The organism is Methanoculleus frigidifontis, assembly GCF_030464345.1.
Taxonomy (GTDB): Archaea; Halobacteriota; Methanomicrobia; order Methanomicrobiales; family Methanoculleaceae; genus Methanoculleus_A; species Methanoculleus_A frigidifontis.
The window spans coordinates 1-57,076 of the sequence record NZ_VCYH01000004.1 but is presented as its reverse complement, the minus strand read 5'-3'; the positions used below and the strand labels follow the sequence as shown (position 1 = coordinate 57,076).

The 57,076-nt window shown below is 62.9% G+C and carries 52 protein-coding genes and 2 tRNA genes (1 of these 54 cut by a window edge); 25 read left to right on the top strand and 29 right to left on the bottom strand.

Features of this window, described 5'->3' with window-relative positions:
* Together FGU65_RS06790 and FGU65_RS06785 are read left to right on the top strand one after the other, a co-directional pair.
* Positions 1-1,308 carry the 3' portion of a cache domain-containing protein gene (locus FGU65_RS06790; protein ID WP_301663683.1) on the top strand. 345 nt of this gene lie to the left of the window's left edge, so the window shows 1,308 of its 1,653 coding nt (coding positions 346-1,653); its start codon lies beyond the left edge, outside the window; the stop codon is at positions 1,306-1,308.
* Between the two features lie 343 nt (positions 1,309-1,651).
* Positions 1,652-2,245, top strand: a complete 594-nt coding sequence (locus FGU65_RS06785; RefSeq protein WP_301663682.1) for a flavodoxin family protein — start codon at positions 1,652-1,654, stop codon at positions 2,243-2,245.
* 14 nt (positions 2,246-2,259) lie between these two features.
* On the opposite strand, the gene FGU65_RS06780 is transcribed toward FGU65_RS06785, so the two are convergent.
* On the bottom strand, positions 2,260-5,388 hold the full coding sequence (locus FGU65_RS06780; protein ID WP_301663681.1) for a DUF3427 domain-containing protein: 3,129 nt from the start codon (positions 5,386-5,388) through the stop codon (positions 2,260-2,262).
* 108 nt (positions 5,389-5,496) lie between these two features.
* Between FGU65_RS06780 and FGU65_RS06775 the strand changes: the two genes are divergently transcribed.
* Entirely contained in the window at positions 5,497-6,183 is a 687-nt protein-coding gene (locus FGU65_RS06775; protein WP_301663680.1) for a dihydrofolate reductase family protein, read from the top strand.
* Between the two features lie 19 nt (positions 6,184-6,202).
* Here FGU65_RS06775 and FGU65_RS06770 read toward each other — a convergent pair whose 3' ends face one another.
* Positions 6,203-6,397 (bottom strand): hypothetical protein, encoded by a 195-nt coding sequence (locus FGU65_RS06770; RefSeq protein WP_301663679.1) that lies wholly within the window; start codon positions 6,395-6,397, stop codon positions 6,203-6,205.
* 783 nt (positions 6,398-7,180) lie between these two features.
* Entirely contained in the window at positions 7,181-8,707 is a 1,527-nt protein-coding gene (locus FGU65_RS06765; protein ID WP_301663678.1) for an ATP-binding protein, read from the bottom strand.
* 116 nt (positions 8,708-8,823) lie between these two features.
* On the opposite strand from FGU65_RS06765, the gene FGU65_RS06760 reads away from it, so the two are divergent.
* Positions 8,824-8,952, top strand: coding sequence for a hypothetical protein (locus tag FGU65_RS06760; RefSeq protein WP_301663677.1), 129 nt, complete (start codon positions 8,824-8,826; stop codon positions 8,950-8,952).
* Positions 8,953-9,170: 218 nt separating this feature from the next.
* Here FGU65_RS06760 and FGU65_RS06755 read toward each other — a convergent pair whose 3' ends face one another.
* The gene (locus FGU65_RS06755; RefSeq protein WP_301663676.1) at positions 9,171-9,947 is read right to left on the bottom strand and encodes a winged helix-turn-helix transcriptional regulator; all 777 of its coding nucleotides are present in this window, start codon (positions 9,945-9,947) and stop codon (positions 9,171-9,173) included.
* Between the two features lie 199 nt (positions 9,948-10,146).
* Between FGU65_RS06755 and FGU65_RS06750 the strand changes: the two genes are divergently transcribed.
* On the top strand, positions 10,147-12,138 hold the full coding sequence (locus tag FGU65_RS06750) for a hypothetical protein (protein ID WP_301663675.1): 1,992 nt from the start codon (positions 10,147-10,149) through the stop codon (positions 12,136-12,138).
* Entirely contained in the window at positions 12,135-13,475 is a 1,341-nt protein-coding gene (locus FGU65_RS06745) for a TolB-like translocation protein (RefSeq protein ID WP_301663674.1), read from the top strand. The genes FGU65_RS06750 and FGU65_RS06745 overlap by 4 nt, the downstream gene beginning before the upstream one ends.
* A gap of 110 nt (positions 13,476-13,585) precedes the next feature.
* Here the strand turns inward: FGU65_RS06745 and FGU65_RS06740 are convergent, their stop codons facing one another.
* The 4 genes from FGU65_RS06740 to FGU65_RS06725 all read right to left on the bottom strand — a co-directional run bounded on the left by FGU65_RS06740 (position 13,586) and on the right by FGU65_RS06725 (position 14,977).
* Positions 13,586-14,065: a hypothetical protein gene (locus FGU65_RS06740; RefSeq protein ID WP_301663673.1), complete on the bottom strand. Its 480-nt coding sequence runs from the start codon at positions 14,063-14,065 to the stop codon at positions 13,586-13,588.
* A 172-nt stretch (positions 14,066-14,237) separates the two neighbouring features.
* Positions 14,238-14,309 (bottom strand) — tRNA-Thr (locus FGU65_RS06735).
* A 61-nt stretch (positions 14,310-14,370) separates the two neighbouring features.
* Complete coding sequence (locus FGU65_RS06730; protein WP_301663672.1) at positions 14,371-14,667, bottom strand: DUF3467 domain-containing protein; 297 nt, start codon at positions 14,665-14,667, stop codon at positions 14,371-14,373.
* A gap of 70 nt (positions 14,668-14,737) precedes the next feature.
* Positions 14,738-14,977: a hypothetical protein gene (locus tag FGU65_RS06725; protein WP_301663671.1), complete on the bottom strand. Its 240-nt coding sequence runs from the start codon at positions 14,975-14,977 to the stop codon at positions 14,738-14,740.
* A gap of 73 nt (positions 14,978-15,050) precedes the next feature.
* Between FGU65_RS06725 and FGU65_RS06720 the strand changes: the two genes are divergently transcribed.
* Positions 15,051-15,719, top strand: a complete 669-nt coding sequence (locus tag FGU65_RS06720) for a CRISPR-associated protein Cas4 (protein WP_301663670.1) — start codon at positions 15,051-15,053, stop codon at positions 15,717-15,719.
* A 443-nt stretch (positions 15,720-16,162) separates the two neighbouring features.
* Here FGU65_RS06720 and FGU65_RS06715 read toward each other — a convergent pair whose 3' ends face one another.
* From FGU65_RS06715 to FGU65_RS06700, 4 genes are all read right to left on the bottom strand, one after another.
* Positions 16,163-17,089, bottom strand: a complete 927-nt coding sequence (locus FGU65_RS06715; protein ID WP_301663669.1) for a DNA polymerase subunit beta — start codon at positions 17,087-17,089, stop codon at positions 16,163-16,165.
* Positions 17,086-17,670: an L-threonylcarbamoyladenylate synthase gene (locus FGU65_RS06710; protein ID WP_301663668.1), complete on the bottom strand. Its 585-nt coding sequence runs from the start codon at positions 17,668-17,670 to the stop codon at positions 17,086-17,088. Before FGU65_RS06710 ends, FGU65_RS06715 begins: the two co-directional genes overlap by 4 nt.
* Positions 17,670-18,341: a DUF5612 domain-containing protein gene (locus FGU65_RS06705; RefSeq protein ID WP_301663667.1), complete on the bottom strand. Its 672-nt coding sequence runs from the start codon at positions 18,339-18,341 to the stop codon at positions 17,670-17,672. Before FGU65_RS06705 ends, FGU65_RS06710 begins: the two co-directional genes overlap by 1 nt.
* Positions 18,342-18,563: 222 nt before the next feature.
* A tRNA-Gly gene (locus FGU65_RS06700) sits at positions 18,564-18,634 on the bottom strand.
* A gap of 265 nt (positions 18,635-18,899) precedes the next feature.
* On the opposite strand from FGU65_RS06700, the gene FGU65_RS06695 reads away from it, so the two are divergent.
* The 10 genes from FGU65_RS06695 to FGU65_RS06650 all read left to right on the top strand — a co-directional run bounded on the left by FGU65_RS06695 (position 18,900) and on the right by FGU65_RS06650 (position 27,911).
* Positions 18,900-19,358 carry a 30S ribosomal protein S15 gene (locus tag FGU65_RS06695; RefSeq protein WP_301663666.1) on the top strand — a complete coding sequence of 153 codons (459 nt, stop codon included), beginning with the start codon at positions 18,900-18,902 and terminating at the stop codon, positions 19,356-19,358.
* Between the two features lie 9 nt (positions 19,359-19,367).
* A complete protein-coding gene (locus tag FGU65_RS06690; RefSeq protein ID WP_301663665.1) occupies positions 19,368-20,585 on the top strand; it encodes a DHH family phosphoesterase in 1,218 nt (405 codons plus the stop codon).
* The gene (locus FGU65_RS06685; protein WP_301663664.1) at positions 20,582-20,806 is read left to right on the top strand and encodes a KEOPS complex subunit Pcc1; all 225 of its coding nucleotides are present in this window, start codon (positions 20,582-20,584) and stop codon (positions 20,804-20,806) included. The genes FGU65_RS06690 and FGU65_RS06685 overlap by 4 nt, the downstream gene beginning before the upstream one ends.
* Positions 20,785-22,299, top strand: a complete 1,515-nt coding sequence (locus FGU65_RS06680; RefSeq protein ID WP_301663663.1) for a serine--tRNA ligase — start codon at positions 20,785-20,787, stop codon at positions 22,297-22,299. The genes FGU65_RS06685 and FGU65_RS06680 overlap by 22 nt, the downstream gene beginning before the upstream one ends.
* Positions 22,300-22,348: 49 nt before the next feature.
* Positions 22,349-22,942: a 30S ribosomal protein S3ae gene (locus FGU65_RS06675; RefSeq protein WP_301663662.1), complete on the top strand. Its 594-nt coding sequence runs from the start codon at positions 22,349-22,351 to the stop codon at positions 22,940-22,942.
* A 207-nt stretch (positions 22,943-23,149) separates the two neighbouring features.
* Entirely contained in the window at positions 23,150-23,599 is a 450-nt protein-coding gene (locus tag FGU65_RS06670) for a hypothetical protein (RefSeq protein WP_301663661.1), read from the top strand.
* 69 nt (positions 23,600-23,668) lie between these two features.
* A complete protein-coding gene (locus tag FGU65_RS06665) occupies positions 23,669-24,904 on the top strand; it encodes a 2,3-bisphosphoglycerate-independent phosphoglycerate mutase (RefSeq protein WP_301663660.1) in 1,236 nt (411 codons plus the stop codon).
* 21 nt (positions 24,905-24,925) lie between these two features.
* Positions 24,926-25,768 carry a polymer-forming cytoskeletal protein gene (locus tag FGU65_RS06660; RefSeq protein ID WP_301663659.1) on the top strand — a complete coding sequence of 281 codons (843 nt, stop codon included), beginning with the start codon at positions 24,926-24,928 and terminating at the stop codon, positions 25,766-25,768.
* A gap of 1 nt (position 25,769) precedes the next feature.
* Positions 25,770-26,606, top strand: a complete 837-nt coding sequence (locus tag FGU65_RS06655; protein ID WP_301663658.1) for a hypothetical protein — start codon at positions 25,770-25,772, stop codon at positions 26,604-26,606.
* A gap of 111 nt (positions 26,607-26,717) precedes the next feature.
* Positions 26,718-27,911 carry an MFS transporter gene (locus tag FGU65_RS06650; protein WP_301663657.1) on the top strand — a complete coding sequence of 398 codons (1,194 nt, stop codon included), beginning with the start codon at positions 26,718-26,720 and terminating at the stop codon, positions 27,909-27,911.
* 4 nt (positions 27,912-27,915) lie between these two features.
* On the opposite strand, the gene FGU65_RS06645 is transcribed toward FGU65_RS06650, so the two are convergent.
* Genes FGU65_RS06645 through FGU65_RS06635 form a run of 3 tightly spaced genes read right to left on the bottom strand, consistent with a single transcriptional unit; the run spans position 27,916 to position 31,230 of the window.
* Positions 27,916-29,925: a DEAD/DEAH box helicase gene (locus FGU65_RS06645; protein ID WP_301663656.1), complete on the bottom strand. Its 2,010-nt coding sequence runs from the start codon at positions 29,923-29,925 to the stop codon at positions 27,916-27,918.
* Entirely contained in the window at positions 29,922-30,731 is an 810-nt protein-coding gene (locus tag FGU65_RS06640; RefSeq protein ID WP_301663655.1) for a DUF7839 domain-containing protein, read from the bottom strand. Before FGU65_RS06640 ends, FGU65_RS06645 begins: the two co-directional genes overlap by 4 nt.
* On the bottom strand, positions 30,715-31,230 hold the full coding sequence (locus tag FGU65_RS06635) for an ArsR family transcriptional regulator (protein WP_301663653.1): 516 nt from the start codon (positions 31,228-31,230) through the stop codon (positions 30,715-30,717). Before FGU65_RS06635 ends, FGU65_RS06640 begins: the two co-directional genes overlap by 17 nt.
* Positions 31,231-31,287: 57 nt before the next feature.
* On the opposite strand from FGU65_RS06635, the gene hypF reads away from it, so the two are divergent.
* Positions 31,288-33,498 carry a carbamoyltransferase HypF gene (gene hypF, locus FGU65_RS06630; protein ID WP_301663652.1) on the top strand — a complete coding sequence of 737 codons (2,211 nt, stop codon included), beginning with the start codon at positions 31,288-31,290 and terminating at the stop codon, positions 33,496-33,498.
* A 57-nt stretch (positions 33,499-33,555) separates the two neighbouring features.
* Here hypF and FGU65_RS06625 read toward each other — a convergent pair whose 3' ends face one another.
* From FGU65_RS06625 to FGU65_RS06615, 3 genes are all read right to left on the bottom strand, one after another.
* Positions 33,556-36,072: a PKD domain-containing protein gene (locus FGU65_RS06625; protein WP_301663651.1), complete on the bottom strand. Its 2,517-nt coding sequence runs from the start codon at positions 36,070-36,072 to the stop codon at positions 33,556-33,558.
* 1 nt (position 36,073) lies between these two features.
* A complete protein-coding gene (locus FGU65_RS06620; RefSeq protein WP_301663650.1) occupies positions 36,074-38,056 on the bottom strand; it encodes a hypothetical protein in 1,983 nt (660 codons plus the stop codon).
* A 108-nt stretch (positions 38,057-38,164) separates the two neighbouring features.
* Positions 38,165-39,754, bottom strand: coding sequence for a DUF3821 domain-containing protein (locus FGU65_RS06615; protein ID WP_301663649.1), 1,590 nt, complete (start codon positions 39,752-39,754; stop codon positions 38,165-38,167).
* Positions 39,755-40,309: 555 nt separating this feature from the next.
* Between FGU65_RS06615 and FGU65_RS06610 the strand changes: the two genes are divergently transcribed.
* Both FGU65_RS06610 and FGU65_RS06605 read left to right on the top strand, forming a co-directional pair.
* A complete protein-coding gene (locus tag FGU65_RS06610) occupies positions 40,310-41,017 on the top strand; it encodes a hypothetical protein (protein ID WP_301663648.1) in 708 nt (235 codons plus the stop codon).
* Between the two features lie 133 nt (positions 41,018-41,150).
* Entirely contained in the window at positions 41,151-41,825 is a 675-nt protein-coding gene (locus tag FGU65_RS06605; RefSeq protein ID WP_301663647.1) for a flavodoxin family protein, read from the top strand.
* Positions 41,826-41,907: 82 nt separating this feature from the next.
* Here FGU65_RS06605 and rpl12p read toward each other — a convergent pair whose 3' ends face one another.
* The 8 genes from rpl12p to FGU65_RS06565 form a co-directional block, all read right to left on the bottom strand.
* Complete coding sequence (gene rpl12p, locus FGU65_RS06600) at positions 41,908-42,222, bottom strand: 50S ribosomal protein P1 (protein WP_301663646.1); 315 nt, start codon at positions 42,220-42,222, stop codon at positions 41,908-41,910.
* Between the two features lie 38 nt (positions 42,223-42,260).
* Complete coding sequence (locus FGU65_RS06595; RefSeq protein WP_301663645.1) at positions 42,261-43,286, bottom strand: 50S ribosomal protein L10; 1,026 nt, start codon at positions 43,284-43,286, stop codon at positions 42,261-42,263.
* Entirely contained in the window at positions 43,286-43,927 is a 642-nt protein-coding gene (locus FGU65_RS06590) for a 50S ribosomal protein L1 (protein WP_301663644.1), read from the bottom strand. Before FGU65_RS06590 ends, FGU65_RS06595 begins: the two co-directional genes overlap by 1 nt.
* 52 nt (positions 43,928-43,979) lie before the next feature.
* Positions 43,980-44,456: a 50S ribosomal protein L11 gene (locus tag FGU65_RS06585; RefSeq protein WP_301663643.1), complete on the bottom strand. Its 477-nt coding sequence runs from the start codon at positions 44,454-44,456 to the stop codon at positions 43,980-43,982.
* A 102-nt stretch (positions 44,457-44,558) separates the two neighbouring features.
* Positions 44,559-45,047, bottom strand: coding sequence for a transcription elongation factor Spt5 (locus tag FGU65_RS06580; protein ID WP_301663642.1), 489 nt, complete (start codon positions 45,045-45,047; stop codon positions 44,559-44,561).
* A 6-nt stretch (positions 45,048-45,053) separates the two neighbouring features.
* The gene (locus FGU65_RS06575; RefSeq protein ID WP_301663641.1) at positions 45,054-45,266 is read right to left on the bottom strand and encodes a protein translocase SEC61 complex subunit gamma; all 213 of its coding nucleotides are present in this window, start codon (positions 45,264-45,266) and stop codon (positions 45,054-45,056) included.
* 6 nt (positions 45,267-45,272) lie between these two features.
* Positions 45,273-46,370, bottom strand: coding sequence for a cell division protein FtsZ (ftsZ, locus tag FGU65_RS06570; RefSeq protein WP_301663640.1), 1,098 nt, complete (start codon positions 46,368-46,370; stop codon positions 45,273-45,275).
* Entirely contained in the window at positions 46,367-47,683 is a 1,317-nt protein-coding gene (locus FGU65_RS06565; protein WP_301663639.1) for a D-aminoacyl-tRNA deacylase, read from the bottom strand. Before FGU65_RS06565 ends, ftsZ begins: the two co-directional genes overlap by 4 nt.
* Positions 47,684-47,775: 92 nt before the next feature.
* On the opposite strand from FGU65_RS06565, the gene FGU65_RS06560 reads away from it, so the two are divergent.
* From FGU65_RS06560 to FGU65_RS06550, 3 genes are read left to right on the top strand one after another with little or no spacing between them, the layout of a single operon-like run.
* Positions 47,776-47,958, top strand: a complete 183-nt coding sequence (locus FGU65_RS06560; protein ID WP_301663638.1) for a hypothetical protein — start codon at positions 47,776-47,778, stop codon at positions 47,956-47,958.
* On the top strand, positions 47,955-49,157 hold the full coding sequence (locus FGU65_RS06555) for a molybdopterin molybdotransferase MoeA (protein WP_301663637.1): 1,203 nt from the start codon (positions 47,955-47,957) through the stop codon (positions 49,155-49,157). The genes FGU65_RS06560 and FGU65_RS06555 overlap by 4 nt, the downstream gene beginning before the upstream one ends.
* Positions 49,151-51,031 carry a molybdopterin biosynthesis protein gene (locus tag FGU65_RS06550; RefSeq protein WP_301663636.1) on the top strand — a complete coding sequence of 627 codons (1,881 nt, stop codon included), beginning with the start codon at positions 49,151-49,153 and terminating at the stop codon, positions 51,029-51,031. The genes FGU65_RS06555 and FGU65_RS06550 overlap by 7 nt, the downstream gene beginning before the upstream one ends.
* Here FGU65_RS06550 and FGU65_RS06545 read toward each other — a convergent pair.
* Positions 50,940-51,422 carry a TIGR00725 family protein gene (locus tag FGU65_RS06545; protein WP_301663635.1) on the bottom strand — a complete coding sequence of 161 codons (483 nt, stop codon included), beginning with the start codon at positions 51,420-51,422 and terminating at the stop codon, positions 50,940-50,942. The two genes, FGU65_RS06550 and FGU65_RS06545, sit on opposite strands and share 92 nt — an antisense overlap.
* A gap of 115 nt (positions 51,423-51,537) precedes the next feature.
* Here FGU65_RS06545 and ileS point away from each other — a divergent pair, with 115 nt between their 5' ends.
* Entirely contained in the window at positions 51,538-54,720 is a 3,183-nt protein-coding gene (gene ileS / locus FGU65_RS06540; protein ID WP_301663634.1) for an isoleucine--tRNA ligase, read from the top strand.
* On the opposite strand, the gene FGU65_RS06535 is transcribed toward ileS, so the two are convergent.
* Both FGU65_RS06535 and FGU65_RS06530 read right to left on the bottom strand, forming a co-directional pair.
* Entirely contained in the window at positions 54,700-55,437 is a 738-nt protein-coding gene (locus FGU65_RS06535; protein WP_301663633.1) for a tRNA(His) guanylyltransferase Thg1 family protein, read from the bottom strand. The two genes, ileS and FGU65_RS06535, sit on opposite strands and share 21 nt — an antisense overlap.
* A gap of 37 nt (positions 55,438-55,474) precedes the next feature.
* Complete coding sequence (locus FGU65_RS06530) at positions 55,475-55,738, bottom strand: PRC-barrel domain-containing protein (protein ID WP_301663632.1); 264 nt, start codon at positions 55,736-55,738, stop codon at positions 55,475-55,477.
* Positions 55,739-55,790: 52 nt separating this feature from the next.
* Between FGU65_RS06530 and FGU65_RS06525 the strand changes: the two genes are divergently transcribed.
* On the top strand, positions 55,791-56,921 hold the full coding sequence (locus FGU65_RS06525; RefSeq protein ID WP_301663631.1) for a CBS domain-containing protein: 1,131 nt from the start codon (positions 55,791-55,793) through the stop codon (positions 56,919-56,921).
* Positions 56,922-57,076: the final 155 nt, after the last annotated feature.

Genomic DNA, 57,076 nt, shown 5'->3' with positions numbered 1-57,076 from the left:
CAGCCTCAGGTGCAGCGGGCGAACCGGGAACAGGTGCCGATCGTCAGCGAGGTCTTCCCCCTGGAGGAAGGGTTCTCCGGGATCTCCCAGAGTTATCCGATCTTCGGGACAGAGTACCTGGGATACACGGACATCACGTACCGGCCCGATATCCTCATCGGACGGGTAATTGCACCTATCATCAACGGAACACCGTATGATGCCTGGGCCACACAGACCGATGGCCGGGTGATCTACGACACGACCCCCGAAGAGATCGGAAAGAACCTCTTTTCAGACCCGGTGTACCAGTCCCCCGGGCTCCAGGAGGCGTTTACCCGTATCGTCTCCGAACCCTCCGGCTCCATCGAGTACTCGTTCTATGATCTGAATTGGGAGCGGAACGTGACCAAGGAGGCGGTATGGGATACCGCCGGCATCGACGGGGCGGAGTGGCGCATCGTCATCACGCGGAGCCTGGATGCGGGAGAGCGGCAAAAAGTCGCAGGCAGCGGCATACCGCCTGCAGCAAACGCGACCGACGAGATGAAGGACTTTGTCAATGAGGCGGCTGCCTACGCACGCGAGCACGGCCGCACGGAGTCTCTCTCCGCGTTCAACAACCCTGAAGGAGAGTTTGTCCGTGGGGAACTCTACATCTTTGCCTATTCCATGAACGGCACTGTCCTCGCCCTTCCCTTCCAGCAGGGGCTCATCGGCACGGATCGGCGAGGGGTGCACGACCCCAACGGTGTGGCGTATATCGACGCCGCGTGCAGGGTTGCGGCGGAAGGGGGCGGCAGCATCTACTATGTCTACCCGAACCCGGCGAACGGGTATGCCGAAGAGCTCAAACTCGGGTACGTCGCGCCGGTGGATGATGAGTGGTTCGTCGGCTCCGGTGTCTACATTCCGGGAGTCGGTGCCGGGTTTACCGCGAGCGAGAAGGATGCGCTCGTGCAGCGGGTGAAGGCGGCACGAGATTATGCACAGGAGCTGGGGAAAGAGGCGGCATCCGCCGCGTTCAACGATCTCTCCGGGTCGTTTGCCGACGGCGGGGCATACATCTTTGCCTACGGAACGGATGGAGAGACGCTGGCGCTTCCGTATCAGCCCGAATTCATCGGCACGAACCGGCTCGGTTTTGCGGACAGGTACGGCGTAAAGATAATCGACTGGGAGATCGCCGCTGCAAAAGCCGGAAGCGGGTTTGTGTACGTCACGTACTATAACCCGGATACCGGCGGTGACGGGTTGAAACTCTGCTATGTGGCTCCGGTGGATGACGAGTGGTTCGTCGGCTCCGGCGTATATGCTGCGGAGACATGATCTCCACGGATATGCCGGCGCCGCTCCGCGCCCGAGGCGAGGGTGAAAACCCCTGTTCCACTGCTCTCATACGTTTTTCGATGAGCTGATCTGTCCTTTCGAGCATGGCATCGTCGGGGGAGAGGTGCTCGCTTGCATTTCGCCCGGGTCGTTCGGCAGGTCCGGGTACGCCGGCAACGTCGCCGCCTTCCGTGCCTCCCCCGATGCCGACCGGATGACCGGCCGGGCGCTCACTATCAGCGGCGGTCTCGAGACCCACGAACCTTTTCTTTTTCCATCCCCCCCGTTCTGTGGTGGGACTGAGATCCAAAACTCTTATCCACCCTGCAGGAGAGGTCTTGTTATGCAGGTACTCGGCATCAGCGGAAGCCCGCGGGCACGAGGGAACACCGCCCGTCTCCTCGCGGAGGTGCTCCGGGGAGTTTCCGATGCAGGCGGCGAGACGAGCGCCGTCAGCCTCTCCGACTATACCATTGCAGGCTGCGTCGGCTGCGAGCGGTGCAGACGCGATCCTGTCTGCACCCGCTGGAACGACGGTATGACACTGCTGTACCCCCGCATCGTGGAAGCGGATGCGCTCGTTCTCGGTTCGCCCGTCTACCACTACAACGTCACCAGCCAGATGAAGGCGTTCATCGACCGGCTGTATGCCTTCTACGACTTCACCGACGACCGCCCCCGGGGATATTCCAGCCGTCTTGCCGACCGGCCGCGCAAAGCGGTGGTCTTCGCGGTGGGTGAACAGGCGGAATCCGGGGATCTCGGCATCGCCCTGGAGGCGCTCTCCTGGCCGCTCCAGCCGCTCGGGTATGAGGTGGTCGGAGAGCTGCCGGTTCTCAACTGTTTTGAACCCGGCATCGTCGCGAAGAAGGAAGAGGTGCTTGCGCAGGCGTACCGGTGCGGCCGGGAGCTTGCGGCGGCACTCTCTGGAGCGTGAAACGGGCGGCGGTGCTACCCCACCACCATTTTGTTTGCTTTCAGGAAGAAACCCGGTGGCATCGGGTGGTCGAGTTCCCAGATGATGCTCATCGGGCGGCTTCCCTCGTGAGAGCGGTACCGGGCGGTTCCGAGGAAGATGTAGGGCTGCGTGACACCGTCGACCCTGTTATACTCGCGGACGAAGAGGAGAACCCTGCTCCCCCGGCGTTCGTGTTCGATATAGCGCCGCCCGGTCGCCGATGACGCCGACGTGGTGCTCTGTGACTGCCAGTGGAACAATCGGTCGCTGACTGCGTAGTCCTGGTACATTGTGGTCGGCGAGTAGTGCTCCCGGGTCTTATTCAGGGTAACCAGGAGCACGTCAGCCTTTGTATCCTCCAGGTATACGACGCCTTCCCGGCTGCCCCCTGCCGGCCTCCGGGTCAGGGTGTAGTGGCTGAGGGCTGCAAATGCCTGTGCCCGGGTGTAGGTAGCGTGGAGTTCGAGAGCGTTTGTGCTCCCGAGGTCAACGCCCATTCCGGAGAACCTGCTGCGCGCATAGGTGTGGTCAAGGAGGTCACAGATCTCGCGCCGGATCTCGTCATGCTCAAAGATCCCCGGGAATATCTCTCTGACATCTCTCCCCTCGCCGGTAAGGGGAGCATCATAGAGTGAGTAGTAGAAGAGGGCAAGCATGCACGCCTCGCGGGCAGAGGGGTCTTTGCACCGGCGGGGATCTGCGAGCAGATCCCTGATGAACCGGATGGCCTCCGGTGCGTCCAGAGCTGCCAGATGGAGCGCAGCGGCCCTGGGGAAGAGGTGCGGGTCTGCACAGGTCTCCGGGTAAACTCCCGCCTCCGCGGCCAGTGCAGAGAATGTCCCTCTTCGGTAGACATCGGTGGGCTGCAGATGGTAGCGGGAGAGGAACTCCCCAAACCCGGGGACTCTGCCGATCTCGGCCTGCAATGAGCGGATATTCCGGATAAGGGCTGTCCGGTTCGTGATGTTCGCCGTGATGTTCGCAAGAACCCTCTCACTGGCCACTTTCTCAAAGTGGATATGGCAGCCCTTCGGGAGTGAGTATGCGTCGAGGGAGACCTGTTCGACCAGGGTTCGTCCTGCCGGGGAGAGGAGCGCTGCAATTCTCTCGCCGAACGGGAAATTTTTGTTGTGGTTCCCGACGAAATCGAGGACGGTCAGGCACTCCTTCCCGTCCGAGAGGCGGAGCCCCCGGCCAAGTTGCTGGAGAAAGACGGTGAGGCTCTCGGTGGGGCGCAGGAAGAGGATGGTATTCACCTCCGGGATATCGACGCCCTCATTGTAGAGGTCGACGACGAAGATGAAGTGGATCTCCCGCCCAACCAGCCGCTTCTGGATGGCGGCGCGTTCCTGGCGGGAACTCCCTGCATGCAGACAGGCCGCCGGGATGCCCGCCTCCTGGAACGATGCTGCCATGTACTCCGCATGCTCCACAGACACGCAGAATCCGAGCCCGACGATGTCGCGAATCTCGGTCGTGTACTCCTGCACTTTCCTGATGATAAGGTCTGCCCGCTCCCGGTTCCCGGTGTACGCCTGCGAAAGGGCGGCGGGGTCATAGGCTCCCCGCTTCCACGGCATGGCGTCAAGGTCGACGACGTCGGTGACCCCGAAGTAGTGGAACGGGGCGAGCAGTTTCCGGTCGATAGCTTCCGGAAGCCGGATCTCGGCGGAAACTCTGCCGTTGAAGTGGTCGAGGATCTCGAGCCCGTCCATCCGTTCAGGGGTCGCAGTGAGGCCGAGGAGGATACGTGGCGTGTAGTGGCCAAGCAGCCTCCGGTACGAGGGGGCTGCGGCGTGGTGGAACTCGTCGACGATGATCATATCGTAGTAGTCCGGAGGCGTGACCTCCGTGAGGCTCCTGCTGTTCAGGCTCTGGATCGAGGTGAAGAGGTGTTCGATCTGCGACGGCTCGCTTCCGCCGACCAGGAGGTCGCCGAAGTTCTGATCCCTGAGGATCGCCCGGAAGACGCGGAGGCTCTGCGTCAGGATCTCCTCGCGGTGGGCGACGAAGAGCAGCCGCGGATACGCTCCCGGCTTTTCGACAAGGCTTTTGTAGTCAAACGCCGATATGACTGTCTTTCCTGTCCCGGTCGCAGCGACGATGAGGTTTCGGGCGTTGCCGTGCAGCTCCCGCTCCGCCCTGAGCCGGTCGAGGATCTCCTTCTGAAAGTGATAGGGCCTGATGTCGAAGACCGGAAGAAGCTCTGTCCCGCTCCGCCGCTCTTTTGCGAGCGCACGCTGCAGTCTTTCCCGGCTTCCAGGCGTGTACGCGACGAACTCCGGATCGTTCCAGTAGGTCTCGAACGTCTCGCTGATCTTTCTGATGATGTCGTACGAGTCCTGCTCGGTGACCTTGACGTTCCACTCAAGACCACTTGTTATTGCAGGATTCGAGAGGTTCGACGACCCGATGTAGGAGGTGGAGAAGCCGTTCTTCCGGTGAAATGTGTAGGTCTTGGCGTGGAGCCGGGTCCGGTCGGTGTCGTAGGATATCCGGACGGTTGTGTTCGGGAGGGCTGCAAGGGCTTCGACCGCCTTTGGGTCGGTCGCTCCGGTGTAGGAGGTCGTGATCACCCGCAGCCTGCCCCGCCTGACAAACTGCTGTAAATCGTCGATGATCAGCCGGATCCCACTCCATTTAATGAACGAAACGAGGAGGTCGATGCGGTCTGCGCTCAGGATCTCTTTTCTGAGTTCGTCCACCAGCCCGGGTTCCCGTGGAGAGCCGGTGAAGAGGCTGCTCTGCGCGATGGAGGTCTCGGGGCGGACGGGCGCACCGGTCCTGAATGCGGGGAGGCAGGTCTGCTCCGCGATTGTGAGCAGGACCTCTGCGTCGGGCGTGATCGCACACTGTTTCAGGGCCGGATCATGCAGTTCATCAGCGAGGCGCTCGATGAGGCGGTTGCAGATCCTGACCTGCTCATCCAGGGGAATGCCCTTTTCACCGGCTGACCGGAGAGCCTGCCTGAGGATCCTGGAGAGGTATCGTGCGAGGATTGTCCCGGGATCGTAGTGCGCAAGCGGGTCTTTCAGTAATCTTCCTTCTTTCTCGGGGACGGTGAGCCTGGACGCGAGGTATTCGCTGATGACCTGCTCGTAGATCCCCGGGACCGGCTCCATACTTCCCATTTGGGTAGGGGGTTGAAAATGGCTGTGATCTGACGGTGCGGGAGCGTACCCACGCATGCTATACCCTCCGAGAGCGTATCCGTACCCCGGGGAGCCACCATGTATCCGGAAGTCATTATCCACAACAGCGTGAGCCTTGACTATGCGGTGACGGGCTTTGCTATCGATCTCGGCCAGCACTACGGTGCACTTCTGGCCTTCGCACCCGATGCGACCCTCGTGGGCTCGGCGACGGCGAAGTCCGGGATCGAGCGGTTCCTGGACATCACAGAGCCCGAGACGGCGGCGGACCGGCACCGGCCCGCGGTCAGGGCGGATGATCCCCGGCCGATCGGCGTCTTCGTCGACAGCAGGGGCGTGCTGAACGGTCTGCTCCATTTCTACCGGAATCTCGAGCATATCAAGGACGTCGTTGTCCTCGTCTCGGAGACGACGCCGGAGGACTACCTCGACTACCTGCGTGAGCGGGAGTACCCGTTCATCCGGTGCGGGGCGGAGCGGGTAGATCTTCCGGCGGCGCTCCGGGAACTCCGCGAACGGTTCGGCGTATCGCGCGTGGTCTCGGACAGCGGCAGCGATCTTAATAACGTGCTGATCCGGGACGGGATCGCCGACACGATCAGCCTGATCGTCCACCCGGTCGTCGCCGGGGATCAGGGAAAGAAGCTGCTCTGCCCGGTCGGGATGCGGGCAAAACTGGCGCTGCAGAAGGCCGAGGCGCTGGAACAGGGTGCCGTCCACCTGGTCTATGCCGTGCTGAAAGAGGCGGGCGATCCGCAGCCGTAACTCTGGGTATGCCGGTTCTTTACTCTTTTTGAACGGCGGCAACCCCGGCGAGCAGCACTGCAAGAGTGCAGATGACGAGGCCGATGGTGCCGGTGCTGAACCCCGTCGGGGGAGACCCGGTGAAGTAGTAGGGCACTGTCGAGAAGTGTATCAGGAATGCGATGCCGAGGAGGGAAGTGGTGATCGCGACTGTGCCGATGCTGCTGGTTCTCATGTCTCTCACCCAAAAATGGGTAGGGGCCTGCTATTGTTCTTTTGGTTCGCGTCGGGATCAGCGTTGCAGGTTTTCGGCTCGACGGCGGCGGTGTTCGGTGCAGCAGTGCAGCAGGTTTGCAGCGTCTTTCAAGCACCTGCTGCAAACCATAGGACTGCCGGAACGGGGCGAATAGTGGGGTACGAGCTGCGGAAAAGAGAGGTAGTACCTACACGTGTACAGATGTACAGCAAGATGTACGATCACACAGTGCACGATCTGCACGTGTCCACGCTACCGACTGTGCCTGTGATCCGGCGAATGCTGCACACGAACAATTGAAAGCGCCGTCACAATGCCCTCTGGGGAAACTGGGCGCCTATATGCCTCAGAATAACGGCGGAAGCTGCTGTAACTCTGCTGTAACCGTGCCGCACGGTGTATATCGCATGGGAAGGATCCGGCACCGGCCGGCCCGAGCGACCTCCGGAAGCGGAGGCTCTGCCGGTGCTGGATCTGTGAAGGGTTGCAGGCGGCACCCGGTGCTGCAGGGGGTGGCCGTCCCTCTCTTCGCTCTGGACAGCGGCAAAATTGCCGTCCTTTTTCAATTTTACCTGATGATACCAGCGAAAGATTCCTGTGCCTGGGTTGGCCGCGGTGTGCGGCTCCGATTCCTGAAAGACGGTAGTATCGCAGGGTTATAGCGGTGATATGCGGGCGAGTAATTGCCGGAGGGTGGCTGCCCTGGCTCGGCCCGAGATCGATCGAGCGAGGGCTTCAGTGAGGGTCATTTTCTCGGCGGATTCAGCCGGAATCATGGGTATGTATGGGTTGCTGAACCGGTGCCGTGCTGCATTCCTCCTCTCTCCTGTCCGGGAACCGGTATGCCCCTTCCGGCACCAGGATCTCGAACCGGGCGCCCCTCCCCGGTTCGCCGGTCTCCCGGATGGAAAGCCCGGTAATTGCCAGAACCTCTCTGACGAGGAAGAGCCCCATGCCTTTCCTCTCCTCAAGGTTGCGTTCAAAGATGGCGGTTTTCAGGGACTCAGGGATCCCTTCGCCGTCGTCCTCGAAGACCAGCACCAGCCCGTTATCCATCTCCTGCCAGTGCAGGGCGATCGTTGTGGCGGTCTTGGCGTGCTGGAGCACGTTCTGCGCGAGGTTGAAGAAGACCTGCTCCAGCAGCGGGTCGGCGTAGACCGCAAGCCCGTTTACGTTGAGATTGCGGGCGAGGGCGAGCGAGTCCAGGTGCGACAGTCCGAGCAGGAACGCCTGCTCGACACTCTGCCAGGAGGCTGGTCTCAGGCCAAGATCCTGGTAGGTCCGGGCGAACTGCAGCAGGCTGTCGATATTCTCGACCGTCGCCGCCAGTTTCCGGTGATATGCCCGCTGCCGCTCGTCGGTCAGGATCTCTTCCTCGAGCTGGATGTACCCCGCAAGCGAGAAGACCGCCGACCGGATGTCGGTGAAGGCGATGAAGTTCAGCAGGTTCAGTTTCTTCCGCGCCTGGTCGAGAGCCTGCTCACTCTTCCGGAGTTCGTCGTAATTGTGCTGCAGTTCCGCGGCGGTGGCGGCCGTTTCTTCGTAGGCGGCACTGAGTTCTTCGTTCTTGCGGAGGATCTCCTCCTCCGCCCTCTTCAGGGCGGTGATGTCCCGGAGGGATTCGATTGCGCCGATAATTGTCCCGCCGGTATCGTACAGGGGTGACGCAGTGACGTGGAGATACGCCCCCGCTCCCTGATTCAGAACGGAGCTGTAGGATTCCGCAATAATCAGATTCCCCTTTCTCTGGATATCAGGATAGAGCCTCACAAGGTCGTCTCTATCGCTGTGAATAATGAGATCCAGGAGTGCCGGCTTCCGGGTGCCGTAAAAAGGGATGCTATACTCAAAATCGCCTTTCCCCATGATATCCGCTGCCTTTACGCCTGTCGTCTCTTCGATAGCCAGGTTCCAGGCAAGCACTCTCCCTTCGAGATCGATGACGAACGTCGGGTCAGGCAGGAAGTTGATGATATCCGTCAACCGGCGTTCGGATAATTTCAGGGCTTCTTCAGCTTCCTGCCGCCGGAGGGCGTCACGGGCAATAAAAAACAGCCCGATGAAAACAAGGACGTATGCCCCTATCCTGTCGACGATCAGGACCTGTTCGAAGGCGGCCTTCAGGTCCAGAAGGGTTGCCGCATGTGAGACGGCAAATAGTCCAAATGCCAGTCCGATATACAGGGGCGTGCGGCTGTTCGATCGCCGGTGCCACCAGATGCTCAAGATCACAATCCCTACACAGAAGATCAGGTTGGTGAAGATTATCGGGTCAAAGACAAACTGCATCTGTATCCACCGTCCTTCTGTGTCTGGGAACCGGGCGCCCTTGCCGGCTTTTCTCGCTCCCGGATCGCGCTGCCGCTCATCGGAAGGTTTCTCTCCCCTCGCAAACTTCCCCTCTGTTGCAAATCCGGGTCCGGTCGATCGCCGACCACAGAACCGTTCCGGGGCGGGCTCAGCTCCAGCAGCATCGAGACCGGGAGATGGCGGTGACCCGTGCGCTGATGGGTCCTGCCGTGGCACTCATGTAACAGTGCGAGTATTGCAGAATTAGCCACTTAAATGTGTTGATTTGGGAAGCCTCCGGAACCCCTCTCGTTTTCGGGAAAAGTGTCCGGTACGGTTCTCGCGGCCGCCCGGTGATATCTGAATGAGGAACGCCGCGGAAGCGGCAGGTCCTGCGGGGATCAGATCTGCACCTTTCCGGCTCGGAAAGCCCGCCGATACGCGCTGCACCCGGCTGGTCTGCTCACATGCAGGTTTCATCCCGGGATTCCCGAACGCTATCGGGCATGCACGCACACAGGAGGGCTGCGGCGCCGGAGGTCAGGCGATACGTGGTCGTGCCCCCATCTTTTTCCGAAACGATTATCCCGCTGCTGCTTAAGCGGGAGAGGTGCCATGAGACGGACGAGGGCGTGATACCCATCCGGCAGGCAATCTCCGATCGCGTCGCGCTGCGGCTCCGGGCGAGGTGCCTGCAGATCTCACCGCCTGTCCCTCCGCGGATCCGGGACAGGATCCGTTTTTCATCCGTTGAATATTTGCCGTCGTTTTCAAAGTACGCCGTACGGCCGCCTTCCCTCCGCTCCGAAATCCGGCCTTCCCGGAGAAGGATGTACAGGTGATAGTGCAGGGTGCCCCGGTTGATGCCGTTTTGTTCTGCGATCACGGAGAACGGGGTGCCCGGATGCATCCGGATATAGTCGTAGACGGTTGCACGGACCGGGTGGCCTAATACATCCCGGCGCGCCACCCGGCGAAACCCCAGGCTGCACCATGCGCCGATCACGTAGAAGATGTCTACCGGGTGGCAGAGCAGAGGGCAGATCATGCAGACCATATACCAGGTGAGCGTCAACGGAGCAACTTCCCACCACGATATGGGAACGGATTCCAGCACGTTCGCGTCGGGAGGGAGCGACTCCCACGTCTCCACCGAGTACATGCCGGCTGCCGTCGCGGGTGCGGCACACAGCGCGACAAGAACCAGAGCCAGCAGCGTGATCCGGAAGTTCCCAGCCATTCTAAACGCCTCCCGACAGTGCATTTGAAATCAGGAGGATATAAATGATCTGTGACAATCATCTTCTCCGGCATTGGTATGCCGGCTCTCCCTTCACCTTCACGCCCCGGAGTAGACGATTCTCACAGAAAGAGTATATGACAACGGGAAATACAGATCAGCAAGGCCTGCAACGATGCAATTGCAGGAGGTGAAGGTGATGAAGATAAACAGCTCGCACTCTATACGCTGCGCAGCCGCCGTCCTGGTGCTCTGCGTGATTGTAGCACCTGCCGCCGCACTGAACGCACAGGTGTCCCAGCCGATCCTGCCAAAAGGGATTCCCCTCTCGATCACCGGGCAGACGGACTTTCCCGGAGAGATCGCCGTCTGGATCGTCGGCCGTACCGTCCAGGACCGCCGGATCATCACCGCACCGGACGGCACCTTTGCAGAAGAATTATTCCCGGCCAACGCAACGTCCGGACTTCGCAGCGGCCAGTACTTCCTGATCATCGAGGATACCGGCCCCGACGCAAAGTTCGCTCTCGAGACCGCTGCGGATGACGGCCGGACAGTGGTGTACCACGGCGATCTGCCTCTTTTTGCGCTCGACGATCCCGAGACCGGTTATTCGGACACCGCAATGGCGCTCTCCGAAGCTCTCGACCGCCCTGACATCGACGATGCAGCGACAACATTGGTCTTTCTCGTGGAAGAACCCTGGATGAGGTTCGATCAGGTCCCTTCCGGCCACCCCGGCGACCGTCTGCGGTTCGCCGGGTCAACCAATCTGCCGCCTGGCAGTGAGATTGCCTATACCGTCTTCTCTGTTTCCGCCAATCCAGGGAAGGATGATAAAATCGCGGAATCAGGTTCCATCAAGGTCGTGAAGGGAGGGGGGCACAACTACTGGTACTTCGATATCGATACGGGCGGACTTGAGATTGGGGAGTACGTCATGACCCTCGATTCCGGCCTTGCCGCTGCCACTGCCACAACGGTCTTCACCCTCCACAACGCCGGGGTTTCCCTGCCTGCGACGCCTGGAATAACCATGGAGATGCTCCAGGAGGAGCCGGAGGAGATCTCCGCACCACCGATAGGACCGGAGCCGGATCCTGCCGAGACCGCGGATCCGGGAGTGATCTCCACGACCGAACGCCTCATCAGTACGATCGGAAGTGGGGTGTCGGCCATTGACGGCGACTACATCGTCTGGGTCGAAAGAACAGAGGAGGAGAAGACGAACATCTTCCTGTACGATATTCCGACCGGGACGACGCGCATGATCGCCGGGGATGCCGATTACCGTACCTCGTCAATCGACATCTCGGGAGATCGCGTTGCCTGGGAGATCTCCCGGCCTGATGCGTCCGTAAGATCGGACGGTATCGGACTCTATACCATCCCGACAGGAGTTGTCGAGAAACGGCCCCTTGGTGAGTACCTGATCATTGAGATTGCAATGGACGGCGACCTGATTGTGTTCTCGGCGGTGGATTGGTCGGCGGCCGGTTCCGACGGCAGCCGAGACCGGGACATACTGCTCTACTCCATCTCGAATAATACGACACAGATCCTCTGCAACGAATCCGGCCACCAGATCGAACCGGCGATCAACGAAGGGTATGTCGCGTGGCGCGACTCGAAAGGAGCGTACGCCGATACCGTCACCATCTGCTCGCTGGCCGATTTCAGCCGGGTCACCCTCCGCCCTGCCGCCGGTAGTTCATACGGGACACCCTCCGTAGGCGGAGGGATGGTGGTATCTCCGCTCCATCACCGTACTTCCGGAACCACGGAACTGTGCAACACGGAGATCGTGATGGCGACACTTCCCGGAATGGAAACGACGACCCTTGCTCTCCCTGAAATGCCCCGGCGCTACCATCCGCAGTCCAACGGCGAATGGACCGTGTGGGAAGAGCGGGATCCGGACTCTGCCGGCCTGATCACGGTGTTGTACGACATGAAAGCGGGAACAGTCCTCAAGACCTGGAGCGGCGGATGTTCCGGGATCGATCGCAATCATATCATCGTCGCGGGGTCCGACGGTCTCCGGCTCATCACGGTCCCCGGCGACACCCTCCCGGATGCCGGAGGGAGCACGGGGGCGGGTGCACTCCCCGATGCCCCGATGATCGGATTCAGCGTTATGGTTGCCGGTATGGCGGCGGTCGCGGCGCTCTGGATGAGGGGGCGCAGGTGAAGGCGAAACGAATATTCATCCTCTTCGCAGTGATCGCGATCATCGTTGCAGGAACCGGCGCAGCGGTGCCCTTTGCAGGTGACGAGCCGGTCCGGATCGCATGCCCGAGCAACGTCATATCCGCACCGGCGGCCGGAGGGGATCGCATCCTGTGGATAGAACCCAGCCCTTCCCCTCCTTATTACGCATTTCTGGGCTCTCGCACCATCCGTGCCTATAACGCCACGTCACGGACAGAAACTCTCATCCGCTCCCGTGCGACCAATGCCTGCTCCCCCGATATCGATGGCGATCTCGCGGTCTGGGAGGAGGAGCGCGGGACAACGACCGACATAGTCCTCTACAACTTTCGCACGGGAACGGTCTTTGCCCTCCACACCGCCGGGCACCAGAACAATCCCCGCGTGAGCGAAGGACGCATCGTCTGGGAGGAGGGGTTCGATGGTGAATGCGGCATCTGGATGTATGACACGGAGACCGGCGAACTCTTCGGCCTTTCCAGTGGAAAGGCCGATTGTACCGCGCCTGATATTGACGGGAACATCGTCGTCTGGCTTGAACAATCCGGCCGCGATGCATACGCGATCGTCTCGCTGGATCTGGTGTCCGGGCGGCGGGACGTCCTTGCCACCACAACCGCTCCGGTCTGCTCCCGTATCGACGGGGGAACGGTTGTATGGGAGGACGGTGGGATGATTCATCTCGCATCGACCGAAGAGGGCGTGACCACGCTCCCCGGCGAGCCGGCATCGCGCTCCGGCGCGGTCATCAGCGGTACCACCGTTGCATGGTCGGAAGACGGCCGGATCCGGTGCCACGATCTTGTGGACGGGGAGACGACACGGATCGGAACGCGGCAGGCCTCTACGAAACCGGCGATCCTGGAGGAGGGGATTGCGTGGGTGGAAGGCGGCACCGGCGGACAGTGCTCTCTCCAGTATCAGCCGTTTGCATCGGCGCCGGCGACCGGGCTGCAGGTCGAGCCGGTTGCGACGGTCACTCCTGTCTCGGCAGGGAACCAGACCGGCCGGCTGCGGGAGGGGGAGTGTGCATGGTACGCGCTGGACGTCTCGCCCGGAACCACCGGGGTATCGCTGGACTTCGCATGGGAGAATGCAAACGAATCGCTCTCGTGTACGCTTATCGGTCCTGGTGGAGCGATGCTGCGGTTCACCGACAGCGATGACGGGGAGATGGATGCCAGAGTGAGGGTTTCGGTCATGTCTTCGGCAGGGCTCGTCCCCGGCAGGTGGTATTATGCCGTGTCGGGCGAGTCGGTAGGGGCAGATGTCTCCTACGCCGTCACGTTGTACGAATGTGGGGTTCGGGATGGATAAGGTGCGGTGCGATGCGCCCGCACCTCTCTTCCACTGCCCATCGCGTCACATCGAACGTTCGGGAGGTCAACAATCCCGGCCACCTCCACAGCATTTCCGAAGAATCCCTCCTATGCGGGAACTTCCGCACCGATGCCGAATGCCCGGGAGATCTCGTCGAGAGCTGCCGTCTCCGGATCGCTGACGGCAACGCCGTGCTCTTTCGCCGCTTCGGCCACCTTCCGGCCTATCGCCAGCACCCACGTTTTATAGGCTGTCGCCTCGTCGGGAGGTACGTTGGACAGGGCTTCGGAAGCGGCTTTTGCCGCCTCGATGGTCGTCGCCCGGTAGCCCGCCGGGTCGTGCCGCATCATCGTCTGCTGCTCCTTGACGAGCGCTTTTTCCTCCGCCTGCATCTCAGCGGATACCAGGCCGACCAGAGCGCTCCCGCTTTCTGCCGCCAGCCGTACCGGCTCCTGGATCATGGCTTTCGTCTCGCCCCAGGCACCCAGGAACGACGGTGCAACTTCAATGACCGTTATCGAAACCGCGTACGGCAGGCTGACGAGGTTCTTCCATTCTTCATCCGTAAAATTCTCCCGGAGTTCCATCTCCCATCACGGGAGTGCATTACACCGTGCGATGATAAGAGGGTTTCTACGCACCGCCTCGATACCGGGAGCATGGAGATTGGCACGCGGCGTGCCTGCAGAGGTGCGCGGTGGGCGGGCACGTATGATTCCGAAACGTGAGTCTCTGTGGTGAAACGGTGCAAGGAAGAGAAGCCGCTGGAGGGATTCGAACCCTCGGCCTGCTGATTACGAATCAGCCGCTATACCACTAAGCCACAGCGGCGCTGCCTTAGTTAATTGCATCTCTCGAATTAAAAAGGTATCAGTTGGTGATCCGGGCTCTGTCAGGAGTAGCCCCGGATGGTGACGTTCCCTTCGGCCGCCGGAGCGCTCTCCGGCTGGGCGATCTGCCCGTGCTTCTGCTCGTAGTCCTGCACGCTCTTGGCCAGCACCTGCAGCAGGTTCTTGGCGTGACGGGGGCTGATGGAGACGATCGCCTTGGCGCGTGCCTGGTTCGTTCCCGGGATCTCGTGCAGGAACATGAAGGTAAACTCGTCCTCCTTGTAGGCGATCTGGATCCGGTTTGAGTAGACGGGATCGAGGTCGTTTGGAATATTCACCGATATTTCGCGTGGCGGCATATCCCATACTCTGGCATTGCTCCGGCATTAAGCATTCGGGCGGCCGCCGGCGGGGCGCTCCGGAGAGGGTTCACGTGCGCCGGTCTGCCGGAAGGGACGCAGCCTGGATGTCGTCTGCGGCGAGGGTCTCGCTGCCTGGCACAGGGTCTCCGGCGGCGTCTATGCCCGATCCGGCGGGTACGTCGGTGACGATCGACGGCGGGACGACGGCGGTCGCAGGCCCGGGGACGCTCGACCCGGAGAGGCATCCGGAGGTAAAAGTAACGAAGGCGAGGAGCAGGAGAACTGCTATCAGGATCCCTGTGCGCATATGCTGAAGCTCCACTCACCTCATTTTTTATGGGATACGATGTAAGTCTTTTGAAACGAGCTTCTGGTGCGGAATGGTTGAGAGCATCCCTGTTTCTGCCGTCGTCGCCTGCCACGCCTGTCCACGGCGGTACTACTTCGAGCGGTCGGCTGACCGGGAAGAATCGCCCCGGTATACCGTCTGCAAGCAGATCGGCCTGCATCTCGGCACCCTGCTCGACGCGGACGGCATCTGGCAGGAGGTGACCACCGTTCTCCCCGATGCCGATGCGGAGACCCGCGAGTTCTTTGACGCGTGTCTCGCCGCCTGCCGCCGGTCGCGGTGGAAGGTGCCGGTGCAGAGCGAGGTGATGGTCGCCTCCGAACGGCTCGGCATGCACGGCAGGGTGGACAAGATCTTCGACGACGCCGCGACCTTTGCCGTCGTCCGGTCAAGTCCGGCGCCGCGAGCCGGTGTCTACGCCGCGGACCGGGTCAGGATAGCCTGCTATGCACACTGCCTCGCCGAGATGACGGGACAGGGCGTTGCGGGCGGCTACATCGAGTACGTCCCGAGTGGTGTCTCACGGCTCGTCGAACCGCAGCCGCGCGATCGGCGAGAGATGCTCCGGGGCCTGGCGGCTGCGCGGAAGGTTGCCGACGGGGAGATCCCCGCAAAGCCGTTCAAGGCGCCGTGCGAGGGCTGCGCGTATGCCGACCGCTGCCTGACCGGCAGCGGCCGCCGGCTCTCCGATCTCTTCTGACGTCTCACCCGGATCCGCACGGCGTCGGGGCACCGCCGGGCGGTGGAAGGTTGCTCCTGCTCTCCGGTCTGAACGATGCCGGAAGGACGATCTCGCCGGCTCCCCAGGGTATCCGGTTGAGCGCGGGGGGCTGCGAGCGCCATGACGACATCGGCAGTCCCGATGTACCGTGTGGTCTGCTCTCCCGACCTGAGCGTCAGGGAATACAGCCCCGGATGTTCTTGGGATCGGCCCCACCTGATAGTGACCTCTCCCTGGATCTCGATCTCTGGCATGGTGTCTCACTCCGTTCTGTCCGGGTGATCCGAGGACGGCAGCGGCCGGCTCTCTAGCGGACTTCTGACGAGAGGGGAGAAATACCTGCCCGAAGGTTCTATTGCGCCATATATGATAGAAACGCCCTATAGAGAATATGGGTGTGTAGGGGAACCCGAAAGCCGGCGTCACTGCTCCATCAGGGTCTTTGAGAGGATGTATTCGCCCTTCGCCTCGCGTGTCGTGCCGACGACGAGCCACGTCTCGTCGCCGTGCCGCTCGCGGACGCCCTTCGCCTCGATCGTCTCGCCGGCGAGCGCCTGCCCGGAGTAGGTGTGGGTGAACGAGAGCACCCGGGAGATCTCGTCGTGCTCGACGCTGTAGACCGCCGGACTGTCGAACGCGAGCGACGCATCGGTCACGAGCGCCTCGGTCCTGGTCCTGCCGAGCACCTCGCCGCGGCCCGCCGCGGTGACCGCGTCCAGATTGTCGTACGACCGGGTATAGAGAAGGTCGAAGTACGTCCCCTCGAACTCGCCGCGGTTCCACTTCCGCTCCTCGTGCAGGATGAACGCCGCGAACGAGATCTCAGGCACCCTTTTGTCGTAGACCTTCCGCCACATCTCCTCGCTCATGCCGTCGAGTTTTCCCTGTCCGACGAGGCGTGCAAGCTGCTGCTGCGCCGAGAACCAGGCGTCGCCGTAGACGACCATGTCGATGTCGGAGGCGGCGTTCTCAAGCCCGCAGAGGAGCGACCCGGTGCAGCCGAAACTGCCGGACGGCAGGTTGAAGAGGCCGGCGAGCCGCCGCACCCGTTCGTCACGCGCCATGAGCGCGTCGATCTCCTCTTCGGGCTTGTAGACCCGGACGACGTCTGAGCAGGGCACCCGGTGTACGGTATCGAGGTACGCGGGTTTATGTTCGGCAATCCAGGCGAATGCGTCCTCAAAGTCGTACTTGGTATAGCGGCGGCCGGCCGGGTCGACCCGCTCGCCGGCGGGATCGGGGACGTAGCGGAGGATGCACCCGATCCGGTCGGCGTTGTCGTAGTTTGAGACGGCGTAGAGGCAGCCGTCCGCATCCTCGACAAAGTCGCGGAGCCGGGCCGGTTTCACGCCGACTCACCCTGTCCCCGGAGGTACGCCTCCACATCTTCCCACGCCTTCCCTTTGCGCAGGATCGTGCGGGTCGTCAGGTCGACGACGGTGCTCGGCGTGCCCGGGAGCTCCCCGCCGTCCACGAGGATATCGTAGGCCACGTCGACGTCTTCCGGCCGGGTCACGGGTGCTTCGTCGGCGAGGTTCGCGCTCGTTGCCGTGATGGGGGCGTCCAACGCCTCGATGATCCGGAGTGCCGTCTCGTGGGCGGGCATCCGGATGCCGATAAGCCCCGTGCCGCCGGTAAGCAGTTCCGGCAGGCACGACTTGGCCGGCAGGACGACCGTCACCGGCCCGGGAAGGAACCGGCGGATGAACGCCTCCGCCTCGCCGTCGACCACCGCGACCGCCCGGAGCATCTCCTCGTCCGAGACCGCGATCGAGATCGGCTTTCCGAGGGGGCGACCCTTTGCCTCGTAGATCCGCATCACGGCATCCTCGGAGAGAGCGTCCGCCCCGAGGCCGTAGACTGTTTCTGTTGGGTAGACGACGATGCCGTCCCTCTGCAGCACTTTGACTGCCTGCTCTATGGTACTCATCAGAATTCACGACCGCGTACGCGATTGATATCGAAGACTGCCTTGCCCGAGACGTGCATGACGGCGAAGACGCCGGCCTGGATGGGATCGGTCACCACGAGGTCGGCGTGCTCCGGAACGCTGCCCGCCATCTTCAGGGCGATCACCGGGATGCCGGTCGCCCTGACCCGGTCGACCGCCCGGGAGACCTCACCGCCCATCAGGGATCCGGCCAGCACCAGGATCGATGCCCGGGGGAGCCGGGCCACCGCGTCGACCGCCAGCGCGAGGTCCTTCTCGCCGACGAGGGGGATGGTATCCACCGAGATCCGTTCGCCCCGGATGTTGTGCCGGTCGGCCTCGTTGACGGCGCCGAGCGCCACCTGGGCGACCTGGGCGCCGCCGCCGATGATGATGACCCGGGTACCGAAGATCCGGGAGAAGGGAGGGTAGATCGTGACGTCGAGGACGGACGGAACCTCCAGGAGTTTGGCGATCAGCGCTCCGTGGTCGCCGCACTCCTCGAACTCGAAGTAGAGATATGCGTCGCCGGTGTGCGGGCCGGTGCTGATGATCGACTGCTGGATCATCTGAATGTTCGCCTCATGGTGTGCCATCACCGTGGCAACGTCCCGAAGGACGCCGGTCACGTTCCTGGTGATGATGCTGAGCGCATACAGCTCGGGGGTCATGGTGCACCGGGTTGCTCTCTGCTGCACTCCGGCAGGGTGATTCTCGTCATATTCGGGACTGGCTTGTATGTTTGACCCGTGATTCGATATAGGTTTTGGGCTGGGAATTGCCGGGTTCCTGCGGTGCGGGCAGGGATCGCGAGGCGTGGAAACCATCTGATACCGCTGCCTCTCCAGGCGAAATATATACAGGGTTTGCTTGTGGCGTTCGAAAAGAGATGATGCGATAGCCGGGATTCGAACCCGGGCTAAGGGCTTGGGAAGCCCCTGTCCTACCGCTAGACTACTATCGCAGGTGCAACTCTAGATATTGGATCGGAAGATGATAAATATTCGTCTCGCCTCTGCAGAAACGCCGCGCGGATCGGCGCAGGCGGTGCAATTCCTTATATATCGTTTCGTGCAATATTACTGCAGCACTCTGACATACAGGTGCTGGCTATGGTAAGTCCGACGTGCCCGCAGAAGCACTGCCCAAAGTGGCTCGGGATTACAGAGATTAGTCAGTCAAAGGACTTTTTTCTGGACTTACATAGTAGTTTCATCAGAGGTGAATGAATGGCAAGAATGCATGCTCGACGCCGGGGAACCTCGGGTTCGGTCCGTCCCTACCGGAAGGATACGCCCGAATGGTCCAACACGGATGTACAGGAGATTGAGAAAACTATCGTTGATCTCCGGAAGAACGGCATGTCGAGCGCAGAGATTGGTCTGACACTCCGGGACAAATACGGCGTCCCCGATGTCAAGCTCGCAACCGGAAAGCGCGTTTCGGAGATCCTCAAGGAGAAGGGACTCGAGTCGGAGATCCCCGAGGACCTGCGGAACCTGATGATCAAGGCACTCGGCATGAGGAAGCACCTCTCCGAGAACAAGAAGGATCTGCACAACAAGCGGCAGCTCCAGCTCACCGAGTCGAAGGTGCGCAGGCTGGTCAGGTACTACACCGGCACCGGCAGACTGCCGAAGGGCTGGGTCTACAAACCGGAGACCGCCGAGATCCTGCTGTCCCGATAAGATCGTCCTATGTCCTTTGACGCCGCCGCCGCCGCAGTTGCGGATCACCTGCTCGAGCAGGAGTTTGTGGAGGTGCTTGCGCACCACGACGCAGACGGCATAGCCGCAGCCTCGATCCTCTGCCACGCGCTCTTCCGCGAGGGCGGACAGTTCCGGCTCCGGATACGCTCCCGCATCACGAGCGGAGACGTCCCGGCGGATGCAGCGGTGCTGCTCTGCGACTTCGGTTCGGGGCTCGCGGACCTCCCGGAGAACGTGGTGGTGGTGGATCACCATGTGCCGCACTTCGAGGGCGCATATCACGTCAACCCAAGGCTCTTCGGGATCGACGGCGACCGCGAGATGTCGGCTGCAGGAGCGGCATACCAGGTGGCGCAGCATATGGGGGACAACCGCGATCTCGTCGGGCTTGCCGTCCTCGGGATCATCGGCGACGGCCAGGATTTCACCGGCCAGAACCGGGAGATCATCAGTGACGGCATCGCCAACGGCTACGTGGCGCCCCGCCGCGGACTGCGGCTTGCCGGCAGAAGCATCGCCGAACAGCTGGCGCTCGCCATCAACCCCTACCTCGACGGTGTCAGCGGTGATGAGGCGGCGGTGCGGTCGGTGATCGCGACCTGCAGCGGCGACGAAGACCTCGATCTCGAGTCGCTCCTCTCGCTCGTCCTGCTCAAGGTGAGCCCGCACACATCGGTCGACGCGATGTGCGGCATCTACGGCAACACCTATGGGCTCGGGCGCGAGGTGCTCGACGAGGCGCACTCCCTTGCGGCGCTCATCGATGCATGCGGTAAAGCTGGTGCAGGCGACATCGGCGCCTCCCTCTGCCTGCGGTCGACGGCGGCGCTCCCGGAGGCCTGGGAGATCGCTGTCCGCCACCGGCGTGCGGTCATCGACGCCATCGCGAACCTCCGGCAGCCGGAAGACCGGCTCTTCCTCTTTGAGGTGGAGAACGGCACGGTGATCAGCGACGTCGCGGACGCGCTGGCCTCCTCACGGCCGTACGATACACCGGTATTTGTCATCGGCCCGAAGGGCGACCGGTGCTCCGTATCGGCACGGTGTCCGGCCGGTGTGGACGTCGATCTCGAGGCACTGATACGCAGGCTCGCCGAGGAATGCGGGGGTCACGGCGGCGGTCACGCCCGCCGGGCGGGAGCAGTCGTCCCGCAGGAGCAGATAGACCGGTTCCGCGCGGAACTTGCGGAGGCGGTGGCGGTATGATCCGGATCGAAGGGACGATCGTCACCCCACACGCCGATGCGGCGTGCGTGGCCGGGGCGGTCTCTCCCGACAACCTCTCACTGATCCGGACGTCTCCGGCCGAGGGCGGCGTGAAGACCGAGATCGCGGGAACCCGGCTGCGGTCGGTGATCGCATCGGTCGACGACTACCTTATGAACCTGGCAATCGCGGAGGATGTATGTTCATACGTTTCGCGGTAACCGCAGACCTGCACTTCAGCGGCTCTATCACCCCGGACATTGCTCTGGCGGTAGAGAGCGCGGTTGCCGAAGCGAACGAGGTCGTCTTCCGGCGCGGCGTCCCGGCCGATGCCCCGGACGAGCAGATCGGGAGGATCACCGAGTGGCACGCCGACGGCTCCGTCGTCACCCTCAGGATTGAGAGCGGCCCGTATACCCGGGCGCACGACGCACTCTTCCGGTTCCGGAAACTGATCGCACCGGTGCTCGGGCGGCATCGCCTGGGGCTGCGCGAGATCGCGGTCCGTCGTTTCACGGTCACGGTGCCGGGCCACGTCCCGGACGAGGCTGTCCCGAAGGTGCCGTTCATCAGGGAGGTCGTCCGCCACGGCGAGTCGGTCGAACTCGAGCTCGCCTGCACCGCGGCCGACCTTGAAGACCGGGTGCCGGACCGGATCGTCAGGCTCATCGAGGAGAAGAAGGAGGCCGCCCTCTTCGGCGGGAAGGCAGAGCACTGGGAACTGGTCTACGAGAGCCAAAAGCGACCCCGCATCTATGCGGGCAATCCGACCGAGGAGATGCTGGCGCGCGGCTGGCTTCGGCACGGCGCCTCGCGCGGCCAGTGGATCTACGCACCGCAGGCGGTGCGGCTCTTCCGGGCGCTCGAGGAGATCGTCGTCGAGGAGATCATCCGGCCGCTCGGCTTTGTGGAGATGATCTTCCCAAAGTTCGTCCCCTGGGAGGTCTGGATCCGCTCGGGGCACGCGAAGGGCGTCTACCCCGAGATCTACTACGTCAGCACCCCGAAGACCCGCGACCCTGCCTACTGGGAGGATATCGCGGACACTTTCAAGGTGACCGGCGAGGTCCCGGTCGACCGGATCCGCGACCGCCTCGACGGCCCCATCGGCGGGATGTGCTACGCACAGTGCCCGCCGTTCTGGCCGTTCGTGCAGGGCGAGACGCTTGCAAACGACTGTCTCCCGATTCGGGTCTTCGACCGGAGCGGCACCTCGCACCGCTACGAGAGCGGCGGGATCCATGGCATCGAGCGGGTGGACGAGTTCCACCGGATCGAGGTCCTCTGGCTCGGCACCGCCGACCAGACTGTCGAGACCGCGGACAGGCTCCACGAGGCCTACCGCCGCGTCTTCGACGACCTCCTGGAACTCGAGTGGCGGAGCGCGAAGGTGACCCCGTGGTTCATGGCGCAGGAAGGGCTGGTCGGCGAGTCCGCGAGTGCGGATATCGGGACGAGGGACTACGAGGCCTACCTCCCGTACAGCGACTCGTGGCTTGAGTTCCAGAACGTCAGCGTGAACGGCGACAAGTACCCAAAGGGCTTTACCGTGAAGATCCAGAGCGGCGCAGACTGCTGGTCGGGCTGCTCCGGGATTGGCCTTGAGCGGTGGACCGCGGCATTCCTCGCTCAGAAAGGGCTCGAGCCCGCAGCGTGGCCGGAAGCGGTAATACGGCGTGTCGGCGAGATGCCTGAGATATTCAGGTTCCTCTAAAGGACAGAAATGGATGAAATCATCAAAAAAATGAAAGCGAAGTGATACCATGGCAAGAAAGAAACAGGTTGGAAGAAGAGTAGAAGGCTGGAAGGCAAAGAAGTGGTACCGGGTGCACGTCCCGGAGTCTTTCGGCAAGACTGAGATCGGCGACACCATCACCGCCGACCCCGAGAACCTCGTGGGCCGCGTGATGACGGCGACGCTTGCAGAGGTTGTGCAGGACTACTCCAAGTCGCACATCAAGATGAAGTTCAAGATCAACAACGTGGCGGGCGAATCGGCCTATACCGAGTTCGTCGGTCACGAGGTGACCCGGGACTACCTGCGGTCGCTCGTGAAACGCCGGACTTCCCGGGTCGATACGACCATGCCGGTCATCACCAAGGACCGGAAGAAGCTCCGGTTGACGGTCGTCTGCCTCACGCTCTCCCGGGCGGAGCAGAGCCAGATCCACGCCATCCGCCTGGCGATCATGCAGCAGATCGCGGCCCGTGCAGCGGAGAGCGACCTCGAGACGATGGTCAAGGACATCATGTCCGGCGACCTGTCCCGGGACCTCTTCAAGGCGGTCAAGACGATCTACCCGGTCCGCCGCATCGAGGTCACCAAGTCCAAGATCGAGCGGATCGCCGCCGTATAGGCGAGATCCGGCAACACTTTTTTCGGCTCTGCGCAACGCCGCAGTTCCCGGACGGTTCCCTCTCTCCAGGAGCCTCTGCCCGATCGGCGTTTCTGCCGCTGATTTTCGCATCTCCCATCCCGGAGAGGCATCGTGGCAGCGGAATGCTTATCTTCGCGAAGAGGCATATGCCCCCGCGTACGAAACGTGAGCGGGAGGTGAAGACAGGTGCACCAGCCTCTGGCAGAGAAGTGTGACCGCATACAGCGGGCGCTTGCAGAAGCGCGGTCGTGCGACGTGGCCGAGGAGCGGCTCTCCCGGGTGCTCGACCTGATCCAGCGGACGCTGATCGAATTTCACAACGACTGGAGCGCGCTCTGCCGGGAAGAGAACGGGGATGCATGGGTGACTGCGGCGGACGAGTGTTTCGACTGCTACTCTCACCAGCTCTACGACATGGCGTGGTACGTGCAGGACATCCTTGCCGAAGATCTGGTATGGCACCTCCGGACGCTCTCCGCCGAGATGATCAAGACCGTGAACATCTGTCATATGCTCCGGTGCGAGGATACATTCCGGGAGCGGGGAAGCAGAATGGCACGGGAGGCACGCCATTCCGCCGACCTGTTCGTCATCCGGTGCACGACCGTTCGGAGAAGGGTTATCCCTGCCCGGTAGGAGCAGACGCTCTCCTCATCCCCGTTTCACCGGATAGAGTAATGTTCCCGCGCGTCGCATCTATCTTCGATGACTGCAACAAAAGTCCTGTTCCTGGTTCTTGACGGGATCTCTGACCGTCCCTGCTCCTCGCTCGGCGGACTGACGCCTCTGCAGGCCGCCCGCACCCCGGTGCTGGATCGGTTTGCAGCAGAGGGGATCTGCGGCATCATGGACACGATCGCGCCCGGCATCAGGCCGGGTTCCGACACGGCGCACTTAAGTCTGCTCGGCTATCCGCCCGAACGCTACTACACGGGGCGAGGGCCGCTCGAGGCCGAGGGGTCGGGCATCCACATGACGCCCGGGATGATCGGGTTCCGGTGCAATTTCGCGACCGTCGATGAGAACGGCCGCGTCACCGATCGGCGGGCCGGCAGGATCCACGAGACCGGGCCGCTCTCGGCGGCCATCCGGGAGGGCGTCGACCTCTCCGGGCTTGAGGTCGGGTTCCGGTTCGAGTCGGGCGCCGGGCACCGGGCCGCGCTCGCGTTCGAGGGGGAGCTCCTCGGCGACCGCGTTACCTCGAACGACCCGAAGAAGGAGGGCGTCAGTCCGCTCCCCGTGCGGCCGGTCGGCGATGCACCCGCGGACGAGAAGACCGCCGCCGTCTGCAACGAGTTTCTCCGCCAGGCGCACGAGATCCTCGAAAATCACCCGCTCAACCTCGAGCGGCTGGAGCAGGGGCTGCCGCCGGCGAACCTCCTCCTGATCCGGGGCGCCGGCCGGATGGGCCACTTTGAACCGTTCCTGGAGCGCTATGAACTCTCGGGCAGCGTCATATCGGCCGCCACCCTCATCTCGGGGATCGGCATGGTCGTCGGGCTCGAATACGTCCCGGTGCCGGGAACGACCGGTTCGGTCGACTCGGACCTGGATGCCAAGGTGCGGGCGGCGCTCCGCGAGCTCGGGCGCAATGACTTCCTGCTCATGAACATCAAGGGCGCGGACGAGGCCGGACACGACGGGAAGCCGGAGCAGAAGCGCGACTTCATCGAGGCGATCGACGCGGCGCTCGAACCGCTGGGCGCGATCGAGGACTGTCTGCTGGTCATCTGCGGCGACCACAGCACACCCTGTTCGGTCAAGGATCACAGTGCAGACCCGGTTCCGCTGGTGATCCGGGGAGAGGGTGTCAGGACAGACCGGGTAAAGCATTTTGACGAAATATCCTGCGCAGAAGGGGGAATAAACCGGATACGCGGCCTGGACCTGATGCCGACCCTCCTGGATCTAATCAACAAGGCTCATAAATACGGCGCATGAAGATCTAAGCGGCGGCAAACAATGGAGGATACAGCGAAGCATGACTGGCTCAGAGAATGCCTGCTCCCGGACAGCACCGAACTGCAGGAGCGTCTTCTCAAGACGGACCAGGACATCGTCATCGGCGACCGCTGCCAGATAGACTACGGCCTTGAGGGTAAGGACATCGTCGTCTGCGAATTCTGCAAGATCAACGGCAACATCCTCGCGTCCGGCGACGTCCGTATCGACAACTGGTGCGACGTGGCCGGGAACGTCCTTGTGGACGAGGACGCGTATCTCGGTGAGGGCGTCAGGATCCGGGGCAAGCTGGTGGTGCACGGCGACCTGGATCTCGGCGACAACGTCCAGATCGAGCAGGGCTTTGAGGCGAAGGGCTGGATATCGATCCGCAACCCGCTGCCGGTCATCGCCTACATTATGCTCTACCTGGTGGCGCTGCTCGGCATCGAGAAGGAAGAGGAACTGGAATCGGTCATGAACCGGCTCTTCGGGGACGAAGACGTGGAGAAGGCGTCGCCCCTGATGATCCCGGCCGGAGCGGTGATGAACATGCAGACGATCACCGTCCCGGACAGCATGACCATCGGCACCGGGTGCCGGCTCCACGGCAATATCAAGGCGGGATCCGTTACGATGCTGAAGGACGTGACACTGTTCGGGAGCCTGCAGTCCCGGGGCGCCGTCAGCGTCGCAGAAGGCTGCGTGGTGCACGGCGGCATCCGGAGCGACGGCGACGTCACCATCCCGCGGGGCGTGCGCATCCTGGGCGACGTCGTCTGCAAAAAACTGACGCTGCACGAAGAGGCGCGGGTAGACGGCACCATCCGGGCGCCGGACGGACTGAAGATTGAGAGGAATTAATGTGACAATTGCAGAGTTGCTTGAGCTGGACGACTGCAGGCTGGTCGAACCATCGTTTGCCGAACTGACTGAAGACTTCTATACCGGCCTGCTCCTGCGGGCGCTCGCCGACGAGGCACGCCTGCTCCTGGATGAAGAGGAGGAGCCGCTTGCCCTGGCGCTGCACGACGATGCCGGGTGGCACGCCGTCTCGTTCCTTTTCCGGCCGCCGACGCTCGCGGCGCTCGAGTGTTTCGAGGCGATCGGCGGCGATCTCTACCAGGTGCCGAAGGAAGACTGGCTGCATGCGGTCCGCGAATTCTACAGCAATGAGATATGCAGAACCGTGCTCCCGGCGTTTGAGGATCTCTCCGGGGACCGTCCCGGGATGATCGCGGACCTCATCCGGGAGGTCTGGGGCGGGCGAACAGGCGACCTCTGCCTCGACTGCTGCTGCGGATCCGGAGTCGGCACCGCCGCCCTGCGGGCCTGCGGGATGCGGTCGCTCGCCTATGACAACGATCCTGCCCTCCTTTCGCTCGGTCTCTCCCGCGGCCGGCTCATCCCCGGCGAGACCCTTCTCATCGACGGCACCGCCGCATCGACCTATGTCAACCCTGCGCCGCTCGGCGCCGCGCTTATGGCCGGGGAGATCCACTCCTACAATGCAGATCTCTGGGAGCAGATCATCGATCAGCTGCTCGCGCTGGTCGACGAGGCGCTCGTCACCGTCGGGACGGAGCCGGAAGTCGTCCGGGTGGAGGCGTGGTGCGCAGAGCGGGGGCGTGAGACCGAGGTCTTCGAGAACGAGCGTGACCCGCTCTACGACCGCTGGTGCTGCGTCGCGCGGCGGATCTAACGCCCTGGCTAATATATAAGGAACAGCACCGCCAACTCTTTTTCCTGCACAGGGGACGGAATGCCGCACGCCGGCGTGCAGCTCCCGTGCCCCTGATCTGGTGTACCCCGAATGAATACCACAAAACGAATATTCAACGTCTTATTCATCTCCGTCTTTGCCACGATGCTCGGGCTCGGCATCGTCAGCCCGCTGCTTCCGATCTACGCGGAGAACCTCGGGGCGACCGGTCTCTGGCTCGGCGCCGTCTTCTCGGCGTTCGCGCTCTCCCGGTCGGTCTTCATGCCGATCGTCGGGCGGATCTCCGACCGCCGGGGACGCAAAAAGATCATCCTCATCGGGATGTTCGCCTACGCGGTCATATCGCTCGCCTACCTCATCGCCGGCACCGTCTACGCGCTCACGGCCGTCCGCCTGGTGCACGGGATGGCGTCGGCGATGGTCGTCCCGATAGCCATGGCCTACATCGGCGATCTCTCGGAGAAGGGAAGGGAAGGGAGGCAGATGGGAAACTTCTCGATCTCGCTCTTCCTCGGGCTGGGTGCCGGCCCGCTCCTCGGCGGATTCCTGAACGACGCCTTCGGGATGGCGTCGGTCTTCTACGTCATGGCCGGCCTCTCGGCGTTCGCGACACTCCTCGTCGCCATCTCCCTCCCCGAGGCAAAGCCGGGCTCGCTTTCGCTCTCTCCCGGAATGCCCGTCCCGATGCGCTCGGTCGTCACGCTCCCGGCCATGCGGGGGATCGTCGTCTTCACTCTCATCAGCGCCATCGGGCGGGGAGGCGTGATGGTCTTCGTTCCGGTCTTCGGGCCGCTGATCGCGATCAGCCCGTTCGAGGTCGGCGTCATCCTCTCGGTCAACACCTTCCTGATGGCGCTTCTCCAGGTGCCGTTCGGGAGGCTCACCGACACCACGAGCAAGGCCGGCCTGATCGTCCTCGGATCGACCGTGGCAGCGGTAGCCCTCGTGCTCATCCCCTTCTCGCGGTCGTTCTGGCTCCTGCTCGTCGTCACGTCGCTCATCGGCGTCGGGGGCGCCATCCAGCAGCCCTCGCTCATGGCGCTGACGGTCGATGCGGGCAGGACCGTCGGGATGGGCGCGTCGATGAGCGCCTACAACACGGTCTTCGGTATCGGGATGATCGCCGCGCCGCTGATCGGCGGGGCGTTCATGGACTACGTCGGTATCGACGCCGTCTTCTATGCCGGCGGGCTCATCTGTCTCCTCGGAACCGTGGTATTCGCCGCGCTGATGCGAAGGAGCGCTCCGGGCGATGCCGCCGGGGAGACCCAGAGAGCCGGGTAGCCCGCTATCCCCGTTTTTCGTCGGCGCAGTCGAGTTCGGCGACGATCTGTGCCGCGTCGTCCATCTTCGTCACCAGGTGCCGGATCTCCAGGAGCCGCTCCATCCCGATAAAGTGTTCGGCCATCACCCGCGCCATATCCGATAGTTCGATCCTGCCCGCCCGCCGCTTCACCAGCTGCTCGTCGAGGAGCGCGGAGAGCACCGGCTCCAGCGTCCCGACCATCAGGTGGTTCAGTCTGATGATCTGCTGCTCGTCGCCGCCGCAGACGACGGCGTTGGCCACGAACTCCTCCGAACTCTCTTCAAGGTCGTATTCGGGGGCGACCTCCTCCATCTCGCCCCGCAGAAGGCCGACCGCGACTTCGTCCTCGGTCCTGCCGGAGGTGCGGGAGTAGGACCCGCCGGGTTCGGCGAGGATCACGATCCGCCCGAGGTCGTGGAAGTCGGGCCGGCCGGCCCGGCCCATCATCTGGTGGAACTCCCCGACGCCAAGCCATTCGATACCCATGGCGAGGGCATCGAAGATGACCTGCGACGCCGGGAAGTCGACGCCTGCTGCGAGAGCCGCCGTCGTCACGACGGCCGCGACATCCCCGTTCGCAAACCGTTTTTCGACGTCGCGCCGTTCCTGTGACGAGAGGCCCGCGTGGTACGGGGCAGCCTTCCTCCCGATCGCGTCGGCGATGACGTGGCACCGGGCGCGGGAGTTCGTGAAGACGATCGTCTGCCCGCGGTAGCCCTTGGATGAGCGCTGCTTGAACTCCTCGGCCACCATCTGTTTGATGAAGTCGATCTTCTTTGTCCGCTCCACGAAGATCAGGTGCCGCTCGAGCGGGACGGGGCGCTCGGCATACCTGACCAGGTGGGCGTTCAGTTTCTTTGCAAGCAGCCCAGGCATCCCGATCGTGGCGGAGAGGTAGAGGAACTGGGCGTTCGGGGCGACATGCTTGAGGCGGGCGATCAGCCCGTCGAGACGGTGGCCGCGTTCCGGGTCTTCGAGCATCTGGACCTCGTCGATCACCACCGTGCCGATGTCTTTGAGTGTTCGCCCGGTCCGAAGGGCGTGATCGATCCCCTCGTAGGTCCCGACGACGATCGGCGCGAAGATGTCCCGCTCCCCGACCGGCCGGGTCTCCGGGAGGTTCAGCCGGCTGACCCCGGTCTGGAGCGAGACCTTGACGAGGTGGCCGTAGCGGTCGCGGAACCGCTGGTACTTCTGGTTGGCAAGCGCCACCAGGGGGACGAGAAAGAGCATCTTCCCCTTGCCCTCGAGGAAGTTCTTCATTCCGGCCATCTCGCCGATGAACGTCTTGCCGCTGGCGGTCGCCGAGACCACCAGCAGGTGCTGCCGCTCGAGAAGGCCGCTCTCGACGGCGAGCTGCTGCACCGGCATGAGGTACTCGACCCCCGACGCCTTCGCAAACCCCTCCGGGAGCGGCAGTTCGGTGATGTGGACGGTGTCCTGCCGCTCGTGCGCTTCGAGGCGGTCGTAGAGCGTCCGCGCCCGGTCGGGGCGGTCCGGCCCCACCGATGCGAGCACCTTGTTGAGGTCGCGGATCTGTTCGAGCAACTCCTCGAGGTGCGAGAGCATGGAACCGCCGAACTTGCCCATGTAGCCGAGCTCCCGGCGCAGTTCCCGCTTCGCACAGTCCATGCAGACATACTCCTGGCCGTAGCGGACGCCGGTCGCTTTGTTGACCGGGGTGAACCGGTCCTCGATCTGGCAGTAGCGGCAGATATCGATCCTGCCGTAGGGGATCTGCAGGTCATTCAGGAACGACTCAAACTCCTGTGCGGATCCGGCGAGCTGCACTTTCGAGCGCCGGAGCAGGGCGATGAGGTCGCGGGTCGGGGTCGGTTTGAGCTGCTTCTGTCGTTTTCGGATCTTGAAGTTCTTCGGCCGGTGTCCCTTCGGCGTGCCGGCGAGATCGACGAAGCCGGAGGCGACGGCCCGGCCGCCCTCGATGAACAACAGTTTAAAGGTGCCTTTCTGGGGTTGTACGATGATCTTCATGAAACTATCAGGTCATGGATGGTATAGGCGAGTCCCACAGTCTCGAGGCGCTTCAAAAAATCGGTGAACTCTTCGTCGACGACGAGGATGGCGCATTCCCTGCCGTGGAACGCGGCTTCGACCACGCCCTCCCGCGACCCGAAGAACATATCCGGCTCCCGGCCGGCTTTCTTCAGTGCGACGTAGGACTCAAGCCCCACGGCCGCCACCATCTCGACGCTGTTGACGACGTTCAGGAGGAGATCGCTGCCGACTTTGCGCGATCCTCCCCGCTCGACCCGGGGAACCTTGCAGACGTGGATGAGCCCTTCATGGTGCTCGATGAGCCCTTCGAGGCGGGCAACTCCCACGTCCTCGCCGGGTGCGGCGTCCATGGTCGCTTCTCCCATCGCGGTCCGCTCCTCGCGGGTCGCATAGAGCCACCCGTCTTTCATGAACACGCCGACACGGTCGCCTTTCCGGATGGTGTCCCGGGCGAGCGCCGTCCAGACCGCGACCTGCTGGATGATATCTTTCGTAACGTGGCGGGCGTAGGTCTCGAGCGCTTCGGCGTTCCTGAGCACCCACTCAACGCCGCTTTTGGTCACTTCATAGCGTCCCCTGCCGTGGGCGGCGACGAGACCCTCGTCGACCATCTCGCGGATATATTCGGAGACTGCCTGTGGCGTCACGCCGAGTTTCTCGGCGATCTCCTGCTGGCGGACGGCGGGCTGGTGTTCGGCGATCTCCACCAGGATCTGAAACCGGGTTGCTTCGCGTTTGCTTCGAAGAATGATATACAGGGGATCTTCATGGGTTTCTTTCAAGAAGCACCATCCCCTGCCCTTTCACGTCGAGATATGGGATCCGCTTTGCGAGCCCTTTGACAAAGATCGGGCTGACCCCGTGCTTTCGCGAGAGGTCACCGATGGAGGTGTTTCCGGCGATGATCTCCGCTTCAAGCAGGTCGACGACAGAACGGAGATGTTCATCGTTGGATATTGCGATATGCAGGAGATCCCCGATATCGTTCATAGAACACTGGAAATTTGCGCGAAACTTGCTGTAGGTCGTCCGAAACTCCCGCATCGGCTTCTGGCCGGGTTCGGGCATGCGCCACTGCTCCTCAATGAGGTTCCCCTTCTTGAGGATCTTGAGGCATTCCCCGACGCATGCTACGTCATCCACCTGGTCTGAAAGTTCCTCCTCCGTCATCCAGCTCTTATTGAGAAGTTCGTAGATCTTCTTGTATTGTGCGTTATTGAAAGTCATCAGGAGAGGAACGAGCTCAACCGGATCGTTAAGGATTTTAATATGTCCCGTCAAAGCAATACCCTAGTGTTATATGGTGGTATAACTCCATAAATTTTTGCAGATTTTCCGATGCGAACACGCGGCACAATTATCATCAGGGGCATCGTTCAGGGCGTCGGATTCCGCCCCTTTGTCTATGCAAAAGCGCACGAGTACGGTATGCGCGGGACGGTCAAGAACCTCGGGAGCGAGGTCGAGATCGCGGCGTGGGGCGACCGATTCCGGGAGTTCCTCGATGCCGTCTCGCACGGGACGCCGCTTTCGCGTATCGACTCGGTGGATGTCTTCGATCTCGCCGGAGAGCCGCCGGACTCGTTCACGATCCTTGAGAGCGGGACCGGGAGCCGGTCCGGGTTCATCCCCGCCGACGTTGCGACCTGCGATGCATGCCTCGCCGATATCACCACGCCCGGCAGCCGCTACGAGGGCTACTGGGCGACGTCGTGCGTCAACTGCGGCCCCCGCTACAGCATCATCACCGCCATCCCCTACGACCGCGAACGGACGAGCATGGACGTCTTTCCCATGTGTTCGCCTTGCGAGCGGGAGTACACCGACCCCGCCTGCCGGCGGCACCACGCCCAGACGATCGCCTGCAGCATCTGCGGCCCGCACCTTGCCCTCCTGAACCCGGGCGGGACGCCCGTTCCGTGCGCCGACCCGATCCGGGATGCGGCCGCCCTGCTGGACGCCGGGAAGATCCTCGCAATCCGGGGCATCGGCGGGTTTCACATCGCCTGCATTGAGGAGTCGGCGGCGGAACTGAAGCGGCGGCTCGGCAGGACCGAGCAGCCGCTCGCCGTGATGGCGACGCTGGGGGTGACGGAGCGGATAGCCGATGTCTCGGAGGAGGAACGGGCGCAGCTCACCTCCCGTGAGCGGCCGATCGTCGTCCTCCGGAAACGCGACCCGGAGAGCCATGCCTCGATCAGCAACCTGCACACCATCGGCGTGATGCTCCCCTACACCGGGCTACACCACCTGCTCTTTGCCGCTCTCGCCCGGCCGCTCCTGATCATGACCAGTGCCAATATGCCCGGCTACCCGATGATCACCGACCTTGCGCAGGCGTCCGGCCGCCTCGCCGGCCAGGTCGACTATATCCTCACCCACAACCGCCCGATCGTCAACCGTTGCGACGACTCCGTCGTCCGGGACGGCTACATCATCCGGCTCTCCCGTGGGTTTGCGCCCAGGCGTGCGGCGATCGATCTCGGGCCCCGGGGGATCCTCGGGGTCGGACCCGAGCTGAATGCCAACATCACGATCTACCAGAACGGGTTTGCGGTCACCTCGCCGCACGTCGGCAACGTCAGAAACCCCCCGACGCTCGCCTACCTGCAGGAGACGGTGGAGAATATCGGCGAGATCATCGGTGCCCGCTACGACACGATCGTCCACGACCTGCACCCCCGGTTCCTCTCGACCCGCTACGCCCGCGAGCTCGCGGAGGCGACGGGTGCACAGCTCCTGGCGGTGCAGCACCACCGGGCGCACATCGCCGCAGCCACCCGCGAGGAATGTATCGGGATCGCCATCGACGGCGTGGGCTACGGCGACGACGGGACAATCTGGGGCGGTGAGATCTTCGCGGGCCGCGTCCCCGACTACGATCGGGTTGCCCACCTCGAGGTGGTGCCGATGCCGGGCGGCGACCTTGCCACCCGGTTCCCGGAGCGGATGCTGTATGGGATCATGCCGACGGAGGAGATCCGGGATCTGCTTGCCTCCCGGGGCTGGCCGGAGCTCGAGCTCGGCGTCCTTGAAAAGCAGGTGGAAAAGCGGTTCAACGTCGCCGATACGAGCAGCACCGGCAGGCTGCTCGATGCGGCGTCGGCCCTCCTCGGGCTCTGCCGGGAGCGGACGTATGACGGCGAACCGGCGGTGAAGCTCGAATCGGCGGCATACCGCGGGCGGGCGGCGGCGTGGGACCTTGCGTTCACCGGCCGGGACGGCCGCGAGGTCTTCTCGACCAGATCGCTCCTTGCAGAAGCCTACCGCAGGATGCAGGCGGGTGAGCGTGTTGTCGACATCGCCGCGTCGGTGCAGTACAACCTCGCCCGGGGCGTCGCGGCGATGGCCGTCCGCGCCGCGGAGGAGCGGGGCATCGGGCGGGTGGCGCTCTCGGGCGGCGTCGCCTACAACCACGCCATCCGGGAGGCGATCCGGCAGGAGATCCTGGCCGCCGGGCTCGAGTACGTCATCAACCCCGACTACCCCCTCGGCGACGGGTGCATCTCCTACGGGCAGGTCGTCTGCGGGGGAAGCCTCGGGGAGTGAAGACCCTTCCACCGGACTGGTGCGGCCGCACAAAAGAGAAAAAAGGACTATTTTTCGTTAGATGAGGGTAAACCAGACGTCCCGCAGCCCGACGTTGTACTGGGCGATGAAGAGGGCGTCGCCGACCTCGATGATCCCGTTTCTGTGGACGTCGGTCTTTTGGAACTGTTCGGTGCCGCTCGCCGGTTTTGTCTCAAGGCCGACGACCTCTTTGAGCACCCGGAGCGTGTCGGCCTGGTTGACCGCACCGTCCCCGTTCGCGTCCCCGAAGAGGATCGGCGTGACCTTGATGTATGCAGATCGCGTGCAGGTCTCGCCGCCGCCGTTGAGCGTGAGCGCGACGGTGTAGTTGCCCGCTGCCGCGTAGGTGTGCACCGGATTCTGTGCGGTCGAAGTGCCGCCGTCGCCGAACGTCCACGACCAGGAGGTCGCGCTGATCGACGAGGTGTCGGTGAACCGAACCGTGAGCGGGGCAGGGCCGCCCGTCACGTCCGCGACGAAGGATGCGTTCGACTGCCCGGGAACGGCGAACCGTATGGCGACGGTTGCATGCGGGATGCCGGCAAGGTCAGTCCGTGATTTCGGTTCCGAGACGGCGTAGACGGTATACACGCCTTCCTGCAGGGCGCCGCCCCAGACCGCCCCGGTGTCCCAGCAATGCTCCCAGGTGTCGTCGACCGCGACGGCGGCGACGGTGAACGTCGCGGCGCTGCCGCTCACCACGGGCATCGAGAGGTTCATGAGGTTGGCACCCGCCAGCGGCAGCCCGGGCCCGGTCAGGAAGAGGTAGGTTGTCGTGCTGTCGGTGTTCGTCCCGGTGAGAGTGATCGCATCACCGATGGTCGCACTGCCGCCTCCCGGAGCCGTGATGCTGACCGTCCCGCGTTCGACGGTGATATACCCCGGCACGGACGTTGCATCGGTGCCGGCGGCGTTCGTCACCGTCAGGTTCACCGTGTAGGCACCGGCCGCGGTGTAGGTGTGGACCGGGTTCTGCTCGGAGGAGGTCTCGCCGTCGCCGAACGACCACGACCAGAAGGTCGGCTCGCCGGTGGAGGTGTCGGTGAACTGCACGGTGAGCGGCCTTATTCCTGCGGTGACATTGGCGGTGAAGTTCGCGACCGGCGCCGGGATCGGGACGGCGCGCTGGATAAGGCTGGTGATGATGTGGTCGTTACGGCTGCACGACCACCGGCAGGGTGTGTCTGAGGAGAACGCAACGGTGCTGACGTTCTCCGGGCGGAGCGCCGCCGGGAGCGTTACTGTGGTTCCGGCCTCTGCAGTTGCGGATGCTGCGTCAGTGACCTCCCAGACCGCACAGGTCGGTGCATAGGTCGCCGGGTGGATGGGGTCGACCGCCACTGCGCAGGAGAGAGTATACTGCCGGCCGGCCTCGACCTGTGTGTGATCGATGACGAACTCGATGCGCCCGCTCTTCTTTGTGATCGAGAGGAGCGGAAGATCGGTTGAGACGGTCTCCGGGACGAATGCGGGCCGGACGTCGACGGTCTCGGTGCAGTCAAGCCTGCCCCAGAGGCCGTCGAGGTCCACGGTGGCGAAGGTCATCTGCAGGGTGACCTGCTGTGCACCTGCCTCGGTGAAGGTCGTCCTGTTGCAGACCCGCTCCATGGTCACGCCGGACGTCCGGGGTGTCAACACCGAGGTCAGTGCCGTGGTCGCCAGCGTCGCGCCCGGGTCGATCGTGGTGGCGGGGGGGAAGTGCCAGGTTGCCCGTGTCCCGTTGAGCTCGGCGCAGGTATCGGGGATGAGCGCGACGATCGACGGTGCGTCGAGGGCGAACGAGAGGTTCCCGCTGATGCTCTTCTGGCTGTCTGCGGCGTTGGCGACGCCCGCAAAGTACACCAGTTGGCAGGGGGATGTACCGGCTGCGATGCTGTCGTTCGCCGTGCCCCGGTTGTAGTTGACGTTGAAGATGAGCCGGCCGGCCGGGAGCAGCTGCTGCACCCGGATGTACTGCTCCTTCGTCACCGTACCGTTTGCATTGTCTTTCGACGCCGTGAGCGAGATGGTGTAGTTGCCGGCCGCGGTGTAAGTGTGGACCGGGTTCTGCTCGGTCGCGGTGCCGCCGTCGCCGAACGTCCAGTTCCACGTTGCCGGGTCGCCGGTGGAGGTGTCGGTGAACTGCACGGTCAGGGGGGCGGTGCCGGAGGTGACATTGGCGGTGAAGTTCGCGGTGACGATATCGACGGAGAGATCACATCTCTGGATCGCTCCCGCGGTGTACGTGCTCTGTTCGTTCGCTGCGGCGCCGCCCACCCGGAACGTTATCGTCTGTCCCAGATCGGCTTCGGTTCCCTGGACAAGCAGTTTCAAGTCCCATGTCTCGTTTCCGCCGTACGTGCCGGATGCGGTCGTGGTCAGGGAACCCTTTTCCGTGCCGTCGATGAGTGCGGCGATGACCGTTCCGGCCGGTGCGGGATTGCCGTTGATGCTGACGTCACCGTAGAACGCGGATGGGAGGGGCGGGGGAGACGCGGCAACAGCCCCGCCAATACAGACAGTTATCAGGCAGAGCGCCAGAAGCCAGCGGAGGACTGTGGATTGTGCTGTCATATTATCCCGTAAGAGCTGCGAGCTCCCCTCCTTCGGTCATGAAGAGCCAGTAGCCCTGCCCCGGGTCCATGGTGCGGCTGTCGCTGTATGCGCCGCTGCCGCCGTTGACTATCGCAAGGCCGTACTCCTGGCTGTCGGCGTCCCAGCCGATGGCGTTCGTCCACGCCGCTGCTACCGAGAAGAGGGCGTCGTGCGCCGAAGCCGGGACGGTGCTCGAGAACCCTATCGCGTTCCATCCTGCCGCGAGGGTCTTCGACGGCGGTGTCGCCGCACCGCCGCTCGCGAAGATCAGGTCGACGGCGGTGCTGGTGTTCGCGTAGACCCAGTAGCCGTTCAGGGGCTCTATCGTGCTGTTGGCGTCAAGAGCGCTCCAGAGTTTTGTCGCCGCGTCATACCGGAAGATCGAGTGCATTGCCGTATCGACGTCCCCGAAGACCGCGGATGCATTGTCATTGCCGTCGGCAAGCCGTTTTGGGACCGAGACGAAGTTCCAGCCCGGCGCAAGATCGAGGGTGGCGGCAGACGGTGGGACGATGCTCTCGACGACCCGGAAAGCAGCGCTCCGGGAAACCGCGCTCCAGACCGATTCCTCCGTTACGGTGGAATTTACCGTAACGGTATACTCCCCGATCTCCAGCGAGGCGGCATCGACCGCGAACGACCACGTGTTGTTCAGTTCGCCTTCCCCGACTGTTACGTTTCCTGAAGCCACGGTGAGGTTGGATACGTTCGTTATTGCGACCCTCAGCGTCTCACTGGCGGCCAGGTTCGTCGTGCCGTCGATCAGGAACGAAGTGTTGGCGAGCTGATCCCCGATCGGATCAATAACAATCCAGGGTTCGCCGATCCAGAACGGGATCTCCACGTAGATGTCATCGACTGCAGGCGAGTTGAGCGCATTGATGAGCGCATCTCTGGCGGCGGATGACGTCAAGTATGCCAGGTTGACAGGCGTCATGCCGGGCGCACTGATGGTTGCAGGTGTCCCGGGAACGATACAGACGTCCTGCATCCCGTTTATCATCGGGTGCTGGATGACTGCGTTGTACCGGCCCCATGCCAGATTGGCGGTCCAGGCCGGACTGAGCGTATACGCGAAGGTGCCGTTCGCTGCAACGCTTGCGGCATTGCTGAGGAGCCGGAAGTTCGGCCCGAAGATCCAGACATAGACGTTAGCCGGGCTCCCCGTCGCGGTGCCGGAGAGGACAAGCGTGTCGCCCTGGACAACCGACGCGGGGTGCGCTCCGGCGGTCAGCGTCGGCACCTCGAGAGCGACGTCCACTGCTGCATACTGTGCGAGGTTCATATAATTCCTGAGCTCGGACTCCGCATAGATCGTGTACCTGCCGGGATCCATCACCGCTCCGAGGCAGGAGGTGTCCCACCGGTACTCCCAGGTGTCGTCTGCCTCGACGGCGACCGCAGTAAACGTGGTCATGTCGCCGTCAATGACGCAGGCCGTCACATCCTGGAGTTTAACACCGTTGATCGCCAGGTTCGGGCCGGTCAGGAAGAGAAACACCGTGATGTTGTCGGTGCACGTGCCGCTGAGCACGATCTCATCGCCGAGGGCATAGGTGCCGGAGCCCTCTGCGGTCATCGTGATGGCGGTTTCAGCCGGTGTGACGTCATCCTGGCCGGCATCGGGGGACGCCAGAACCTCAACAGCAATGCTCGGTTCAATCAGCCCGCTCGCGTTCCACGCATAATACGTACCGGGAATGCCGCCGATGTTGGATTCGGTCAGGTCGAACGCAACGGGGTTCGCCACATCGATGCTGTTGTCGGCAGACCCGGCCGCAAAGTCGCTGTAGTGGACGAGGCTGACGACGCTCGGGTCGAGCCCGGTCAGGTCGAGGTTCTCCTCACCGACGGAGACGGTATCGCCGGGATACACGGTTCGCGCTGCAGCGGGGGCGCAGAGCAGAGCCATCGCCAGCAGGAGAATACAGCAGACGATCAGTGAATTTCGATATACTGTCATGGGTTGTTCACCATTCCTGAATACGTACCGGTCATGTGAGAGGAGCGGGGGAGCTGTGGACGCTCCCTGGATTCGAGAATCCGGCGGAGACATGCGGATCGTGCCATATCACCCCGTAAGAGCCGCGAGCTCCCCTCCTTCGGTCATGAAGAGCCAGTAGCCCTGCCCCGGGTCCATGGTGCGGCTGTCGCTGTATGCGCCGCTGCCGCCGTTGACTATCGCAAGGCCGTACTCCTGGCTGTCGGCGTCCCAGCCGATGGCGTTCGTCCACGCCGCTGCTACCGAGAAGAGGGCGTCGTGCGCCGAAGCCGGGACGGTGCTCGAGAACCCTATCGCGTTCCATCCTGCCGCGAGGGTCTTCGACGGCGGTGTCGCCGCACCGCCGCTCGCGAAGATCAGGTCGACGGCGGTGCTGGTGTTCGCGTAGACCCAGTAGCCGTTCAGGGGCTCTATCGTGCTGTTGGCGTCAAGAGCGCTCCAGAGTTTTGTCGCCGCGTCATACCGGAAGATCGAGTGCATTGCCGTATCGACGTCCCCGAAGACCGCGGATGCATTGTCATTGCCGTCGGCAAGCCGTTTTGGGACCGAGACGAAGTTCCAGCCGGACGCAAGATCGAGAGTGGGCGTGGTGACAGCGTCATCCCCGACCTGTACCTGAACCTCATCGTACGACGAGGTGTCAGACGGGTTGACGACCTTAATCGTAAAAGTCTGATTCTTGGTGGCAAAGCCGGTGTTGAACTGCACCATGCGGCTTCCGTCTGCGGTTGTCGTCACGTACGCCTTGGTATATGTGTAGTTTGCAGCCTCGACGGCCGGGAGATCGACGTTGGGCGCCACTCCCGGCTGGCCGGGTGCGAGCAGCGGGTAGTCACTCTCGGCGGTCAGGCCGGCATCCTTCACATAGAGCCAGTAGGCTGTCCTCGGCGAACCGGCAACGGCCACGGCGAAGGACTGGCCGGGTGTGACGCTGCCGGTGCTGGATGCAAGGGAGAGGGAGTCTGCGCTGACCTCGAAGCTGACGGTGTTCGAATCATATCCCTTGCCTTTCAGGCCGGTGCCGTGCCCCCACTTCGCCTGTGCGGTGTAGGTTCCGGTATCGACATCGGCGAGGCTTATCCCGCCGACGTAGATCGTGGAGGTTTGGATTGGAATATTATACAGGTTTTGCCCGCCGAACAGGGTCAGCGTACCGCCGCAGGGGGTGGTGACCTCGATGTTCATGAAGGCAATCGGAGGAGTGGCATAGAGGCCGGCGACGTTGTTCTGGATCTCAAAGGCGAGTGTTGTGTCCCGGGTGACGGTCTTGCCGTCCACCGAGTCGGAACGAGAATTGTTCAGGACGACATCGAGGGTTGCGGACGGTTCCTTGACGAGGATGAAGGCATTAGGAACGATCATGCCGGTCGCGCTCCATGCATAGTACGTGCCGGTGATGCCGCCGACGTCGGCGGCTTTCAGGTCAAAGTCGTTTGCAGTCGGAACATCGATCATATTGTCGGCGGCGCCTGCCGTAAAGTCGCTGTAATGTACAAGTCGGACAATGCCCGGGTCGATCGCGGTCAAATCCAGGCCTTCTTCGCCGACGTAGATGGTGCTGCCGGCGGAGACCGTTCGCGCTGCGGCGGGAGCACAGAGAAGGCCCATCACCAGCAGGAGAATACAGCAGATGCTCAATGTAATTCGGTATGATTTCATGAATGATTCACCATTCCAGAGAGGATACTTATTGCGGGAAGGGCAGGAAAGAAAAACCTGAAGATCATGATAAGAATGCTGATAGTATTTCCGCCGGAGCCGTAGCGTTGCAACAGAACCTTCCCGGGGAACTGCTGCTGCCGTATCGCTCGCGAACTCCGCAGAGACAGTTTCGGCGCGATCGCCGGCGTGCGGTGCGGTGTGCGCTTCGATAGTATGCAATACCATCCGGAAATATTAATTCCTTTCGAAATTTCAACCGGCCTGAAGAGTGTCCCTCACGCATTCCCGGTTGGTGCAGTCTGCAATGGGCTGAAATAGTGACGTATCGCTTTTCATGGTATTCGGATCCGCCCGGGGACCTGCGGAGCGAACGTGCACACCGCCGGCCGGAACTGTCGGGAGCAAGGGTGCTTTGGGGGGCCGCCACAGTCCCGGGAACGGCGATCCGAAACCCCGCGCTCTCCGGCATGGGAGTGTTTTGGCGAAATCCGGCACCAGGAGCGTTTTGGTAGGTATATATACGGCAGAGCGATACCGGTTATACGATTGAGAATGCAGTATAGAACCCTTCTCCTGACCCTGCTGCTCGTCGCAGGCTGCATACCTGCAGTCATGGCAGCACCCGCTCTTCCGTGTGAATTCTACGGCGACATCAGCGTCAACGGCAATCCCGCGCCGGCCGGGACCGTGATCACCGCGACGATCGGGGGCGAGGAGCGGGGACGGCTCGTCACGTCGGCGGAGGGCGTTTACGGCGGCACGGGTTCTTTCGACGCCCGGCTGCTCGTACAGGCTGCGGAAGGAGAGGACCCCGCAGCCATCACGTTCCTCGTCGACGGCGTCACGTTCTCACAGACGGCACTCTACGCCCCGGGCGAAATAACCCGGATGGATCTCGCCGTCCAGATCGAAGAACCGAATGCCACGGTGACGACACCGGCCACGACCGTTGCCACCACTGCCGCCCCGACGACCACTGCATCTTCCTCCGGTTCGAGTGGTTCTTCTCCCGCAGGCAGCACGCCCACCACCGCCCAGACGCCGTCGCCCACCGCTTCTCCGGAACCGACGGGAACCTCCGGCGGTTCCGGGACGCCTGACCTCACGGCGTCAGCGACGGTTCAGGCGGCCGGCACGACGCTCCCCCGGTTTACCGCCGCAGCAGCTCCGACGCCGGCGGCGGCGACGCAGCAGGCCCCGCTGCAGTACGCCCCGTTTGCTGCGTTCGTCGTCCTGCTGGTTCTGATCAGGAAGCGGTGAGGCACCACATGAGGGCGGTTCTTCCCTGACAGAAAAACCGGGCGATCCCGCCCGCCGCTCAAGCCGTTTCTTGGCCGGTTCGATACCTTTATCCGTCTCCTGCCTTCACTCCCTGTAAAGGAGTACAATCTTCATGAAAGTCCTCGGATTGAACGCAAGTCCCCGGGGGGAGGAGAGCAGGACGCTGCGCCTCGTCGAGGCCGTCCTCGCAGGCGCCCGGGAGGAAGGGGCAGAGACAAAGCTCGTCGACCTCTACACGCTCCGCATCGAGTACTGCACCGCATGCGGTTCCTGCTACGCGACCGGCGACTGCCCCCTGATGGACGACTTCCCGGACCTCTTCGACGACATCCTCGACGCCGACGGGGTCGTCCTCGGTTCGCCGAACTATATTGACTCGGTCACCGCCCCCCTAAAAGCGGTCTTCGACCGCATGGCCGACGCCATCCACTGCCAGATGCTCACCGGCAAATTCGGGTGCTCCGTCTGTACCGCGGGTGGGAGCGGCCAGGATGAGGTCGTCGCCTACATGAACCGCGTCCTGACCACCCTCGGGGCGACCGCGGTCGGCGGCGTCGGCGTCGCCGTCGGGTGGGACCCGACTGCGCTCGAGCGGGCAGAAGGAGAGGCCGTCAACCTCGGGAAGAAACTCGCCGAATCGATCCGGGGCGAACACACGTATCCCGAGCAGGAGGAGCTCCACCGGCAGCGGCGCGAGTACTTCCGCCGGCTCGTTTCGGCGAATCGGGATCTCTGGCGCCACGAGTACGACTGGTACGTCGCGATGGGCTGGATCGAAGAAGAGTAAACCGGACGCGCCGGAGAAAAGATGTTTCGTTACGGTGTATCAGGCTCTGCAGCCCTGATGCGAATGTGATAAAAGAAGGGGTTTAGCCGAAGAGGGCACCGAGACCGGCCATGCCGCCCTCTTCGTCCTCTTTCTCTTCTTCCTTCTCTTCTTCCTCTGCGGGTGCTGCCTCTGCGGCTGCTGCGGGTGCAGCTGCTGCGGGTGCGGCGGCGACCGGAGCAACGGCGGCCTTGCTGATGGCTTCCTCGATGTCGACGCCCTCGAGGGCGGCGACGAGTGCCTTGACACGGGCGTCGACGACTTCGACACCGGCGGCGTTCAGAACCGCGGTCACGTTCTCTTCGTTGATCTCTTTTCCTGCGTTGTTCAGGAGCAGTGCAGCGTAGATGTACTCCATTTCATTCACCTCATTTTTTAATGCTGTCTGTATTGGGGTTACCCGAAGAGGGCTCCAAGACCGGCCATGCCGCCCTCTTCGTCCTCTTTTTCTTCTTCCTCTTCCTCTTCCTTCTCTTCTTCTGCCGGAGCAGCAGGTGCCTCTGTCGCGGCTGCGGGAGCAGCGGATGCTGCCGCAGCGGCCGCCTGCGTCGCCTCGTCGAGCTCGTAGCCCGAACCTGCGGCGGCGACTGCGATCGCAAGCATCTCGCGGAACGCTCTGCCGATGATAAGGTCGGCGACACCCTTCTCGTAGATGCTCGCCTCGACACCGAGGCTCTGTGCCTCGCGGAACGCCTTGGCGATGATGGCGCCGGCGGTCAGCTGCGTCGGGATGACGGCGTTCACCGAGAGGTTAAATGCCTGCTGTGCCGCAAGAACGACGTTATTGTAGTACTGCGTCTCGTCGATTGCCAGGAGATCGGGCGTAAAGATCGAATCCCGGTAGAACGCGGCCTGCAGAATGAGACCGACATCCATCGGCTTGATATCGAGTTTGACGAGCGCTTCTGCCATCTTCTTGTTGATGACCTCGCCTTTCTTCACGACTGTCTTGGTATCGCGAATTTTGACCTTGCCGCCCTCGATGGCAGCGGGGATACCGACCTGCTGGAGCTCGCCGACGATTGGCCCGGGTTTGAAGGATGTCGGGCCTTTCGGGACGACGATATCCTCGGGTGCGGTCTCACCCGGCTTTGCCGCCATCTTGGTCTTGGTCTGTTCGAGCAGTTTGAAGAGTTTGAACGGGTTTTCGTCGGTAAAGATCAGTGCGCTCTGCCCGGAGAGGTGGCCCTTCAGGTCCTCGACCTGGCCTCCCATCTCCGACATGGCGTGCTCGATGAGCGTGTTCCGGGTCATCTTGACCGTGGCAACACCGCGCAGGTTCTTTCTGATCTGCTGAACCTGCTTTGCGGGGATGCCGTACATGTCGACGAGCCCGACAACCTGGTGCTCCTCGGAACCGCGCTTGATCTCCTCGACTTCGTCCCGTTTCCACTGCGGCAGGTGCTGCGTATACACTGCCATCAGATCAACCTCACTGCTGGTCCCATCGTCGTCTTCACATAGACCGAACGAATATTCATGGTGCCGCCTTCCAGGACACCCTCGACCTTGTGCAGAACCGCATCGACGTTCTCTGCGATCTGCTCGGGCGCCATGTCGGTCTCGCCGACCTTGGTGTGGAAGGTCTTCTTATCCTTCGTCCGGATTTTCACTGATTTGCGAAGACGCTGGACAATCGGCCGTATATCCGCTCCCGGGGGAATCGGCATGGGCATTCTTCCGCGCGGACCGAGCCGGACACCAAGATAACGACCGACGAGCGGCATGACTGCCGTCTCTGCAAGGAAGAACCTGTACTCGTTCGCCATCTTGCGTGCTTCCCGGGGCTCGCCGCCGAGGCGCTCAATCTCATCGGGACCGATGATCAGATCCACGCCGGCCTCTTTTGCCTGCGTGGTGATATCGCCCTTTCCGAGGACGGCTATCTTGATGTCGTTAAAGCCGTTCGGAAGAAGGATCGTCTCATCGATACGGTTCTTTGGCTGAGCCATATCGATATTCCGGAGATTGATGGTGATGTCCACACTCTCGCGGAATTTGCGAGGTGGCGCCTGCTCGATTGCCGATTGCACGGCTTCTTTTATGCTGGATCTGTCAACCATCTCTTGCCTCCATAGTACGCGACCTCACGATCTTCTATGGGTGTTTGTTTGTCTATTCTGCGAGTACGCTATCAAACTCGCCCGCGTTGATGGCCCGGATCATCTCTTTGGGCTTCAGGCCCTCGACGGTGACACCGATGCTCACGCACGTACCGACGACCTCCTTGACGGCGGACTTCATGTCGTACGAGAGCATGTCATCAAACTTCATGCGTGCGATTCTGACAGCGGCCTCGAGGGGCAGGTTACCCACGTTCTGGGTATTGGGCTCTGCAGCTCCCTTCTCGGCACCAACCTCTTTCATAACGAGCGCCGTCGTGGGTGGAATACCCACGTCAACGGTGAAGTTCTTCTTGTCATCGACGGTGACGATCACCGGCACCTGCATGCCGTTGAACTCTGCTGTCTTCTTGTTGATCTCGTCGACGACAGCCTTCACGTTGATTCCGAGCGGTCCGAGTGCAGGTCCCAGCGGCGGCCCTGCTGTTGCTTTACCGCCTGATACCAGTACCTCGACCACTTCTGCCATAGATGTTTCACCAGCCTTTCCCACTCGGGATACTCAGCTTGGGTTAGATTAGGTCGACCTGCTGGGATTTAAAGGTATCAAATGATTTTAAAATAGGTTGTGTTATACGGCCTCTTCGCTCCGTTCCACTACACGGACGGAGTCGCCACGCACGGTGATCGGGATCGGGACCATGCTCTCGTAGAGTTCGACGGTGATCTCTTCTTTGCCCGTATCGATCCGTTTGACCACGGCCTTCTCGCCCTTGAAGGGGCCTGCAATGATCTCGACGATGGTGCCTTCGGTGATGCCGCTCACGACCGGCTTCGGGACGAGGAAGTGCTCGACCTCGGAGAGGTTGGTATACGATTCTTCACCCCTGAGACGGACGACGGCGCGTGCGTGGGGGATCTGTTCGACGAGCTGTTCCATTCTGGCGACGGAGTCGGGGCTCTCCACGAGGACGTAACCCTTCAGCTCCTCGGGAGCAATGACTGCCATGACACGGATATCTTTCTGCCCCTCGATCACCTTGGCAACGTTGTCGGCGACCGTCCGCTCCTGTTTGGCCGTGGTCTTGATAGCGTAGATCTTATTACCGGATTCGTTCATTCTGCATCAGGCTGGGATAATCTGCATTATTTCGTATATGGCGAATCCGACCAGACCGATAAGCAGGATACCGGCTGCTGCGACGATGGCAATCTTTGAGAACTCGTCACGGGTCGGCGTCCGCGCGAGTTTCAGTACGCGCCAGTACTTTCTGAAGAGCTCCTCTTCCAGTTTAACGGATTTGAGATTCTCAGGGATTTTTTCTTTATAGTCCATCATAACCGCTCACTTGAGAAAATCGATCTCAAACTGCTTCATCATACGTGGCGTACTCTTTTCGTTTCTTCCATATATTTGTGGTGACCGCACACCGGTTACCACGAGCAGCGTGCGCATCCTGTGCTGCATGTCGGGATCGACCTGGGCTCCCCAGATAATCCGTGCATCGGGGTCTATCCGGTCGTAGACCTCCTGAATGACGCCTTCCGCCTCGGACATGGTCATATCGGGGCCGCCGACCACGTTCACGAGCGCCGCCGTCGCGCCGGAGATGTCGACGTCGAGCAGGGGTGAGCGGAGCGCCTTCTTGACCGAATCTGCAGCCTTGTCTTCGCTGTCGCTCTCGCCCATGCCGATCATGGCGACGCCGCCGCGCTCCATGACCGTCCGGACGTCGGCGAAGTCGAGGTTGACGAGCCCCGGCATCGTGATCAGTTCGGTGATCCCCTTGACCGCCCGCATCAGCACCTCGTCCGAGACCTTGAAGGCCGCGTGCAGGGGGAGACGGGGCACGACCTCGAGGAGGCGGTCGTTCGGGACGACGATAACGGTGTCGGCGACCTCGCGGAGGCGTTCGAGGCCTGCCTCGGCGTTCTGTGCACGGATGGCGCCTTCCGCCGTGAAAGGCAGGGTGACCACCGCGATCGTCAGGGCACCCTCGTCCCTTGCTGCTTTGGCGACCACGGGTGCGGAGCCGGTCCCGGTCCCGCCGCCAAGGCCGCTCGTGATAAAGACCATGTCGCAGCCCGAGACGGACGCCAAGATCTCGTCCTCGTTCTCGAGTGCGGCCTCTTCGCCTACCTGCGGGATGGAGCCCGCCCCGAGCCCGCGAGTCCGCTGCCGTCCGATCAGGATCCGTTTGTCCGCGTTGCTGCGGATGAGGTGCTGTGCATCGGTGTTGAGCGCGACGAGGCGTGCCCCGTGCACCCCCTCCTCTGCCATGCGGGTGACCGTATTTGAACCGCCGCCGCCGCATCCGACGACCGCGATCTCGGTCCGGAGATCCCGCAGGATATCCTCGAGGTCGCTGTCCGTCTCGGTGGGTTCAATATACCGCTGCTCGCTTTTTGCCCGTGATAGTGCCTCTTCTACGATGGATTTCATGTATATCTCTCCAGTCCCGGGAGGTGTATTTCTTTAACGCTGTGTGCCCAAACCATATCCGGCGTGATTCGCCGCCCTTCAATCTCGATCTCCCTACCGCCGGCGAGTTTCCCGAAGAGCGGCCCCGGCGGAACACCCAGTCTGTGCGCCTTCTCAGGGTCGAACCGCGTCTTGCGAATCAGCAGATGATCTCCGGTAGCCACAGTGTTTCCGCTAATAAGTAAGAGTTTTACACACAAGGTAGTTAAATCATTTGCGAGTCGGAACTCTTCGGATTCATAGGTAATGAAGGTCGGAAGCACCTCCTGGCGGCCATTCGAGAGCGTTGCAACGGGCATTTGATCTATTTTTGACATCAATGCCGTTTTATCTGATTTTACCACTTCTTCAAGGAGTTCATGGTTTATCGAGACTGTCACGGGGATTCCTGCTCCCTGCAGATTGCGGATCTTCACCCGGCTGCCGGGAGCAACCTCGCCGGCGAGGGTGCGTATCTGCAGGTAGGTGTTCCAGTCGACATCCCCGATATCCAGAAGTTCGCTCTCGGTCAGGGTGAGGATTCCCGCCCGGCCGAGGAGATCGTCGACGAGACGCTCCTCCTCGCGTGAGAGTGCCTTGCGATCCACGTACGCGGCCACAGCGCGGCTCTTCTCTGCCATGGCTCTGACCATGGCGAGGTCGAGTGTCGGCACCTGCCGGTTTGACGATGCGATATGGCCGAAGGCCGCACGCGACCCGAGAGCGATCGCGGTCTGCCTGACGGCGTAGTGCGTCCCCCCGAATCCGATCAGGTTGATGGTGGATGCGGGCTGTGCCGTCAGGATGCTCGTCGCCACGGCACGCCCGGCAGCGGGGTCGGTCCACTCCTTCTCGGTGCTGCCGATCTCGACGAAGAGCGACGGTGTGGCGAGATCGGTCGGCCCGTGGTGCGTCACCTCGTAGGAGACGCGATATCCCTCCGGCGCGCTGCGTGCGCAGCGGTGCAGGAGTGCGTGCATCCACTCCGGTGCAGCGGGAGCAAGCATCCGCTCCTCCCCGCCGAGGGCGGCGGCAGCGTAGTTCCCGGTGACGTGGACGGTCAGGGCGGGCACCGGGTGCCTGCTCGAGTGCCGGGAGATGAAGAGGATCAGGTCGGCGTCGAGACCTGCATCGATCCGGTCCTGGTAGATGAGCCGTTCGTCGACCTCGAGAAACGTGAGGTCGTGCTGCTCTGTGAGCGGCCAGTCCTCCGGACCGTCGAGCAGTGAGAGGAGATGCTGCCTGATATTTACACCGCCCGGGTCCTGGCGGGAGTTTACGATCGCGATCCGCATGGATGAAAATGTTTGGAAGGAAGGTGCTAAATGGTAGTGGTTGACCGGTCGCTACAGTAAATCCTATCTTCCTGCACATGCTCATGAGTACCATGGATGAAGAGAAGATACGGGAAGTATTCCGTGCATATGGTATTGAGAATGAGATAACCTGCCCGGTGGCGTTCGAGATATCCGAGAAGTACAATATTCCCAAGATGGACCTCGCACGCTACTGCAACACGCGCGAACCGCGGATCAAGATACGGAGCTGTCAGCTGGGCTGCTTTAAATGAAACTGTTTCTGCAGGTCGTCTCCGTTGCCGAGGCGGTCGAGACCGCACGGGGGATCGCCCCGCCTCCCCGCAGTGAGGAGGTCCCGCTCGAGGATGCGCTCCGCCGTGTCCTGGCCGGAGACGTATGTGCCGACGTCGATATCCCCGGCTTCGACCGCTCCACCGTCGACGGCTACGCGGTTGCCGCGGCCGATACCGTGGGAGCGGGCGAGGCGATCCCGGCGATGCTCCACTACCGCGGCCGGGTCGCGATGGGGGGTGATGACGGCGCTGCCATCGCTCCGGGGTCGTGTATGTACGTCCCCACCGGAGGGCCCCTTCCCGCCGGTGCCGACGCGGTGGCCATGATCGAGTACTGCGAGCAGGTCGGCGACGACGTGCTGGTGCACCGGGCGGTCGCGCCCGGGGAGAACGTCGTCCATGCCGATGAGGACTTCACCGCCGGCGAGGTCGTCCTTGCGGCGGGAACGACCCTCTCCCCCCGGGACGTCGGGGTGGCGGCGGCCGCCGGCGCGGACGCGGTGGGCGTCGTTGCGGTGCCGAAGGTCGGGATCATCTCGACCGGCAACGAACTCGTTCCGGTGGTCTCGGTTCCCCGCACCGGAGAGGTCCGGGACGTCAACTCCTACCTCTGCGGCAGCTTCGTGACGGAGCGGGGGTGCCATCCGGTCTACTACGGCATCATCCGGGACGACCGGGACGCCCTTACCCGGACGCTCACCGCCGCGCTCGGAGAGTGCGACCTCGTCCTGATATCGGGCGGGAGCTCGAAGGACGAACGGGACAATACCTCCGCCGCCATCGCATCGCTCGGGCAGGTCCTGGTCCACGGCGTCGCCATCGCACCCGGAAAGCCCACGATCATCGGGCAGGCGGCGGAAAAACCGGTGATCGGGCTTCCCGGCCATCCGGCGTCCGCGTACGTCGTGCTGGTGGCGATCGTCGATCACCTGCTCGCCGCGATGATGCAGACAGAGGTTGCCCGCCGCACCACCGCCGCCCGCATGGCGCAGAACGTCCCGTCGCAGCGGGGCAGGGAGGACTACGTGCGGGTCGCGGTGCAGGATGGCCGGGCCACACCGGTCTTCGGGAAGTCCGGCCTTTTAAACACTCTCGTCCGGAGCACCGGCCTCGTCCGGGTCCCGGCAGGGAGGGAGGGTCTTGAAGTGGATGAAGAGGTCGAGGTGATCCTGTGGTGAGGCGCTACCTCTCCGTCATCTCCCTCGCCGAGGCGAACGCGCTCGTCGCCCGCTCGTTCGATTTTGCGCCTGGAACGGAGACCGTCCCGCTCGAGAACGCGGTCGGCCGGATCACCGCGAACCCCATCTTCGCCCGGTTCTCGGTCCCCGAGATCCACCTCTCCGCGATGGACGGGATCGCCGTGCGGAGCGCCGAGACGGTCGGGGCGAGCGAGCAGCACCCGGTCACGCTCTCCTCCGCCGCCCGCGTCAACACCGGCAACATCGTGCCGCCGGAGTACGACGCCGTGATCATGATTGAGGACGTCTGGGAGGAGGACGGCGGCGGGTATACCATCCGAAAGCCGGTCAGCCCCTGGCAGCACGTCCGGCCGGTCGGCGAGGACATCGGGGAGTCGGAGATGATCGTCCCCTCGCGCCACCGCGTGCAGGCGCACGAGACCGGGGCGCTCGCCTCCTACGGCGTGACCGAAGTCGAGGTCTACAGCGTCCGGGTCGGGCTGGTCCCGACGGGTTCGGAGCTCGTGCCCGCCGGCGAGCGCCCTGCTCCCGGCAAGGTGGTGGAGAGCAACACCCTGATGGCAGCGGCGGTGCTGCGGGAGGCGGGGGCGGACGCCCGCCGCTACCCGATCGTCGTCGACGACTACGACCTCATCCGGGACGCCGTCCTCCGGGGCGTCAGGGAAAACGACGTCCTGCTCATCTCCGCCGGCTCGTCCGCCGGCACCCGCGACTTCACCGCCGACGTCATCGCGGACCTCGGGGAAGTCCTCGTCCACGGGGTCGGGATCAAGCCGGGCAAGCCCGTCATCATCGGGCGGATCAATGACAAACCGGTTATCGGGCTTCCCGGCTACCCGCTTGCGGCCCTCACCGTTCTGCGCGAGATCGTGCTCCCCCTCCTCTCCCGCTCCGGGCTTGTCCGCCCGGAGCCCGAGACCGTCGAGGCGCGGATGACCACGAGCCTCCACTCCGAGATCGGCACCGACGAGTTCGTCCTCCTCACCGCCGGGAGGGTCGGCGACGCCTGGGTGGCGGTGCCCCAGTCCCGGGGTGCGGGCGTCCAGATGAGCGCCGTCCGGGCAAACGCCTTCATGCAGATCCCGGCATCGAGCGAGGGCGTCGAGGCCGGGGAGACGGTTCGCGCACGCCTCCGGGTGCCAGAGAGCCTCGCAGAAGAGGTGCTGCTGATCACGGGCAGCCACGACCCGGCGCTCGACCACCTCGCCGATATCGTCCGGCCGGCCGGCGTCGATCTCCACTCCACGCATACCGGGAGTATGGGCGGGGTGCTCGCGCTGAAGAAGCGGGAGTGTCACGCGGCGCCGATGCACCTGCTGGCCCCGGACGGGAGCTACAACATTCCGTACCTGCAGCGCTACCTGCCGGATGCCGACCTTCTCCTCCTCTGCGTGGCCGAGCGGCAGCAGGGGATCATCTCCCGTGACGGCATGACCCTCGACGACCTGCCGGGGCACGCCTTCGTCAACCGGCAGAAAGGCTCCGGGACGCGGATGCTCCTCGATCACTTTCTGAAGGAGCGCGGGTTCGATCCCGCTTCGATACCGGGCTACGACCGCGAGATGACGACGCACCTTGCGGTGGCGCTCGCGGTGCGCACCGGCGATGCGGATGCCGGGATGGGCGTCTACAGCGCCGCAAAAGCCCTCGATCTCGCGTTTTCGCCCGTGGCGACGGAGCGCTACGAGCTCGTCATGCACCGCGACACCGTCGATGACCCGCGGGTCGCCGCGCTGATCGAGGCGGTCTCGTCCGACCGGTTCAAAGCGGCTCTCCGCTCTCTCGGCGGCTACGAGACTCGTGAAACAGGCGTCCTGCGCGAACTGCGAGCAGGACAGCCTCTTCGGGAGTGAGGCACTTCATCACTCCCTCGATCTCCCAGGTCCTATAGCCGAAGACCGGGATGTCTGTTTTCAGGGCGATCGCAATCTCCGAGAGGGTGCCGTATCCCCCGCCGACGGCGATGACGGCGTCTGCCGACTGCACCAGCACCACGTTGCGGGCGTGCCCGAGCCCGGTCCTGACGACGACGTCGAGGAACCGATTGCCGCCCTCCGTGCCGGGCAGGATGCCGACCGTCGTTCCGCCCGCCTCTTTTGCGCCTCTGCAGGCTGCCTCCATCACGCCGGAAAGGCCGCCGCAGACGACCGTCTCGTGGTTGCCTGCGATGAGGTAGCCGACCGTCTCGGCCGCTTCACACTCCTCTGCCGAAGCATCCCCCCTCCCGATGACCGCTATCTGCATGGATGCAGCATCGGCGCCCCGGCATAAAGAGGTGGTGCCCGCCTGGAGGTACTCCAAAATACTTTGTCCCCGGAGCGCCACATACTACACAGAGTGTGTTTATGAGGGATTCAAGGTGAAAGAGGTCACCAGCAGCTACGATGCGCATGCCGTTGAAGAATGGGCTCAGGACTTCTGGTCGGTGCGCGATACCTATGCAGAAGTGCAGCAGCTCCGCAGCGCCGGCAGGCCGTTCTTCTTTGTCGACGGACCGCCGTACACCACCGGCCACATCCATCTCGGTACCGCCTGGAACAAGATTCTCAAGGACGCGATCCTCCGCTACCACCGGATGTGCGGCCGCTCTGTCATCGAGCGTGCGGGCTACGATATGCACGGCCTTCCGATCGAGGTGAAGGTGGAGCACGAGCTCGGGTTTACGTCCAAGAAGGATATCGAGGAGTACGGCATCGCAGCGTTCATCGAGCGCTGCCGGACATTCGCCGAGACGCACAAGGATATCATGAGCGAGCAGTTCAAGCGGCTCGGTATCTGGCTCGACTTCGAGAATCCCTACCAGACGATCACGGAGGACTACATCGAGGCCGCCTGGTGGACGCTGAAGCGGGCGGAGGAGCGCGGGCTTCTCGAGCGCGGGCACCGCGTGGTGAACTGGTGCCCCCGGTGCGAGACCGCCATCGCCGACTCTGAGGTGGAGTACTGGGACGAGAAAGACCCGTCGATCTTCGTCAAGTTCCCGGTCGCGGGTCGGGAGAACGAGTATCTCGTCATCTGGACGACGACACCGTGGACGCTCCCGGCGAACGTCGCGGTCGCCGTCGATGCCGACTTCACCTATGCGCGGGTGCTTGCAAAGAAGGACTTCGCCGAGGAGCTCCTCTGGATCGCCGACGATCTCGTCGAACCGGTGCTGAAACTCGGGCGGTACCAGGACTACGAGGTGCTCGAGCGCGTGCCCGGCAGCGATCTCGTGGGTGTGGAGTATACCTCTCCGCTTGCCGCGCAGGTGCCGCAGCAGCGCGAGATCCGCCACCGCGTCGTCGCGGCCGACTTCGTCACCATGGAAAACACCGGCCTCGTCCATATCGCGCCCGGCCATGGGTGGGACGACTACCTGCTCGGCATCAAGGAGGGGCTCGAGGTCTTCTGTCCGGTCGACGGCGGCGGCTGTTTCCTCCCCTCGGCCGGGGCCTTTGCGGATATGTACGTCCGCGATGCCAACGACGTGGTCATCGACGCCCTCGGCGACAATCTCATCGCCAGAAAGACGATCGTCCACCGCTACGGTCACTGCTGGCGGTGCAAGACGCCGATCATCTTCCGGGCGACGGAGCAGTGGTTCCTGAAGGCGACCGGTATCCGCGACCGGATGCTCGAGGAGATCCGGGACGTCGCCTGGCACCCCGAGTGGGCGGGAAGCGCCCGGTTCCACGATTTCGTGGCCGATTCGCGCGACTGGTGCATCTCCCGGCAGCGCTACTGGGGTATCCCGATCCCGATCTGGCAGTGCGAGGCGTGCAGCACGTACACCGTCGTCGGGACCATCGCCGAGCTCGCGGATCTCTCCGGCACCACCATCCCGGACCCCCACCGCCCCTACGTCGACGGCGTCACCCTGCCCTGCTCCTGCGGGGGCGTGATGCGTCGCGTCGAGGACATCTTCGATGTCTGGTTCGACTCGGCCGTGGCTTCCTGGGCGACGCTCGGGTTCCCGCGGCAGCGTGAGGCCTTCGAGAAGTACTGGCCCGCCGACTTCATCACCGAAGGCCAGGACCAGACCCGTGGCTGGTTCTACTCCCAGCTCGGGGCGAGCATGATTGCCTTTGACCGCTCGCCCTATAGAAGCGTCCTCATGCACGGGTTCGCCCTCGATGCCGAGGGCCGGAAGATGAGCAAGAGTTTCGGCAACGTGGTGACGCCCGACGAGGTGATGAACCAGTACGGTGTCGACGTTCTCCGCCTCTACATCCTTTCGGCGAGCGCCCCCTGGGACGACCTGAAGTTCAACTGGGACGGTGTCAAGACGGTGCACCGGGCGGTCAACATCCTCTGGAACGTCTACCGCTTCCCGCTGCCCTACATGATCCTGGACGCGTTCCAGCCTGCAACGGATGCGGACGGTCGGTGGGACGCCTCGCTTCTCCGCGAGCGCCGCCGAGACCTCCCCGAGGCGGACCGCTGGATCATCTCCCGGGTCAACTCGCTCGCCGGACAGGTCGAGGAGGAGATGGAAGAGTACCAGCTGCACCGGGTGACCCGGGCGCTGACAAACTTCGTCCTCGAGGACCTCTCGCGCTGGTACGTCCAGCTCGTCCGCTCCCGGATGTGGCTCGAGGAGGATGCGCCGGAGAAACGCTTCGCCTACGAGACGATCTATTACGTCATGCGCCGCCTTGTCGGCCTCTTCGCGCCCTTCGTCCCGCACATCACCGAGCAGATCTACCAGAATCTCCGGATGGAGGGTGACCCCGAGAGCGTGCACATGCTCGACCGGATAGAGCCCGATCCCCTCCTCATCGACACGCACCTCGAAGCGGCGATGGACGTCATCCGCTCCTTCGACGATGCGGTGGCGAACGCCCGGCAGGCCGGAAAGCGCAAGCTCCGCTGGCCGGTCGAGGAGTGCGTCGTGGTGACCGAAAGCGATCTCGTCAGGGATGCCGTCGGGGACCTCAAGCCGCTTGCGCGGGCCCGCGCGAACAGCCGGACGGTCACGGTTGTGGAAGGTGCCTGGGACCGGCTCAGCTGGCAGGCGGAACCGGTGATGCGTGCAATAGGGCCGGAGTTTGGGAAGGAAGGGCCGAAGGTGAAGGCGCTGATCGAGCAGGCCGGCGGCAGCGCCCTCAAGGCCGCGATCGAGGCGGACGGCAAGGCCGCGCTCGGCGGTTACGAGCTCACCGCCCGGCACGTCACCTTCACCGAGTCGCTCCCGGAGGGGGTCTACGCCGCGCCCATGAAGGACGCGACGGTCTACGTGGACGTGACGCTGACGCCCGACCTCGAGGCCGAGGGGTATGCCCGCGAGGTCATCCGCCGGATCCAGGAGATGCGCCGGCAGCTGAACCTGAACGTGGACGACTTCATCGCCGCCGACGTGCAGGTCGAGGACTCCCGGGTCGCCGACCTGATCCGCTCTGCGTGGGCGACGGGCATCAGCCAGGAAGTCCGGGCAAAAGATCTGGTCATCCGCTCGCCGGGCGAGAACGGCGATCAGGGACGGAAGTGGGCGCTTGCAAAAGACTGGGACGTGGAAGGCGTCTCCATGCGGATGGGTATCTCACAGGCCGGCGGTCAGTGAGGCGATCAGCCGCTCCCCTTCCGGTGTCGAGAAGAGCGGCAGGTCGTCGAGAACCCGGGGCGTCTTCCGGGTCGTCTCCACAACTTCGCCGGTTACGGGGTTGTACCCCTCTTTTATCACGGTCTCCCGGCAGACCAGCGTTCCCCGGCGCTGCCATGCCGGGGTTTCCGCAAGGTTCACGCCCCGTGCAAACATCATCTCGTGCATTGCTGCGGCCGATACTCCCCGCAGGCGCGTGGCGGCGGCACGGGAAGAGAGCCCCTCTTCGATGAGCGCCTGCTGGCAGTAGCCGTTGATGTGATTGCGCCAGGCCTCGTTCTGCCGCCAGGTGAGATACTCGACCGCGAACTCGGGCGTCGCCGGGATCACCCGGGCGTCGAAGGAGAGGGGCGTCGTAAGCCCGAGCTGAATGGTGAGGGCGCTTGCGGCAAAGGCTGCGGCGACCGAGTCGAGCTTCTCGATTCTCCCGGAGAACGGCAGCGTCGTAAAATAAAGGCTGACCTCGTCGGAAAAAGTATAGGCAAATGCGGGTTCAAGCCCGCTCCCGGTGAGGAGCTGCTGCGCGACCGCGGTCATGCTTCCGTGGAACACCGGATCAAAGGGCTTTGAGAGGCGCAGCTCGCGGGAGAGGCGGTGAAATGCCCGTCCGTCGAGCCTGATAAATATGGGCGGGAATATCGACAGTGCGGAGAAGATCTCCCTCTCGTGCGGATCCATCGCAGCGGGCGGCGTTTTGTAGTCCGGAATCGTTGCGTTACTCTTTCTCCTGCGGGGATTTGAAGACGCCGGCAACGTGGCGGATCAGGACGATGTCGCTGATGTTCTTGATGATGCGGAAGGGTATCTGCAGTCCTTTGTAGCCCTTGATCTCGCCGATCTCGGGGTTCAGGTTCCCGACGGCGAGCGAATCGATCTTCTTGGCGTCCACATCGATCACGACGTCATCGACACTCCCGACATAGACGGCCTTGTCGGTATAGACATTCAGTCCGAACAGCTCTGTGATCTGGGTTCTCATCGGTATTCTCTGAAGGTATATATCTATAAACGTAAAAAAGATACTCCTTTTCATGGACGCCTCGTTACAGATAGGGAAGATTGCAGGGATCCCGGTCAAACTGCACTGGAGTTTCCTCCTGGTGATACCGGTCTTTGCCTGGATCATCGGCAGCCAGATCGTGCTGACGACGGAGCTCATCGCCGATCTCTTCGGCGTGCCGATCGATATGACCCTGATCACCGCCGGATGGAATCCGTATATTCTGGGGACGGTTGTGGCGCTCGGCCTCTTCTTCGGGGTATTCATCCACGAGATGGCGCACTCGCTCGTCGCCAAGTCCAAGGGGCTCAAGATCAACAGCATCACCCTGCTGATCCTTGGCGGCGTCTCCTCGATGGAGGAGACGGTTCCTGATCCGAGGGTGGAGCTCCCGATGGCGCTCGCCGGGCCCCTGACAAGCCTCGTCGTCGGGCTTGTCTGCAGCGCTCTCGTCTACGTCTTTGCCGGCATACCCGACTCAGCCGTTGCCGGCGTCCTCGTCTTCTCCTTCGGCTACCTCGGGCTCCTGAACGTTCTGCTCTTCGGGTTCAACCTGCTGCCGGCGTTCCCGATGGACGGCGGCCGGGTGCTCCGTGCGTGGCTTGCAAAAAGAATGCCGCTCAACCGCGCTACCCGGATCGCGGCGGATATCGGACGGGGGTTTGCGGTGGTCTTCGGGATCATCGGGTTTCTGCTCTTCAACCCTATCCTGATCATCATCGCCTTCTTCATCTATATCGGGGCGAACCAGGAGGCAACGTCGCTGCGCTACAACGTTCTCCTGCAGGACGTCTCGGTCTCGGATGCCATGAGCACGCCGGTCAGAACCGTCCCGCCGGCCATGCCGGTGACCGAGGTGGTCGAGCTGATGTACGATACCAAGCATCTCGGGTTCCCGGTCGTTGAGAACGGCGCCCTCACGGGGATCATCGCGCTCTCCGACGTCCATAAGATCACGCCGCATGACCGCGAGGCGCTGCAGGTGCGCGATATCATGTCAAAGAGCCCTATCACCCTCCCCCCCGACGCCCCGCTGATCGAGGCTCTCCGGATCATGTCGACGAACGATATCGGGAGGATCCCGGTGGTCGCGAACCGCGACCTCGTGGGGATCGTCACCCGGACGGACGTCGTGCGGGTGATGGAGCTCAAAGAGGCGTGAGCAGATCTCCTCTTTTTTTCATTTTTCTCGCGATATCTGTCTGCATTTCTTTTCCAACATGTTCCGTGCCGGGGATTCGCTGCAGCACATGTGGAAAACCGGACCGTGATGAGTGTCTTCACGGGGGTGGGGGCAGGGGAGGGGGCCTGCCCCCT

Coding starts and splice junctions, on each gene's coding strand:
- ftsZ (WP_301663640.1), bottom strand. CDS start 46,370: ATGAAATCCATCGTAGAAGAGGCACTATCACGGGCAAAAAGCGAGCAG.
- FGU65_RS06785 (WP_301663682.1), top strand. CDS start 1,652: ATGCAGGTACTCGGCATCAGCGGAAGCCCGCGGGCACGAGGGAACACC.
- FGU65_RS06690 (WP_301663665.1), top strand. CDS start 19,368: ATGTCCTTTGACGCCGCCGCCGCCGCAGTTGCGGATCACCTGCTCGAG.
- FGU65_RS06730 (WP_301663672.1), bottom strand. CDS start 14,667: ATGCCGCCACGCGAAATATCGGTGAATATTCCAAACGACCTCGATCCC.
- FGU65_RS06695 (WP_301663666.1), top strand. CDS start 18,900: ATGGCAAGAATGCATGCTCGACGCCGGGGAACCTCGGGTTCGGTCCGT.
- FGU65_RS06565 (WP_301663639.1), bottom strand. CDS start 47,683: ATGCGGATCGCGATCGTAAACTCCCGCCAGGACCCGGGCGGTGTAAAT.
- FGU65_RS06625 (WP_301663651.1), bottom strand. CDS start 36,072: ATGACAGCACAATCCACAGTCCTCCGCTGGCTTCTGGCGCTCTGCCTG.
- FGU65_RS06780 (WP_301663681.1), bottom strand. CDS start 5,388: ATGGAGCCGGTCCCGGGGATCTACGAGCAGGTCATCAGCGAATACCTC.
- FGU65_RS06535 (WP_301663633.1), bottom strand. CDS start 55,437: ATGGATCCGCACGAGAGGGAGATCTTCTCCGCACTGTCGATATTCCCG.
- FGU65_RS06530 (WP_301663632.1), bottom strand. CDS start 55,738: ATGAGAACCCAGATCACAGAGCTGTTCGGACTGAATGTCTATACCGAC.
- FGU65_RS06665 (WP_301663660.1), top strand. CDS start 23,669: ATGACTGCAACAAAAGTCCTGTTCCTGGTTCTTGACGGGATCTCTGAC.
- FGU65_RS06685 (WP_301663664.1), top strand. CDS start 20,582: ATGATCCGGATCGAAGGGACGATCGTCACCCCACACGCCGATGCGGCG.
- FGU65_RS06595 (WP_301663645.1), bottom strand. CDS start 43,286: ATGGCAGTGTATACGCAGCACCTGCCGCAGTGGAAACGGGACGAAGTC.
- FGU65_RS06740 (WP_301663673.1), bottom strand. CDS start 14,065: ATGGAACTCCGGGAGAATTTTACGGATGAAGAATGGAAGAACCTCGTC.
- FGU65_RS06610 (WP_301663648.1), top strand. CDS start 40,310: ATGCAGTATAGAACCCTTCTCCTGACCCTGCTGCTCGTCGCAGGCTGC.
- FGU65_RS06750 (WP_301663675.1), top strand. CDS start 10,147: ATGAAGATAAACAGCTCGCACTCTATACGCTGCGCAGCCGCCGTCCTG.
- FGU65_RS06720 (WP_301663670.1), top strand. CDS start 15,051: ATGGTTGAGAGCATCCCTGTTTCTGCCGTCGTCGCCTGCCACGCCTGT.
- FGU65_RS06705 (WP_301663667.1), bottom strand. CDS start 18,341: ATGACCCCCGAGCTGTATGCGCTCAGCATCATCACCAGGAACGTGACC.
- FGU65_RS06765 (WP_301663678.1), bottom strand. CDS start 8,707: ATGCAGTTTGTCTTTGACCCGATAATCTTCACCAACCTGATCTTCTGT.
- FGU65_RS06675 (WP_301663662.1), top strand. CDS start 22,349: ATGGCAAGAAAGAAACAGGTTGGAAGAAGAGTAGAAGGCTGGAAGGCA.
- rpl12p (WP_301663646.1), bottom strand. CDS start 42,222: ATGGAGTACATCTACGCTGCACTGCTCCTGAACAACGCAGGAAAAGAG.
- FGU65_RS06645 (WP_301663656.1), bottom strand. CDS start 29,925: ATGAAGATCATCGTACAACCCCAGAAAGGCACCTTTAAACTGTTGTTC.
- FGU65_RS06620 (WP_301663650.1), bottom strand. CDS start 38,056: ATGACAGTATATCGAAATTCACTGATCGTCTGCTGTATTCTCCTGCTG.
- FGU65_RS06545 (WP_301663635.1), bottom strand. CDS start 51,422: ATGCAGATAGCGGTCATCGGGAGGGGGGATGCTTCGGCAGAGGAGTGT.
- FGU65_RS06680 (WP_301663663.1), top strand. CDS start 20,785: ATGTTCATACGTTTCGCGGTAACCGCAGACCTGCACTTCAGCGGCTCT.
- FGU65_RS06575 (WP_301663641.1), bottom strand. CDS start 45,266: ATGATGGACTATAAAGAAAAAATCCCTGAGAATCTCAAATCCGTTAAA.
- FGU65_RS06775 (WP_301663680.1), top strand. CDS start 5,497: ATGTATCCGGAAGTCATTATCCACAACAGCGTGAGCCTTGACTATGCG.
- FGU65_RS06755 (WP_301663676.1), bottom strand. CDS start 9,947: ATGGCTGGGAACTTCCGGATCACGCTGCTGGCTCTGGTTCTTGTCGCG.
- FGU65_RS06710 (WP_301663668.1), bottom strand. CDS start 17,670: ATGAGTACCATAGAGCAGGCAGTCAAAGTGCTGCAGAGGGACGGCATC.
- FGU65_RS06660 (WP_301663659.1), top strand. CDS start 24,926: ATGGAGGATACAGCGAAGCATGACTGGCTCAGAGAATGCCTGCTCCCG.
- FGU65_RS06615 (WP_301663649.1), bottom strand. CDS start 39,754: ATGAAATCATACCGAATTACATTGAGCATCTGCTGTATTCTCCTGCTG.
- FGU65_RS06605 (WP_301663647.1), top strand. CDS start 41,151: ATGAAAGTCCTCGGATTGAACGCAAGTCCCCGGGGGGAGGAGAGCAGG.
- FGU65_RS06590 (WP_301663644.1), bottom strand. CDS start 43,927: ATGGTTGACAGATCCAGCATAAAAGAAGCCGTGCAATCGGCAATCGAG.
- FGU65_RS06585 (WP_301663643.1), bottom strand. CDS start 44,456: ATGGCAGAAGTGGTCGAGGTACTGGTATCAGGCGGTAAAGCAACAGCA.
- hypF (WP_301663652.1), top strand. CDS start 31,288: ATGCGAACACGCGGCACAATTATCATCAGGGGCATCGTTCAGGGCGTC.
- FGU65_RS06525 (WP_301663631.1), top strand. CDS start 55,791: ATGGACGCCTCGTTACAGATAGGGAAGATTGCAGGGATCCCGGTCAAA.
- FGU65_RS06770 (WP_301663679.1), bottom strand. CDS start 6,397: ATGAGAACCAGCAGCATCGGCACAGTCGCGATCACCACTTCCCTCCTC.
- FGU65_RS06650 (WP_301663657.1), top strand. CDS start 26,718: ATGAATACCACAAAACGAATATTCAACGTCTTATTCATCTCCGTCTTT.
- FGU65_RS06560 (WP_301663638.1), top strand. CDS start 47,776: ATGGATGAAGAGAAGATACGGGAAGTATTCCGTGCATATGGTATTGAG.
- FGU65_RS06580 (WP_301663642.1), bottom strand. CDS start 45,047: ATGAACGAATCCGGTAATAAGATCTACGCTATCAAGACCACGGCCAAA.
- FGU65_RS06555 (WP_301663637.1), top strand. CDS start 47,955: ATGAAACTGTTTCTGCAGGTCGTCTCCGTTGCCGAGGCGGTCGAGACC.
- FGU65_RS06725 (WP_301663671.1), bottom strand. CDS start 14,977: ATGCGCACAGGGATCCTGATAGCAGTTCTCCTGCTCCTCGCCTTCGTT.